57 protein-coding genes, 1 tRNA gene and 1 pseudogene (2 of these 59 only partly in view) are annotated in these 55,287 nt (G+C 61.1%); 25 read left to right on the top strand and 34 right to left on the bottom strand.

Going from position 1 to position 55,287, the window contains the following annotated elements; genetic code table 11:
- From ACUY3D_RS06650 to ACUY3D_RS06635, 4 genes are all read right to left on the bottom strand, one after another.
- Positions 1-893, bottom strand: partial view of an ABC transporter ATP-binding protein gene (locus tag ACUY3D_RS06650; RefSeq protein WP_070533574.1) — the start only. It extends 901 nt beyond the left edge of the window; the window shows 893 of its 1,794 coding nt (coding positions 1-893); its start codon is at positions 891-893; the stop codon falls past the left edge of the window.
- Entirely contained in the window at positions 890-2,464 is a 1,575-nt protein-coding gene (locus tag ACUY3D_RS06645) for an ABC transporter transmembrane domain-containing protein (protein WP_448240653.1), read from the bottom strand. Before ACUY3D_RS06645 ends, ACUY3D_RS06650 begins: the two co-directional genes overlap by 4 nt.
- 71 nt (positions 2,465-2,535) lie before the next feature.
- A complete protein-coding gene (locus ACUY3D_RS06640; protein WP_070523292.1) occupies positions 2,536-2,739 on the bottom strand; it encodes a hypothetical protein in 204 nt (67 codons plus the stop codon).
- 170 nt (positions 2,740-2,909) lie between these two features.
- The gene (locus ACUY3D_RS06635) at positions 2,910-3,785 is read right to left on the bottom strand and encodes a hypothetical protein (RefSeq protein WP_070533566.1); all 876 of its coding nucleotides are present in this window, start codon (positions 3,783-3,785) and stop codon (positions 2,910-2,912) included.
- Between the two features lie 372 nt (positions 3,786-4,157).
- On the opposite strand from ACUY3D_RS06635, the gene ACUY3D_RS06630 reads away from it, so the two are divergent.
- The gene (locus ACUY3D_RS06630) at positions 4,158-5,081 is read left to right on the top strand and encodes a methylenetetrahydrofolate reductase (RefSeq protein WP_070533565.1); all 924 of its coding nucleotides are present in this window, start codon (positions 4,158-4,160) and stop codon (positions 5,079-5,081) included.
- Positions 5,078-7,342 (top strand): 5-methyltetrahydropteroyltriglutamate--homocysteine S-methyltransferase, encoded by a 2,265-nt coding sequence (metE, locus tag ACUY3D_RS06625; protein WP_448240650.1) that lies wholly within the window; start codon positions 5,078-5,080, stop codon positions 7,340-7,342. The genes ACUY3D_RS06630 and metE overlap by 4 nt, the downstream gene beginning before the upstream one ends.
- A gap of 4 nt (positions 7,343-7,346) precedes the next feature.
- Here metE and ACUY3D_RS06620 read toward each other — a convergent pair whose 3' ends face one another.
- A complete protein-coding gene (locus tag ACUY3D_RS06620; protein WP_448240649.1) occupies positions 7,347-7,997 on the bottom strand; it encodes an HAD family hydrolase in 651 nt (216 codons plus the stop codon).
- Positions 7,998-8,066: 69 nt separating this feature from the next.
- Between ACUY3D_RS06620 and ACUY3D_RS06615 the strand changes: the two genes are divergently transcribed.
- Positions 8,067-8,597, top strand: a complete 531-nt coding sequence (locus ACUY3D_RS06615) for a peptidylprolyl isomerase (RefSeq protein ID WP_039672975.1) — start codon at positions 8,067-8,069, stop codon at positions 8,595-8,597.
- 71 nt (positions 8,598-8,668) lie between these two features.
- Positions 8,669-9,313, top strand: a complete 645-nt coding sequence (locus ACUY3D_RS06610) for a rhomboid family intramembrane serine protease (protein WP_448240648.1) — start codon at positions 8,669-8,671, stop codon at positions 9,311-9,313.
- Between the two features lie 310 nt (positions 9,314-9,623).
- Here ACUY3D_RS06610 and ACUY3D_RS06605 read toward each other — a convergent pair whose 3' ends face one another.
- From ACUY3D_RS06605 to ACUY3D_RS06535, 15 genes are all read right to left on the bottom strand, one after another.
- Positions 9,624-10,262, bottom strand: a complete 639-nt coding sequence (locus tag ACUY3D_RS06605; protein ID WP_071406946.1) for a response regulator — start codon at positions 10,260-10,262, stop codon at positions 9,624-9,626.
- Positions 10,259-11,392, bottom strand: coding sequence for a sensor histidine kinase (locus ACUY3D_RS06600; protein ID WP_269948689.1), 1,134 nt, complete (start codon positions 11,390-11,392; stop codon positions 10,259-10,261). Before ACUY3D_RS06600 ends, ACUY3D_RS06605 begins: the two co-directional genes overlap by 4 nt.
- A 10-nt stretch (positions 11,393-11,402) precedes the next feature.
- A complete protein-coding gene (locus ACUY3D_RS06595; RefSeq protein WP_070562136.1) occupies positions 11,403-12,230 on the bottom strand; it encodes a hypothetical protein in 828 nt (275 codons plus the stop codon).
- 2 nt (positions 12,231-12,232) lie between these two features.
- Complete coding sequence (locus tag ACUY3D_RS06590) at positions 12,233-12,892, bottom strand: ABC transporter ATP-binding protein (RefSeq protein ID WP_070523305.1); 660 nt, start codon at positions 12,890-12,892, stop codon at positions 12,233-12,235.
- A gap of 109 nt (positions 12,893-13,001) precedes the next feature.
- On the bottom strand, positions 13,002-13,655 hold the full coding sequence (locus ACUY3D_RS06585) for a response regulator transcription factor (RefSeq protein WP_144268818.1): 654 nt from the start codon (positions 13,653-13,655) through the stop codon (positions 13,002-13,004).
- 9 nt (positions 13,656-13,664) lie between these two features.
- The gene (locus ACUY3D_RS06580) at positions 13,665-13,874 is read right to left on the bottom strand and encodes a hypothetical protein (RefSeq protein ID WP_070533549.1); all 210 of its coding nucleotides are present in this window, start codon (positions 13,872-13,874) and stop codon (positions 13,665-13,667) included.
- A gap of 49 nt (positions 13,875-13,923) precedes the next feature.
- Entirely contained in the window at positions 13,924-15,000 is a 1,077-nt protein-coding gene (locus tag ACUY3D_RS06575) for a sensor histidine kinase (protein ID WP_269948690.1), read from the bottom strand.
- A 15-nt stretch (positions 15,001-15,015) separates the two neighbouring features.
- Positions 15,016-15,291 (bottom strand): cell division protein CrgA, encoded by a 276-nt coding sequence (crgA, locus tag ACUY3D_RS06570; protein WP_010188168.1) that lies wholly within the window; start codon positions 15,289-15,291, stop codon positions 15,016-15,018.
- A 68-nt stretch (positions 15,292-15,359) separates the two neighbouring features.
- The gene (gene pknB, locus ACUY3D_RS06565; protein WP_269948691.1) at positions 15,360-17,300 is read right to left on the bottom strand and encodes a Stk1 family PASTA domain-containing Ser/Thr kinase; all 1,941 of its coding nucleotides are present in this window, start codon (positions 17,298-17,300) and stop codon (positions 15,360-15,362) included.
- Positions 17,301-17,306: 6 nt separating this feature from the next.
- The gene (locus ACUY3D_RS06560; RefSeq protein WP_144676051.1) at positions 17,307-18,719 is read right to left on the bottom strand and encodes a protein kinase domain-containing protein; all 1,413 of its coding nucleotides are present in this window, start codon (positions 18,717-18,719) and stop codon (positions 17,307-17,309) included.
- Positions 18,719-20,149, bottom strand: a complete 1,431-nt coding sequence (locus ACUY3D_RS06555) for a penicillin-binding transpeptidase domain-containing protein (RefSeq protein ID WP_250223930.1) — start codon at positions 20,147-20,149, stop codon at positions 18,719-18,721. The genes ACUY3D_RS06560 and ACUY3D_RS06555 overlap by 1 nt, the downstream gene beginning before the upstream one ends.
- Positions 20,146-21,498 (bottom strand): FtsW/RodA/SpoVE family cell cycle protein, encoded by a 1,353-nt coding sequence (locus ACUY3D_RS06550; RefSeq protein ID WP_144676047.1) that lies wholly within the window; start codon positions 21,496-21,498, stop codon positions 20,146-20,148. The genes ACUY3D_RS06555 and ACUY3D_RS06550 overlap by 4 nt, the downstream gene beginning before the upstream one ends.
- Positions 21,499-22,833, bottom strand: a complete 1,335-nt coding sequence (locus tag ACUY3D_RS06545) for a PP2C family protein-serine/threonine phosphatase (RefSeq protein ID WP_269948692.1) — start codon at positions 22,831-22,833, stop codon at positions 21,499-21,501.
- Entirely contained in the window at positions 22,830-23,282 is a 453-nt protein-coding gene (locus ACUY3D_RS06540) for an FHA domain-containing protein FhaB/FipA (protein WP_070444458.1), read from the bottom strand. Before ACUY3D_RS06540 ends, ACUY3D_RS06545 begins: the two co-directional genes overlap by 4 nt.
- Before the next feature lie 45 nt (positions 23,283-23,327).
- The gene (locus tag ACUY3D_RS06535) at positions 23,328-24,152 is read right to left on the bottom strand and encodes an FHA domain-containing protein (protein ID WP_144268824.1); all 825 of its coding nucleotides are present in this window, start codon (positions 24,150-24,152) and stop codon (positions 23,328-23,330) included.
- Between the two features lie 190 nt (positions 24,153-24,342).
- Between ACUY3D_RS06535 and ACUY3D_RS06530 the strand changes: the two genes are divergently transcribed.
- Positions 24,343-24,427 (top strand) — tRNA-Leu (locus ACUY3D_RS06530).
- Between the two features lie 534 nt (positions 24,428-24,961).
- On the opposite strand, the gene ACUY3D_RS06525 is transcribed toward ACUY3D_RS06530, so the two are convergent.
- The gene (locus tag ACUY3D_RS06525; RefSeq protein ID WP_070524765.1) at positions 24,962-25,327 is read right to left on the bottom strand and encodes a VOC family protein; all 366 of its coding nucleotides are present in this window, start codon (positions 25,325-25,327) and stop codon (positions 24,962-24,964) included.
- 118 nt (positions 25,328-25,445) lie between these two features.
- Here ACUY3D_RS06525 and ACUY3D_RS06520 point away from each other — a divergent pair, with 118 nt between their 5' ends.
- Positions 25,446-26,411, top strand: coding sequence for a helix-turn-helix transcriptional regulator (locus ACUY3D_RS06520; protein WP_284847802.1), 966 nt, complete (start codon positions 25,446-25,448; stop codon positions 26,409-26,411).
- Positions 26,412-26,667: 256 nt separating this feature from the next.
- Here the strand turns inward: ACUY3D_RS06520 and ACUY3D_RS06515 are convergent, their stop codons facing one another.
- The 6 genes and pseudogenes from ACUY3D_RS06515 to copR all read right to left on the bottom strand — a co-directional run bounded on the left by ACUY3D_RS06515 (position 26,668) and on the right by copR (position 32,379).
- A complete protein-coding gene (locus ACUY3D_RS06515; RefSeq protein ID WP_425248908.1) occupies positions 26,668-26,958 on the bottom strand; it encodes a 4-fold beta flower protein in 291 nt (96 codons plus the stop codon).
- 15 nt (positions 26,959-26,973) lie between these two features.
- Positions 26,974-27,686, bottom strand: a pseudogene (locus ACUY3D_RS06510) (IS6 family transposase).
- A 93-nt stretch (positions 27,687-27,779) separates the two neighbouring features.
- A complete protein-coding gene (locus tag ACUY3D_RS06505) occupies positions 27,780-30,014 on the bottom strand; it encodes a copper-translocating P-type ATPase (RefSeq protein WP_448240645.1) in 2,235 nt (744 codons plus the stop codon).
- A 51-nt stretch (positions 30,015-30,065) separates the two neighbouring features.
- Positions 30,066-30,392, bottom strand: coding sequence for a heavy-metal-associated domain-containing protein (locus tag ACUY3D_RS06500; RefSeq protein ID WP_154762292.1), 327 nt, complete (start codon positions 30,390-30,392; stop codon positions 30,066-30,068).
- A gap of 140 nt (positions 30,393-30,532) precedes the next feature.
- Positions 30,533-31,660, bottom strand: a complete 1,128-nt coding sequence (gene copS, locus ACUY3D_RS06495; protein ID WP_070520402.1) for a two-component system sensor histidine kinase CopS — start codon at positions 31,658-31,660, stop codon at positions 30,533-30,535.
- Positions 31,657-32,379 carry a two-component system response regulator CopR gene (copR, locus tag ACUY3D_RS06490; RefSeq protein WP_118781224.1) on the bottom strand — a complete coding sequence of 241 codons (723 nt, stop codon included), beginning with the start codon at positions 32,377-32,379 and terminating at the stop codon, positions 31,657-31,659. The genes copS and copR overlap by 4 nt, the downstream gene beginning before the upstream one ends.
- 403 nt (positions 32,380-32,782) lie before the next feature.
- Here copR and ACUY3D_RS06485 point away from each other — a divergent pair, with 403 nt between their 5' ends.
- Both ACUY3D_RS06485 and ACUY3D_RS06480 read left to right on the top strand, forming a co-directional pair.
- Complete coding sequence (locus ACUY3D_RS06485; protein ID WP_070520399.1) at positions 32,783-33,358, top strand: CueP family metal-binding protein; 576 nt, start codon at positions 32,783-32,785, stop codon at positions 33,356-33,358.
- 71 nt (positions 33,359-33,429) lie between these two features.
- Positions 33,430-34,911, top strand: a complete 1,482-nt coding sequence (locus ACUY3D_RS06480) for a multicopper oxidase family protein (RefSeq protein WP_070520396.1) — start codon at positions 33,430-33,432, stop codon at positions 34,909-34,911.
- Positions 34,912-34,946: 35 nt separating this feature from the next.
- Here the strand turns inward: ACUY3D_RS06480 and ACUY3D_RS06475 are convergent, their stop codons facing one another.
- A complete protein-coding gene (locus ACUY3D_RS06475; protein WP_049156652.1) occupies positions 34,947-35,435 on the bottom strand; it encodes a hypothetical protein in 489 nt (162 codons plus the stop codon).
- Positions 35,436-35,698: 263 nt separating this feature from the next.
- On the opposite strand from ACUY3D_RS06475, the gene ACUY3D_RS06470 reads away from it, so the two are divergent.
- Positions 35,699-36,295 carry an ASCH domain-containing protein gene (locus ACUY3D_RS06470; protein WP_232755544.1) on the top strand — a complete coding sequence of 199 codons (597 nt, stop codon included), beginning with the start codon at positions 35,699-35,701 and terminating at the stop codon, positions 36,293-36,295.
- A gap of 167 nt (positions 36,296-36,462) precedes the next feature.
- Entirely contained in the window at positions 36,463-36,876 is a 414-nt protein-coding gene (locus ACUY3D_RS06465) for a hypothetical protein (protein ID WP_448240642.1), read from the top strand.
- Positions 36,877-36,878: 2 nt separating this feature from the next.
- Here the strand turns inward: ACUY3D_RS06465 and ACUY3D_RS06460 are convergent, their stop codons facing one another.
- The gene (locus ACUY3D_RS06460) at positions 36,879-37,397 is read right to left on the bottom strand and encodes a hypothetical protein (RefSeq protein WP_448240641.1); all 519 of its coding nucleotides are present in this window, start codon (positions 37,395-37,397) and stop codon (positions 36,879-36,881) included.
- A 104-nt stretch (positions 37,398-37,501) separates the two neighbouring features.
- Here ACUY3D_RS06460 and ACUY3D_RS06455 point away from each other — a divergent pair, with 104 nt between their 5' ends.
- Positions 37,502-38,329: an esterase/lipase family protein gene (locus ACUY3D_RS06455; RefSeq protein ID WP_070520387.1), complete on the top strand. Its 828-nt coding sequence runs from the start codon at positions 37,502-37,504 to the stop codon at positions 38,327-38,329.
- Positions 38,329-38,625 carry a CHY zinc finger protein gene (locus tag ACUY3D_RS06450; RefSeq protein WP_083306797.1) on the top strand — a complete coding sequence of 99 codons (297 nt, stop codon included), beginning with the start codon at positions 38,329-38,331 and terminating at the stop codon, positions 38,623-38,625. The genes ACUY3D_RS06455 and ACUY3D_RS06450 overlap by 1 nt, the downstream gene beginning before the upstream one ends.
- Before the next feature lie 4 nt (positions 38,626-38,629).
- On the opposite strand, the gene ACUY3D_RS06445 is transcribed toward ACUY3D_RS06450, so the two are convergent.
- Positions 38,630-39,130 carry a hypothetical protein gene (locus ACUY3D_RS06445; protein WP_448240640.1) on the bottom strand — a complete coding sequence of 167 codons (501 nt, stop codon included), beginning with the start codon at positions 39,128-39,130 and terminating at the stop codon, positions 38,630-38,632.
- A gap of 35 nt (positions 39,131-39,165) precedes the next feature.
- The gene (locus ACUY3D_RS06440) at positions 39,166-40,488 is read right to left on the bottom strand and encodes a M20/M25/M40 family metallo-hydrolase (RefSeq protein WP_144676029.1); all 1,323 of its coding nucleotides are present in this window, start codon (positions 40,486-40,488) and stop codon (positions 39,166-39,168) included.
- A gap of 78 nt (positions 40,489-40,566) precedes the next feature.
- On the opposite strand from ACUY3D_RS06440, the gene bioB reads away from it, so the two are divergent.
- The 3 genes from bioB to ACUY3D_RS06425 are packed head-to-tail and all read left to right on the top strand — an operon-like array spanning position 40,567 to position 42,736.
- Positions 40,567-41,547 carry a biotin synthase BioB gene (gene bioB / locus ACUY3D_RS06435; RefSeq protein WP_070745377.1) on the top strand — a complete coding sequence of 327 codons (981 nt, stop codon included), beginning with the start codon at positions 40,567-40,569 and terminating at the stop codon, positions 41,545-41,547.
- Complete coding sequence (gene bsaP / locus ACUY3D_RS06430; RefSeq protein WP_101736513.1) at positions 41,547-41,801, top strand: biotin synthase auxiliary protein BsaP; 255 nt, start codon at positions 41,547-41,549, stop codon at positions 41,799-41,801. Before bioB ends, bsaP begins: the two co-directional genes overlap by 1 nt.
- 11 nt (positions 41,802-41,812) lie before the next feature.
- Positions 41,813-42,736, top strand: coding sequence for a Sir2 family NAD-dependent protein deacetylase (locus tag ACUY3D_RS06425; protein ID WP_448240639.1), 924 nt, complete (start codon positions 41,813-41,815; stop codon positions 42,734-42,736).
- Here the strand turns inward: ACUY3D_RS06425 and ACUY3D_RS06420 are convergent.
- Complete coding sequence (locus ACUY3D_RS06420; protein ID WP_193628735.1) at positions 42,733-43,482, bottom strand: esterase/lipase family protein; 750 nt, start codon at positions 43,480-43,482, stop codon at positions 42,733-42,735. The genes ACUY3D_RS06425 and ACUY3D_RS06420 overlap by 4 nt on opposite strands.
- Positions 43,483-43,650: 168 nt before the next feature.
- On the opposite strand from ACUY3D_RS06420, the gene amn reads away from it, so the two are divergent.
- From amn to ACUY3D_RS06390, 6 genes are all read left to right on the top strand, one after another.
- Positions 43,651-45,054 (top strand): AMP nucleosidase, encoded by a 1,404-nt coding sequence (gene amn / locus ACUY3D_RS06415; RefSeq protein ID WP_070520364.1) that lies wholly within the window; start codon positions 43,651-43,653, stop codon positions 45,052-45,054.
- Positions 45,055-45,107: 53 nt separating this feature from the next.
- Entirely contained in the window at positions 45,108-45,623 is a 516-nt protein-coding gene (locus ACUY3D_RS06410) for a phosphoribosyltransferase (protein WP_070520361.1), read from the top strand.
- Positions 45,623-47,071 carry a SulP family inorganic anion transporter gene (locus ACUY3D_RS06405; protein WP_448240637.1) on the top strand — a complete coding sequence of 483 codons (1,449 nt, stop codon included), beginning with the start codon at positions 45,623-45,625 and terminating at the stop codon, positions 47,069-47,071. The genes ACUY3D_RS06410 and ACUY3D_RS06405 overlap by 1 nt, the downstream gene beginning before the upstream one ends.
- A gap of 112 nt (positions 47,072-47,183) precedes the next feature.
- Entirely contained in the window at positions 47,184-47,666 is a 483-nt protein-coding gene (locus ACUY3D_RS06400; protein ID WP_070525023.1) for a ferritin, read from the top strand.
- A 63-nt stretch (positions 47,667-47,729) separates the two neighbouring features.
- Positions 47,730-48,125 (top strand): hypothetical protein, encoded by a 396-nt coding sequence (locus ACUY3D_RS06395; RefSeq protein ID WP_070525025.1) that lies wholly within the window; start codon positions 47,730-47,732, stop codon positions 48,123-48,125.
- Positions 48,058-48,636, top strand: coding sequence for an HAD-IA family hydrolase (locus tag ACUY3D_RS06390; protein WP_070533490.1), 579 nt, complete (start codon positions 48,058-48,060; stop codon positions 48,634-48,636). Before ACUY3D_RS06395 ends, ACUY3D_RS06390 begins: the two co-directional genes overlap by 68 nt.
- On the opposite strand, the gene ACUY3D_RS06385 is transcribed toward ACUY3D_RS06390, so the two are convergent.
- Positions 48,633-49,709 (bottom strand): ROK family protein, encoded by a 1,077-nt coding sequence (locus ACUY3D_RS06385; protein WP_070561685.1) that lies wholly within the window; start codon positions 49,707-49,709, stop codon positions 48,633-48,635. The genes ACUY3D_RS06390 and ACUY3D_RS06385 overlap by 4 nt on opposite strands.
- A 98-nt stretch (positions 49,710-49,807) precedes the next feature.
- Between ACUY3D_RS06385 and ACUY3D_RS06380 the strand changes: the two genes are divergently transcribed.
- The 3 genes from ACUY3D_RS06380 (at position 49,808) to ACUY3D_RS06370 (ending at position 53,466) form a co-directional block, all read left to right on the top strand.
- Positions 49,808-50,377 carry an LOG family protein gene (locus ACUY3D_RS06380; protein ID WP_010188269.1) on the top strand — a complete coding sequence of 190 codons (570 nt, stop codon included), beginning with the start codon at positions 49,808-49,810 and terminating at the stop codon, positions 50,375-50,377.
- Between the two features lie 70 nt (positions 50,378-50,447).
- Positions 50,448-52,109 (top strand): DUF885 domain-containing protein, encoded by a 1,662-nt coding sequence (locus ACUY3D_RS06375; protein ID WP_101736511.1) that lies wholly within the window; start codon positions 50,448-50,450, stop codon positions 52,107-52,109.
- 106 nt (positions 52,110-52,215) lie between these two features.
- A complete protein-coding gene (locus ACUY3D_RS06370) occupies positions 52,216-53,466 on the top strand; it encodes an ATP-binding protein (protein ID WP_070533481.1) in 1,251 nt (416 codons plus the stop codon).
- Here ACUY3D_RS06370 and ACUY3D_RS06365 read toward each other — a convergent pair.
- Complete coding sequence (locus tag ACUY3D_RS06365) at positions 53,446-54,498, bottom strand: AbrB family protein (protein WP_369821998.1); 1,053 nt, start codon at positions 54,496-54,498, stop codon at positions 53,446-53,448. The genes ACUY3D_RS06370 and ACUY3D_RS06365 overlap by 21 nt on opposite strands.
- Positions 54,499-54,514: 16 nt before the next feature.
- On the opposite strand from ACUY3D_RS06365, the gene ACUY3D_RS06360 reads away from it, so the two are divergent.
- Positions 54,515-55,287 carry the 5' portion of a TSUP family transporter gene (locus ACUY3D_RS06360; protein WP_420869348.1) on the top strand. The gene runs 4 nt beyond the window's last position, so the window shows 773 of its 777 coding nt (coding positions 1-773); the start codon lies at positions 54,515-54,517; the stop codon falls past the right edge of the window.

The raw sequence follows: 55,287 nt of genomic DNA, 5'->3' as shown, positions 1-55,287 counted from the left end.
GTGGCCTCGCCAGGTGTCAACCATTCCCACATCACCATCGGCACGGACATGAGGACGGAGCCCAGCAGCAACACCGCGAAGGCCAGGGCGCCTTGGCCCAGGATGCGGTTGATGAGCGGCACCTTGTCGCCCCAGGCCTGTACCGTGTCCCAGGAATAGCGCTCCATGCGTGCATGCGCCCAATCCTTCAGGGAGAACTGGCGGAGGGTCTCCAGGGCGCGAATCGTGTCCAGCAGCACGTTGTTGCGGTAGGCCTCCACCGAGGACACCTCGTTGGCCACGGCGGGGATATCCCGCATGGTGCCGCGGATGAAGGGGTAGAGCAGACAACTTACCGCGATGAAAAGCAGCGCATAAGCGGGGTGAATGAAGATCATCATGAGCGCGGTCAGCGGCAGCATGAAGAGCGTGAGCACGAGGCGGTCACCCATCATGGAGATGGTCATGACGACGGTGTCGATGTCCTTGGATAGGCGCGTGATGATGTTACCGGTGCCCAATTCCATGACGGCGGGCACGGGGGCGCCGAGGGTGGAATCCAGCGCTGAGGTGCGCAGATCCACCGAGAGCCGGCGGGTGGTGGAGGTAACCAATAAGCGGCCCACGGTGCGGCCGGTGACCTCCACGAGGAAGCCCACCGCGATAACAACGAGCGCGCCCACCATGGCTGCGCGCCCCGTGCCAAGGATGGGGATCTCCACGCCCTGGATGATGTCCACGACGCGGCCAAGCACCTGGGAGACCAGGTTCATCATGATGACCGTAACGGTAAACAGGCCGAAGAAAAGGGCGATGCCAAGCCGACTGGGCGCACTGGGCAGGGTCTTCAGAAAACGGAGACACTCCCGCGGGGAGGCAGGTGCAAGGGCATCCGCGCGATCCTGCTGGCTCATAGCTCCACCACCTCATCGGCGTTGGCGGCCCACGTGGAGGCGGATGTAATGATCATGGTGGTCTTGCCGGCGCGCAGTTCACGCACGCGCTTGGCGACGTCCGCCAGGGTCAACGAATCCAGCCCCGTCGTGGGGTTGTCCAGCACGAGGACATCGGGGTCGAGGGCGAGCGCGCGGGCAAGCGCGACGCGCTGGCGCTGGCCGCCGGAGAGGTTGAGGCCCGCCTCACCGATGGGCGCGGTGGGCAGCTCACCGTTGGGACCAAGCCCACCGAGGCGGATAACAATATCCTCGCAGGCGGAGGCGTAAAGGGCGGCGTGAAGCTGCGTAGCGCTAGCACTTCGCAGCGGATCGACGTTGTCCTGCAGGGTGCCCTCCAACACGGAGATGCGGTGGGGCGGGCACAAGGCACCGTGCTCATGGAGGTAGCGCACCCAAGAGTCCACGGTGCTGCGCCCCTTTGTGCTGATAGGCATCCACACGTGCAAGCCGGGGGAGAGGTTAATCGGCGTGCCGGCGGCCTCAGTGGTGTTGGAAGAAAGCTGGCCGAGCAGCTCGCCGACGCGCTCCACGGAGGCACGTGCCCGCGCCCAGTTCTCCGTGAGCAGGCCGAGAGACACACCTAATGCTGTGAGCGCGGGCGGGACGAGCATGGTGATCGCCATCATCCCGCCGGGGGCGATGCGGCCCTCGAAGGTTTCCCAGGAGGTCCAGGCAAGAATGCCCACGGCAAAGGAGGCGGGAACCATCTGGCGCAGCCAGGCCATGAGGGAGGATAGCTTGGCCTCGCGGAGCATGGCGCCCAAGGAGTTCTGGGCGGCGTCGGAAAAACGTTGGCGCGCGATGTCCTTGGCGCCGAGGCCTTTGATGACCCGGGAGCCTTGAGCGAAGTCCGTGGCGAGTGAAAGCGCGGTGTTCTCCAACTGGCGGCGGCGCGCGGCGATCCTCGTCAGCGGCTTCGTGGTGGCCCAGGAGGCCAGCGCGGTGGCGAGTGCGCCAACCAGCAGCACAGCTGAGACCTGCCAGGAAATCGGGGCCAGGCTGACCACCGCGCCCAAGAGGTAGCCCACCATGACCAGTGGGAAGTTGAGGATCTGCTTGAGTTGGCCGATGTAGTGCGAATCCTCATCCATCGTGTTGAGCAGCCGGCCGGGGCTAATGCCTGCGGTGGAAGCGCCCAGCAACTTATCCAGAAGGTTCAGGCGCAGCGTATGGGTGGTGCGTGCTTGGGACAAGTCTGTGAAAGCATCCGCCGTGGCCTCGCAGATATAGGCGATGAAGAGGAGGATCGCCGTGGCCGCAAGCGGCAGCGCTACGGTGCGCCAGGAGGGCTCGGAGAAGGCATACTGCGTGGTCTGGCCGATGATGACGGAGACCAACGCGCCCAGCGGCGCGTTGATGAGGGTGGCAACGAAGATGCCGATAACGCCGGTGCGCTGGGCGCCGAGCAGATGCCACGTTGCTTTAGCTGGGCGGGAGAAGTTGGTGGTCTCGGTGAGGGAAACCTCGCCGGTAGGTGGCTCATCGGGGAGATACCACGACCACGTCCGCATGCGTGGATAGTGAGTCATAAAGACTCATCCTATAGCGCAAAAGGATGGATGAGTGATTCAGATTACGATCGGTGACTCACTGTGGGGAATTAAGCCAAGTGGTAATTTTCCACGTCATAACCGTTGAACTCGCGGTCGACTCCATAATCATCGACGGAGTTAAACTGCGTGCCGTTTTCAATGGCAAAGCGCAGGTTATCCACGCGGGTGGACGGATCGCCGCTCACGGCACCTGCGGGGAAATAAAAGGTCTCCCCGCTCTTGAGCTTGACTACGAGCGACTCAAAGCTCATGCCTGATCTCCTTGCCTGCTGTTGATAGGGCTTCCCGCGCAAAACAGCGCGCGGGCACCGATCTTTGAGGATCGATGCCGATTAGCCTTCAATTCAAGCAGGTCGGGCGCGCGGGGGCAACGCAGTGAGATCAAGGCAACGAAATGCGCACCCCCAAGGTTGGGGGGGGGTTAGTTCTCGTCCTCGGTCTGGAGGCGGTGCTTGCCCTCGGACTCGTGATCATCGGTGATGCGGGAGGTGTCGGCATCCTTCTTGTCGGCGTTGCTGACCTCGATCTCGGTCTCGACGGCGTCCTGAATAGCGGTTTCTTCCTCGCGGTGCTTGGCCAGCTGCTCATCCAGCGAGCCCAGCAGCTCTTCGTCGCGCTCGACGACGCCCTCCTCAGCCAAGTCGGACTCCTTCTTGGCATCATCCTCAGTGGTGGAGGTGTAGACCAAGGTGGAGCCCTGCGGCGCGGACGGGGAGGAGAAGTCCTCAACGCGCGGCGGAACGGCGGATTCCTTCTCCTTCTTCTGGGCGAAGAAGTAGTAGATGCCACCGCCGATGGCAGCAATGGCGGCAACGAGCGCGGAGATCAGCCAGATCTTCGAGCCCTTCTTCTTGTCCTTGCCGCTGAGGCGGCGGGCCTTCTTCTGCAGCTGGGCGCTCTGCTTCTGCGCCTTCTTCTCAGCCTTAGAAGCCTTCTTCTTAGCCTGCTTGCGGGCCTTGGAGGTCTTCTTTTCTGCCTGCTTCTGGGTCTTTTTCCACTGCTTGGAGGCCTTGTCCTGGGCCTCTGATGCAGCCTCAGAGAGCTTCTCGGTGGCTTCCTCGCTGCGCTCCTTGAGCTGTTCGAGGGTGCGCTCGAGGCGGGCGTGCGCGGCCTTGGTCACGGCACCGGCTTCGCGGCGGGCCTCCGGGAACCACTCGCCATCGCGCTCTTCCATGCGGGCAGCCGCAGTTTCCAACACGGAGTAGGCCTCACGAGCCTTCTCATCGCGGCGTTCCTTGAGGCGCTCCACCAGGGCGGAGGTGGCGCTAATAGCTGTGGACAGTGCGGTGGGGTTCATCGGGAGAGATGCTCCTTTACGTCGATGCTGAGGTAGTTGCTCTGTGGGTAATAGTTTATGGAGTGATTGTCGGCACCGGACGGGACACTGTACATGAGTGTCCGCGTTGGTGCTGGTTACTCCCTTTCAGCGTAGTGGCGGCAGCCACGTCCTGCCACCACGGGCCGCAAGGAGGGAGCGGTTCAAAGAAAATAGACAGCTTTGTACGGAACAGTCGCCTTTTTATTCACCGTAGGTTTCGGCAACGGTGCAGCTGGCTGGGTTAGAAAGGTATGACCATTGCATAAATGCTTTCGATCAAAATGGACAGCTTGGTACGTTTTTCCCCAACGCAAAGATGACCGACCACGATAACCTGCAGAGGAGGTGAGCATGTCCCCGCGACTCTCCGCATCCGCGCCACTAGACCAAATCAGCGAAGATACGCCTAAGCGCCCACAGCGCACCGCTCTCTCCTTCGAGGTGATCCCGCCGCGCCACGATGCGGACGCCAAAAAGATTGACCGCTTGCTCGACACGCTTGCCGCATATAACCCCGATTACATCGCCGTCACCAGCTCCCAGCGCTCCGGGTGGCTGGAGGGAACCGCGGCCTTCATTGAGAAGATTTCGCGAGATACCGCGATGCGTCCCCTGGCGCACCTGGCCTGCACTGCCGGCACGGAGGAAGAGCTCGTTGGCTGGATCGACACGCTCGTCGACGCCGGCGTGCGCGGCCTTCTCGCGCTCCGCGGCGACCTGCCAGAGGGCGGCATGCCCGAAGGCCACCTGCCGCACGCCGACTCCCTCGTCCGGCTCATTCGCCGCTGGGAATCTGCCCGCGTGGCGCGCTTGGCCGCTGGGCGCTTGGCCGTGGGCGTGGCTTGCTACCCCAACGGCCACGCCGAGTCCGCCACGGCGGACGAGGACATCGACGTTCTCCTGGCCAAGCAACGCCTCGGCGCCGACTTCGCCATCACCCAGCTCTTCTTCGACGCGGAGGATTACGTCCGCTTCGCCCAGCGCGCCCGGCTGGCGGGCGTGCGCATTCCGCTCATTCCCGGGATCATGCCGATGACTAGCCGCGCTCGGGTGGAGCGAATGTGCCAGCTGTCCGGGCTGGACGGGCCGACCAAGGTCCTCGACCAGCTCGCGGCAGCGAACTCCCCCGAGGAAGAGAAAGAAATCGGCATGCAGATTACGGCCTCCCTGGCGAAATCGGTGATGAACGCCGGCGCCGACGGGCTGCACATCTACACGCACAACAATCCAGACATTACGACTGACCTGCTTAATCGAATTGGAGTCACCCCATGACCGCACCATTCCCCAAGGCCACTATTGAGGGCTACCCGCGCGTCGGCGCCCACCGCGAACTCAAGCGTGCGCTGGAGTCCTACTGGTCCGGCAAGATTGATGCCGAGACCTTCGAATCCGCCGCGCACTCCCTGCGCCTCGATACCTACGCCCGCCTCAAGGAGCTGGGTCTCACGGAGGATTACGCCATCCCGGCCGACGTTGCCTACTACGACCACGTCCTGGAAACCGCCCTGACTGTAGGCGCTGTCCAGGGCGAGAGCCTCGATGACGAATTCACCCTGGCTCGCGGTAACAAGGACACCGCGCCGCTGGAGATGACCAAGTGGTTCGACACCAACTACCACTACATCGTCCCGGAGATCGCCGATGACCAGGCCTTTACCGCCCGCCCGCAGCGCGTGCTCAAGATCGTGGAGGAGGCCCGCGCCGCCGGCCACACCGTCCGCCCGGTCCTCGTTGGCCCGGTGACCCTGCTGGCCCTGTCCAAGCTGGCCGAGGGCGCCACCAAGCAGCCCCTCGACCGCCTTGATGAGCTCGTGGACTCCTACCTCACCGTATTGGCTGAGCTTCACGACGCCGGCGTCGAATGGATCCAGCTCGCCGAGCCGGCCCTCGTAGCCGACCTCGCCGCGGCTGACGACGCCACCTTGGCTGCCGCACTCAAGTCCGCCTATGGCCGCATCCTTAGCGCGGAGAAGCGCCCGCAGGTCTACCTGACCACGCCCTATGGTTCCCTCAATGCTGGCCTTGACGTCATCGCTGAGCTCAAGCCGGAAGCGGTCCAGGTGGATCTCTCAGTGGGCACCTTGGCGCTGGACAATTCCTACCTCGAGCGCGTCGCTAAGCTTGCCGAAGCCACCCACCTCGCCGCCGGCCTCGTCGACGGCCGCAACGTCTGGGCCGCCAACCTGCGCGACCTGCGCGAAAAGCTCGAGACCCTGGGCGAAGGCGTCACCGTAACCACCTCCGTCTCCCTGCAGCACGTCCCGCACACCGTCGAGGCGGAGACCTCCCTGCCGGTCGACGTTGCCACCTGGTTCGCCTTCGCCGACGAGAAGATCCGCGAGGTCGTAGCACTCGCCGCCGGCCCGCTCGACGCCCCGGAGGCATACGCGCAGGCCGACCGCGCCGTGCGCACCCGCGCCGAGTCCTCCCGCATCCACAACCAGGCCGTGCAGGAGCGCACCGCGCAGCTGCCGGAGGGCCAGGTCCAGCGCCAGCCGGAGTTCGCGGAGCGCAACAAGGCACAGGAGGCCCTCGGCCTGCCGCAGCTGCCGACCACCACCATCGGTTCCTTCCCGCAGACCTCTGAGATCCGCGCTGCCCGCGCCGCGCACCGCAAGGGCGAGCTCTCCGACGCCGACTACACCGAGGCCCTGCGCAACGAGGTGAAGTCCGTCATCGAGCTGCAGGAGCGCTTGGGCCTCGACGTCCTGGTCCACGGCGAGCCGGAGCGCAACGACATGGTGCAGTACTTCGCCGAGCTTCTCGACGGCTTCGTCGTCACCGAGAACGGCTGGGTCCAGTCCTACGGCTCCCGCTGCACCCGTCCGCCAATCGTGGTTGGTGACATCTCCCGCCCGAAGGCCATGACCACCGAGTGGGCGAAGTTTGCGCAGTCCCTGTCCGAGAAGCACGTCAAGGGCATGCTCACCGGTCCGGTGACCATTCTGGCCTGGTCCTTCGTGCGCGATGACGTCCACCAGTCCGTCTCCGCCGACCAGCTCGGCGTGGCGCTGGCCGACGAAGTCCGCGACCTCGAAGAGGCCGGCATCGACATCATCCAGATCGATGAGCCCGCCCTGCGTGAGCTGTTGCCGCTGCGCGAGAAGGACCGCAAGGCTTACCTCGACTGGGCCGTGCGCTCCTTCCGAGTGGTTTCCTTGCAGGCGAAGCCTGAAACCCAGATCCACACGCACCTCTGCTACTCGGAGTTCGGCCAGATCATTGACGCCGTCGCCGGCCTGGACGCCGACGTCACCTCCATCGAGGCCGCCCGCTCCCGAATGGAGCTGCTGGAGGACATCGATGAGAAGTTCCACTCTGAGATTGGCCCGGGTATCTATGACATCCACTCTCCGCGCATCCCGTCCGTGGCGGAGATGGCCGAGCTCATCCGCGCGGCACTCAAGAACGTGCCGGTCGAGCGCCTGTGGGTCAACCCGGACTGCGGCCTGAAGACTCGCGGCTACGAGGAGACCGAGGCCTCCCTGCGCAACCTGGTCCTCGCCCGCGACGAGGTCCGCTCTAACCTTTAGGGGTTTAAATCTCTGGATTTAAACCGTTCATCGCCGTCAGCTCACTGAGCGCGGCGATGTCTCCGTTTCCGGCCCTATCGAAGTGCAGCGCCTTGAGCCCTGCGGCCCGGGCGCCTTCGACATCATTGGCCACCGAATCACCAATCATGAGTGTGGAGCCAGGCTCTACCTCTAGGCGCCGACAAGCCTCGAGGTAGGCCTCTCGGTGAGGTTTTGGCTTAGCCATTTCCACGGTGGGAAAGAGCTCAACGCCTGGCAGGTCGAGCCCGCCCGCCTTTAGCTTGCCCTCTTGCATCTGGCGAGCTCCGTTCGTCAAAATGCCCACTTTGAGGCCGCGGGACAGGACGTGCTGGAGGGTGGGGCGGGCGTCGCCAAGCGCCTGCCAGTGCTTTTCGTACGCGGCCAAATACTTGGCATATTCCGCCAGTGCCTCCTGCTCCGTCATCTCCGGGCGGCCCAGGAATTCGCGGCAGCGCTCCACTCGCTGACCTTGGTGGGTGACCTCGCCGCGCTCGTAGGCGGCGAACCACTTCTTTTCGATCTCCGCGAAGCGCTCATGGTGCCCGCCCGGCAGCCACTCCTCGACGGCCGCATGCATCGCGGCGGTGTGGTCCATGAGGGTGTCATCGAGATCGAAGAGAACGGCGCGAATCATGCTTGCAACCCTACGCAGATCGCTGACAGCGTCGCGGCGGAACAACGAAATGGTGGAAATTTCCATACAATGGCTGGCATGACTCAGAAGACCGCAACTGCAACGATGCACACCAACTACGGTGACATTGTTATCGACCTGTTCGGTAACCACGCACCGGTAACCGTTGAGAACTTCATCGGCCTGGCTAAGGGCGAGAAGGACTACACCACCCAGAACGCCAAGGGCGAGCAGTCCGGCCCGTTCTACGATGGCGCTATTTTCCACCGCGTCATCGACCAGTTCATGATCCAGGGCGGCGACCCGACCGGCACCGGCCGTGGCGGCCCCGGCTACCAGTTCCAGGATGAGTTCCACCCGGAGCTGCAGTTTGACCGCCCGTTCCTGCTGGCCATGGCGAATGCCGGCCCGGGCACCAACGGCTCCCAGTTCTTCATCACCGTGGCGCCGACCCCGCACCTGAACAACCACCACACCATCTTCGGTGAGGTCACCGACGCGGCTTCCCAGGAAGTCGTGTCCAAGATTGCGAAGGTCTCCACCGACCGCATGGACCGTCCGGCTGAGGACGTTGTCATTGAGTCCATCGAGATCGCCTAAGCGTTCTTAGCTTTTCATCTGAGCCCGCTGCCACGTGATGTGGTGGCGGGCTCGTTGTTTTAGGAGTCTGCGTGAAGAACTATCTGAAATCAGCACCGGCCACCCTGGTGCTTATGGTGCTGTGTATCGGTGCCTGGTGTGCCGCGGCCATTCAAGGCTCGTCCCTCTCCGCGCCCTACTATCGCAGCATGCTGGCCCAAAACTGGACGCTGTGGGGCCCTGAAGTGTCCGAGCACCCCACAACTGTCATTACCGCGGGCTTTATGCATCTCGACGCCGGGCACCTCTTGGTCAACATGGTGATGCTGTTCTTTGTGGGCAGGGAAGTAGAGCGCGCTCTGGGTAGCGCGCTGTATGCGGCGGCCTATCTCATCTCCATTGTGGGCTCTTCCGCCGCAGTGCTGTGGATGGATTTCGGCACGCCTACGGTGGGCGCCTCCGGAGCCCTCTTTGCGCTCATGGGTTTACTCATTGGTGTGTACCGCAGCCGCGGTCTAGACCTGCGCGCGCCCATCGTTCTCGTTGTAGCCAACGTTGTCTACAGCTTCGTGGCGGAGAACGTCTCCGTGTGGGGGCACTTGGGTGGCTTGCTCACAGGACTGCTGTTGGCACCATTCCTCTTTCGCCAACGTGCGTGGCTGCGTTGGCTGGGGATATGGCTTATCGGGGTGATAGCTGCTGTTGCAGCGGCGCTGCGAGCTGGGCTTTGGGGATAACTCGGGCGTGTTATCCACCAAAACCTCTGTGCGAAAGAATTCCACATAAGTTATCCACATTGTGGATAACTACATTTTTGTAATTTACCGAACGTGTGCGCCAAGATAACCGCAGATCAGCAGCTTAATCGGTTGTGTTCGAAGTTTTTGTACGGGCTGTGGGAAGCGTGAAAACACTTATCCACAGGGTGTGGAGAAAGGCTGTGGAATTCGTTTTCCACAGAGTTATCCCCACCCTGTGGATAACTTTGTACCCAAGGTGTTAACAGTGCTCCGGTTGCGAGGTGGTGTTGGGAACTGCGCCCCCTAGTTAGCTCACCACTCCTGCGCGAAAGGCCCAGATCACGAGCTGTACTCGCGAACGAGCTCCCACTTTGGCCATCGCAGATGACAAATGAGTCTTGACCGTAGAGGGCTCCAAATACAGCTCGCGCCCGATTTCGATGTTGGTTAATCCTTTGCCCAGGGCCCGTACACACTCGAGTTCGCGCGGCGTGAGTAGGGCTGAATCTACCGTGGCCCGCGCTTTCCGCCGACCAAATTCTGCAATCACCCTTTTAGTAACCGCAGCGTCGACCATGCCTTCACCTGAGGCCGCGTGTTTGACTCCTTGGATGAGGTCGGTCATTGGGGAGTCTTTCAGCATGACGCCACAGGCACCGGCTTCGAGGGCACCAAAGACGTATTCGTCTAGGTCAAAGGTGGTGATCACGATGACTGCTGGGGGATTGTCTTGTTTGTTAATCTCCGTGGTTGCGTAGATCCCGTCCCCGTCAGGCATGCGGATATCGAGGCACACCACGTCAATGTCGCGAGCCTTTGCAGCCGCTATCGCCTCATTCCCGGAAGCTGCCTCAGCCACAACTTTGATCTCACCGGTGGCCTCGAAGATTGCTTTTAATCCCTGTCTGATCAGAGGTTGGTCATCAACTAACAAGACTCGAATCATGGCTTCCTCCAGGTAATGAGCACCAGCCAACCATCTTCGGTAGGTTCATTGAAAGCGGTTGCACCGACAGCTCGGGCGCGCTCTTGGATGCTGATGGTGCCACGGCCCGCGGGGCTATGTGTGAAAGTGCCGCGGGTGATTATCCGCAGTTCATCATCGCTCAGCATGACATCAACAGGCGCGCCTGTTGCATGCTTGCGGGCATTTGTCAGAGCTTCTTGGGTGATTCGATAAGCCGCGATCAACTCGCCCTCCGACAAGTGGGAGGTGTCCGAAAACGTTACTGCCTGCCCTAGAGCGCGAACCTCCGAAATTAGCGCAGACATGTTTGTCGGCTGAGGGATGCGGTGTATTTCGGCATCGGAAACCGAAAGCTTGCCAACGGTCGCGCGGACATCCTGGAGTGCTTTCGTCGTCGACGAGGTCACGTGTTGGAGATGCTCTTTGGCAGCGGTGGGGTTGACATCGATGCATGCCTGTGCGGCTTGAGCTTGGATGGCGATGGCTGAGAGGTGATGGGCGGTGGTGTCGTGAAGCTCCCGCGCAATGCGGGCGCGCTCCTCGACAATGGCGTTTTCCTCAGCGAGTTCTGCTTGGCGGGCGAGGGATGCGGTGAGCTCACGGTTATTGCGGACAGCGAGTCCAATAGCAAAGAACACTATGAGGGGGAGCAGCCAGCCCAAGGCTGTGAGCAGAGTAAAAAGTGGAGGCTCGATTCCTCCCAGCGGTGGCATGGCAATGGCGCGGAGGACGCCGACAATGAGACCCGAGATAATGAGGGAAATAGAGTCGCGAGTTTTTGAGTTCGTGTGCAGCGCTAGCGAAAACGCAGCCACCGAGGCAGCGATACCGTTGTAGCCGAGGCTGTGGTCTGCGGTGACGAGACAGTAGAGGGACCACAGAAGCTCAGTAGCAGAAATCCCGAGTAGGACGCTTAAGGGAAATTTACGGCGCCAAAGCAGGAGGATGCCTTTGGCAATGATGGCAACAAGAATCAGCCAGAACTGCGCTGGAGACAATGCGGTATTGAAGGGGGTTGGTTCCATCGAGCTAGCCACTAGGAACCCAACGAGGTCAAGGGATAGAACGATGACAGCGAGAGCGATGTCTCTGGCTGAAAGGCGATTCATGAAGTCCATGTTAAAGATTTGCCCGGTAAAAGCGGGTGAGCCCAAGTCCCATGCTCACAACCGACCAGCCGGCAAGTACAGCAATACCTACCCATGGATTCATAGTTTGCGTTGCCCCCTGTCCACCAGCAATTGACACAGCAGAAGAAGGAAGCCAACTGTAAAGATACGGTTCCCACCCGGCCATGACGCCGATAGTTCCCAAGATCACTCCTGCCATCAACACTGCGACAATGACCCCGATGGCTGGACCGATTCTCCGTATGGCTAATACGACACCGATGATCGCGAGGGTCAGTAGTAGCACGGCCAAGCTGCCTCGCAGCCACACGACAGCGACATTAGAAGCAGAAGCAACCAGAGAAACATCATTCATCGGAGCCGCAACCAGTGCGATCAGTGAGTTAAGAACGCACGCTGCCACGCATACTAGGAGGACGGTATTCAGCACCGCCACGATCAAAGAACTCGCCCATTTCATACGCGAACCAGCGCCAACCACCTTCCACACCACTGCACCGCTGGAAAATGGGTAGCTAGCTGCAGTGATTGTGAGTGCAACAATGGCGATGAGGAAGATTGAAATGCCTGTGGACTGGCCAGAACCTGTGATATCGAGGGCGGCCAATTGGAAACTGGACGTCGTGGGGTCGGAGCCGTCGATAAGCGCCTGCACCTGTTGGCCTGTTGGACTGTCACCGACTTGTGGCGGGTCAATTTTCAAAAGGAACGGAAGTGCCCACTGCAGGACAGCGCTGATGCCCGCCATCATAACTGCGAGTATCGCGACGATCAGCACGTTCGGGAGGTGACGAAGGGTATAAAGCTCGGATTTCATGTCTAGCCTTTCGTAGCGTGGGCGAAGTAGGCGGCTTCAAGGTCAGGGATTTCACTGAGAACGCCTGTGAATGTGGTGTGACCACGAGAAATGATGACTACGTCGTGGGCGACTGCGGCCGCTTCAGCCAGATGATGGGTTGCCATGATAATTGCCTTCCCACGGGAAGCTTCCGCACACAAGACTTCGCCCAGCCAACGAATGCCGTCAGGATCAAGACCAGAGGACGGCTCGTCCAAGATGATGATGTCGGGATCTTGTAACAGAGCTCCCGCTAGCGCTATACGCCGTTTCATGCCTAACGAGTAAGTTTTGAGCTGCCGGTCGCAGCGGTGCGACATATCGACAAGCTCTAAAACCTCTTGTACCCGATACTTATCGACGCCATATAGCCTCGCCATTGCGTGGAGATGCTGACGCCCGGTGAGACTGGTAACGAGGCCGCCATCGTCGAGGAGCAGCCCGATGGTGCCATTGATGTGCTTCGTTCCGGTGGCTTTCACCAAGCCGAGGGCAGCCCGGAGCGTGGTGGATTTGCCGGCGCCGTTTGGACCAAGCAAAGCGGTGATCCGTCCGGGCGATGCCGTGAGGTTCGCGCCGTGGACAACCTCATGTCCGGCGAAGGAGACGGTGATGTCTCGAGCAGTGAATACGGTGTTCATACCTCTGACGATATTGATCAGGGGCATGAGAAACATCGCCTAAGCAGGCAATCTTTAGCCTCCGCCATTTGGGGGAGAAGCCCGTTAACCGAGCAGAGTTGGGTCGGGCTTAAGAGCCAGCGCCGCCCAGAATCTTGGCCACTAGGTTCAGGCGCGTGCTGGCGCCGAAGATGGTGATGAGGCGTGAGACATGCTTCTTCACGGCGGATTCGGAATAGTGGGTGGCGGCAGCGATCTCAGAATTGGAGTTGCCGGCGAGGAGGAGTTTGAGGACGGCAATTTCGGCGTCGTGAAGCTCGTGGCTCTCAATGGCGGCGGCGACGGGATCGCGTGGGGTGGCGGGTTCCCCAATGTAGTCCACCAAACGGTGCATGGCGGCGGGTGCCACGACGGTGCCGCCCTCCACGGCGGCGCGGACCGCTTCGATGATGGAGCGCGGGCGCTGGTTCTTCAAGATATAGCCCGCGCCGCCCGCCCGCAGGATCTTCAGCATCGTGTCATCCGAGTCGAAGGCGGTGACGGCCAAAAACGTCGGGGGATTCGGCGCGGAGTTAAGGTGCTTGAGCAGCGTAATGCCGTCCATGTGCGGCATGTGAATATCGGCGAGGACGAGGTCCGGCTTGGCTTCGTCAAGCTGGGCTAAGCAATCGGCGCCGTTAGTTGCCTCACCGACCACCGTGATGTCCTCGGTGGTCTGGAAGTAGACGCGGAGCGTCGAGCGAACGAGCTCATCATCATCAACGAGGAAAACCCGAATGCTCATGGGAACAGTTTAGCCGCACCACCAGAGCTGGGGGCTGTTGGAGCAACGGAAGTGATCGGCGAATTCGCCCGCGAAAGACTTGTAGAAGGTGAATCCGGTGGACTCAGTGTTCTCAGTAGCGGTGTCAACGGTGGTGTCAGCAGGAGCCTCAGCGGCGCTGGCGATTGGCGCGGAAAACAGCGCGAGTGCTGCGGCGGCAACGGCGAGGGAAGTACGCATGTCAAACCCTTTTTAAATTTAAGAAATGGCGGACTACCGGGAAAGCTTACTATATTTTTCTGAGGCTGGCGGTGGGAAGAGAAAGGCGCGTGACCCAGTGCTCGCCTTCTTTGCCGCTGCCGAAGCTGCCGTGCATTCGGCGAACGCGGCGGGCTATTTCACCCAAGCCCAGATTCGTCGTCATGTATTGGCGTGATTGCTGAGCCGCAATCACGGAAGTGATCACCACGTCGATGGTCTTAGAGGTGCTCGTTGCCTCGATGCTTACACGGGATTCAGGGCGAGCGTACTTGAGGATGTTGATGGCGAGCTCAGAGAACACGAGGGAGAGCTTTTCCGGCAGCGCAAGCTCACCGTTCTTGCCCATATTGGTCTGTGCTTCGCACTGAAAACCATGACTGCTCAGGAAGCTAACCATGGTGTCGAGGTCTTCTTCCAAGGACTTAACTCCCTGAGTCACGCTCTCATTCTTCATCACGCGTAGCAGGTCGCGGACCTCGCCCATGGCGCGGCGGGCGTCGTTAGCAATTGCCTCTGCGGAGTCGGCCGCTGAGGGATCCGTTTGGGTCAGCGCTAGGGTCTCAGAACGCATGACCACGGAGGTTAAGGTCGCGGCGACCGAATCATGGAGGGCTGTCATAAGCGCCTCGCGTTCCTCAGCGGCGCGTTGCTCAGCGGCAAGACGCTGGTCCCAGGTTCTGCGCAGTACGGCCCCAATGACGATGGCCACCGCATACAAGACAAGCGGTATCGACAGGCTTAACGGGTCGAAAACAGGCAGATAATTAATCGAAGGATCCGTCGTGACGATGTAGGTGTACGCCACCGCTGGGGGAACGGCCCACAGCCAGCGCGTGCGAAACGCCACGATGCCCACGATGACGGGGCTCCACGCCAAGAGCAGGAAAGACCGCCAATCGGAAAACCACATCGCCAGTGCAAAAAGCGCACCGTACCCGCAGGCCGCCACGCGTGGGTAGCGGACGGCCAGCGGTGTTAGGGTGACGCCGAGGCCGGCGAGGACGAGTGCGCCGGGGGTGAGGAAGTTTTTATCCACCGTGACGGTGAGCATCACCAAAATGATGCAGCCGACGCCGGCGATGCTATAGAACTTCGAGGAGTTCATCGGCGGTGCTGAAAGTTAACGCCAGCCCATCGTCATCAACAGACCGATGATGGCCAGGCCGAAGCCGATGCCGTAATTCCACGGTCCCAGCTCCTGCATGAACGGAATGGACTCGCCGGCCAGGTAGTTCACCACCAGCCAGAGCAGGCCGAGGAGCATGAGGCCCAGCATGATGGCGATGTACCACTTCGGGGTGCCCTCAGAGTTGATCTTGACCGGGGTGCGGTTAGTAGCAGAGCTGGAGGACTGCGGGAGTGCAGAGCCCTCCGTCGTGATCTTGGACTTTGGCATTATTACACCTTCACGAAGAATAGGGGTGGTTAATCTGTGAGATACCTTAGCAGCTGCGGCAATGAGAGCTACTGCGGCAGCAGTGCTGCCGGGTCAAACTCCCAGAACCGGACCTGGATGGTCTCATCCTTGCGGATGACATCGCCGCGGCTTGCCGACGCCCATCCGATCTTGTTGCTGTCGATCGGGTTAGACGTTGGGATGCGTTCGCCCACGTCGAGGGAACCGGACCAGCCCTTGGCACGCAGCGCGGATTCGGCTGCCTGCTGCGTGGAATGCGTAATATCCGGTGCCTGGATGAGCATCGAGTTGGAGACTTCCAGGGTGACCTGGCTGCCCTTGGGTAACTTCTGGCCCTGCTCGACAACCCTGAGCACCTGGTTCTCCGGCAGCTCAGAATCCACCGAATTCACGGTGACGTCAAAGTCCATGGAGGACAGCATCTCCACCGCGCGATCACGGTCCATGCCGCTGACGTCTGGAACGCTGACTTCCTTCTGGCCCTTGGATACCGTGACGCGTACTTTCGAGCCCTTGGATAGCTGCGCGCCGCCCGCTGGGTTCTGGGAAATGATCTCGCCCGCGGGGGCCTCATCATTCACCTGCTCCACGTCGGTATTCAGCTCCAAGCCGGCTTCCTCCAGCGCAGTGGTAGCTTCATCCAGCTTCATGCCGGTGAGATCCGGGACCTCGGTGACCTCTTTGCCAGAAGATACTGTCAGGGTGACCGAAGAATTCTTCTGCAGCTCCGAGCCCTCCGCCGGGTTGACGCGGATCACCTTGCCGCGGGGCACATCGGGGCTGGGCTCTTCGTTGACGGTCACCAGCAGGCCAAGCTTTTCCAGCTCTTCGACCGCTTCATTGCGCGGGCGGTTGGCCACCTTCGGGACAGTGACCATGTTCGCGCGCTGGGCTGCTTCATGCTGCTCCTGCTCGCGCTCGCGGGCCTCTTGGCGGGAGCTATCCCAGAAATCCCAGGCAAAGTAGCCAATGATGGCGACGAGGGAGGCGGCGAGCAAGGCCGCCAGCCACTTCAAGCCGGAGCCGGCTTCCTCATCTTCCGAAGGACGGGTGGAGGCCACCGGCGCACGGTGTTGCGCGGCCACGGGTGCCACCATTGTGGTGGGGTGATCCTCATCGTTGACGTGGGAGCGTGCCGCTTCCGGGAGTTGCCCCTGTGCCAAACGATCAAGATCATCGCCCATCTCCCAGGCGGATTGGTAGCGATCCGCCGGGTGCTTGGCCATTGCCGTGAGCACGACGGCGTCGACGCCAAGGCGCTCTCGCTCCGTGAGCTCTTCGTCAATGAGCTCCGAGGGGGGCGTTGGATCCTCCTGGACGTGCTGGTAGGCCACAGCAAAAGGTGTTTCACCTTCAAACGGGGTGCGCCCAGTGACCGTTTCATACATGACACATCCCAGAGCGTAGACGTCGGAGCGGGCGTCGGCAGGCTTGCCCCGCGCTTGTTCCGGGGAAAGATACTGCGCGGTGCCGATGACGGCGGAGGTCTGCGTCATCGCGGACGTGGAATCATCCAGCGCGCGGGCGATGCCGAAGTCCATGACCTTCACCTGGCCGGTGTTGGTGAGCATGATGTTGGCCGGCTTGATGTCGCGGTGGATGATGCCTGCCTCGTGGGAAGACTGAAGGGCATCCGCTACCGGCTTCAGCACGCGCGCGGCTTCTTCCACCGGCATGGGGCCATCCTCACGGACAATGTCGCGCAGGGTGCGCCCCTGCACGTATTCCATGACGATGTAGGGCACCATCAGGCCGTCGATGTCTTTTTCACCCGTGTCGAAGACAGCGACGATGTTCGGGTGGTTGAGCTTGCCGGAGTTCTGGGCCTCGCGGCGGAAGCGCTCACGGAAATTAACATCGCGCGCCATGTCGGGGCGCAGCATCTTGATGGCAACGGTGCGCCCCAAGACGGTGTCCTCGGCCTCGTAGACCTCGGACATACCGCCGGTGCCGATGGACTGGCGGAGGTGGTACCGATCACTGACCATGGTGGGTTACTGGCCTCCCTGTAGTGCGGATTCTTCGGTGGGGTTGTTCTGTGAGTCTAGTTCGGGCTCGAGCGTTGGGCTGTCATTGACCTGTGGCTGCGTCTCCTCAGCGGGGAGAGTGGGTAGTTCCTCATGGGTCGTGTGGTGCGTGGTCACGGAAGGGGAGGGGATGACAGAGTGCGTCATTGTCACGGTGACTTGAGTAGGTTCCTCTTCCACGGTGGTGATCTCGACGGTCTCGGGGCTTTCCGGTTCCTCTTCCACCGTCGTCTCTGGCTCCACCGTTTCGGTCACGATGACCTCGGTGGGCGGAGGCGGCGGAGTTGGAGAGGTGTTGCCCCACAGCTTATAGGCCATGAAACCAATAGCCACGAGGGCGGCGATGGCCACGGCGATGAGCAGCCCAGTGCCGAAGCCCCCCTGCTTGGCAGGGCGCTCTTCAGACTGTGGTGTGGAAACGGCCGGACGCACCGTGGTGGGGTGCGCCATGTTGGCCAGCATCTCCGTGGAGGCGGAAGGCGAGGGTTCGGCTGCGATAGGCGCGAGTGCCGCGGACTTCGGCTGAGGCGGGCGCTGGCCTTGGCGCACGGCAGCAATCGCGTTGGTGAACTCGTTGCCGTCGGCGAAGCGGGTGCCCGGGTCCTTGCGCAGGGCCATGCCGATCAGTTCACGGGTGGGCGCGCTAATCGACGTCGACAAGGGCTCCGGCGCCTGACTGATGTGCGCCAGCGCCACCGATACCGAGGAATCGCCGCTGAAGGGGCGCTTACCAGCCAGCATTTCATAGCCCACGACGCCGAGCGAATAGACGTCGGAGGACGGGCCAACCTCATATCCCTGGGCCTGCTCGGGGGAGACGTATTGGGCGGTGCCGACGACCATTCCCGTGCGGGTCAGCGGCACCGCGGCGGCGGCCTTAGCGATACCAAAATCGGTGATCTTGACCTGCCCATTTTGGGTAATCATGAGGTTGCCGGGCTTGATATCGCGGTGCACGAGGCCCATGTGGTGGATCACGGAGAGGCCGTGGGAGGCCTGCTCCATGACGTCGAGGGCCAGCGTTTCCGGCAGTGCGCCTTCGCGCGCTAAGAGATCCGCCAGGGATTCTCCGCGAATGTACTCCAAGGCCATGTAGCAGAAGATGCGGCCGTTGTCCTCGAGCTCCCGGTAGTCGTACGTAGCTACGACGTTCTCGGAATCGATGGATTCTGCGGCCTTGGCCTCGTTGCGGAAGCGCGAGAGGAACTCGTTGTTATCGGAGAACTCTGGGCGCAGGACCTTGAGGGCGACCTCGCGGTCATTGCGGACGTCGTCCGCCAGCCACACCGTGGACATGCCACCGTGGCCGACGATCCACTGCAGCTGATAGTCCTCACCAATCAGCGCTTGGAGGTGTTCCTTGTTATCTGCACTACTCACTATTGCTGTCCTCCGTATGCGCGCAGGATGGCGCGGCCGATGGGCGCGGAAACCTGACCGCCGGTAGCGTTCTGACCCAGATTTCCGCCGTCCTTCACCACGACGCCGACCGCGATGTCCTTCTCCGGGTCGAAGGCCACGTACCACACGTGCGGGGCGAGGCCCTCGCCGTGCTCGGCGGTGCCGGTCTTGGAAGCAAAACCGTTCCCATCGAAACCAAACGTGCTGCGCTCCGAGGCGAACATGAGGTTCGTGATGGTGTTGGCCGTTTCTTCGTCGACGGCCTCGGCGGCCTGACGCGGTTTGGTGGTGCGCAGTTCCTTCATCTGGGCATCGGTGATGCGGTTGACCAAGTAGGGCTCCATGCGCTTGCCCTTGTTGGCAATGGTGCCGGCCATGATAGCCGCCTGGAGCGCGGACATGGTGACGTCGCGCTGACCGATGGCGGATTGGGCGACCTGGGCGCCGTCGCCAAGCTCGCCGAGCGTGCCGGCCGAACTGCCGACGCCCAATGAATACTGCTCACCCACGCCGAAGCCGTCGGCGTACTTGCGTAATTCATCGGCGCCGATGCTTTCCGACATCTGCACGAACGCCGTGTTGCAGGACAGCGCGAAGGCCGTCTGCAAGGTAACGCTTTCTGCGCCGCCGCAGGCCTGGTTGCCATAGTTGGTGAGCTCCGTGACGGAATCGGGCAGCGTGATGGAGGCGGCGCCGGTCAACGTGGAGTTCGGGTTGAAACCGTTATTGAGGCCGGCGGCGGTGGTGATGATCTTAAAAATCGAGCCCGGGGGCAGGGTGTCCTGCGCAGCGTGGTTAACCAGCGGCGTGCCTTCTTGATTCTGCAACTGCTCCCACCGTTCGCTGGCGTTGTCACCGAGCAGGTCGGAGACGTTGAAACTAGGGGTGGAGGCCATGGCCAGAATCTTGCCCGTCGAGGGCTGGATGGCCACGGCTGCGCCGTTATAGCCGGGCCCGGCTAGCTGGTCGTAGGCGGCTTGCTGCAGTGCGGGATCGATGGTGACCTCGACGTTCGCTCCCATCTGGGGTTTTCCGGAGAGCGTGTCGAGCCAATTGCGCGCCAGCAGCGAATCATCCTTGCCGTTGAGGATGTCATTCTGCGATGCCTCCAGCTGGGAGGCGCCGAAGCGCTCCGAGAGGTAGCCGGTGATGTTGGCGAAGGCGGGGGAATCGGCAGGGTAGGAGCGGGAGTAGTTTCCCTCGGCGTCGGCAGTGGACTGCGCTAAAACCGTGTCGCCAGCGAAAATCTGGCCGCGCGGGGTCGTGCGCATCTCCAAGAAACCGCGAACGTTCTTGGGGTTATGGGCGTATTTGTCGTCGGAAAACGCCTGAATCACGGTGAGGTTCACCAGGAGCACGGCGGTAAGGATGAGGGCAAAGAGGGAAACGAGGCGGATCGATCTGTTCATCGGCTTGCCTCCTGGACGGCTGGGAATAGGGACGTGTCAGTGGGCGCGTTCGAGGTCTGCTCGCGCGCCGGGCGGCGCGCCGCATTGGAGATACGCAGAAGGATGGCCAGCAACATGTAATTGGCCATGAGCGAAGAACCACCCGCGGACATGAAAGGCGTGGTCAGGCCGGTCATGGGCAGCAGCGCGGAGATGCCGCCGGTGACGACGAAGACTTGCACGGCCAAGGTGAGCGCGAGGCCCGAGGCGACCAGTTTGCCATAAGTATCGCGGCAGGTCAGTGCGGTACGGAAGCCGCGCGAGACCAGCATGGCAAAGAGAATGAGCACGGCGGCGAGGCCAATGAGGCCGAATTCCTCACCAATCCCGGCCAGGATGAAGTCCGAGTGCGCTACCGGAACCATGTCCGGGTGGCCCTGGCCCAAGCCGGATCCGGTAATGCCGCCGGAGGACATACCGAACAGTGCTTGGGAAAGCTGGTAACCGGTGGTGTCGTAATTGCCCAGCGGATCCAAGAAGTTGGAGAAGCGCTGCTGGATCTTGTCCGACACCTGGTAGATGCTGAAGCCGCCGACACCCACGAGGATGACGCCGATAAGCAACCAGCTCACGCGGTTGGTAGCCATAAAGAGCATGCCGAGCACGGTGCTAAACAGCAGCAGGGCGGGACCGAAGTCATTGGAAATGCCCATGATGATAATCGCGATGCCCCAGATCACCAGGATGGGGGCCAGATCGCGCAGGCGTGGCAGAGAAATGCCGAGGAACTTGTAGCCGGCCACCGTGAACAGCGAGCGCTTCTGGGTAAGCAGCATGGCGAAGAACAGGATCAGCAAGATCTTGGAGAACTCGCCCGGCTGGATGGAAAACGGCCCCAGCCACAGCCAGATGCGAGCGTCCACGCCCGGCGGTTGCGGCCACACGAGGGGCAAGGCGAGAAGGATCAGGCCGAGCGCACCCAAGATATAGGAGTACCTGGTCAGCGAGCGGTGATCGCGTAGGAGAATGAGCACCAGCGCGAAGAGGATGAGGCCGACGATGGTCCACATCACCTGCCGCACCGCCAGCCCGCCGCCATTCGCTAGGTCGAGGCGCTTCAACAGAATGAGCCCGGTGCCGTTGAGCACCGCGACGATGGGAAGCATGAGCTGATCCGCGTAGGGCGCGAGGAAGCAGAGCACCAAGTGAGCGACGGCGAAGACGCCGATGAATCCACCGATCAGGTAGAGCACATCGAGGGTCAGCACGTTGCCCTGCGACAACTCGAGGCTGACCAGGGTGATGGCGAAGACCACGGTGGCGAGCACGAGCAGGCCGAACTCGGTTCCGCGGGAGAAGAACTTACTCACCTACTTCACCTCCCGGCAGTTTCCTTTAGACGCGTCTTTGTCATCCTTATCTTTTCCGTCCTTCGACGCTGTCGGGCAGGGCTTGAGCGCCTTGTCCGAGAGCTGCGAAAGCTGCGTCTGCACCTCGTCATAAGAACCGGAGGGCAGGTTGCCCACGGCGGCACGTTCGGATTCGGGCAAATCCTGCAGCGTGAACGGTGCGAAATCACCGTCACAGGCGCCGTGCCCCAGCTTGAGCGCGTTGTCCTTGCTTAGGCACGCATTCTGATACGTGTGGTGCAACGGGCGGCCGAAGATCTCATAGTCCGCGCCTTCTTGGATAGTGAGGACGCCTTCTTCATCGGCGGTCACGTAGTAGTTGCTGCCCAGGTAACTTTTCATCCAGAGGCCGCCGCTGATGACCAGCACGATGATGATGGCAAGGCACGCAATGACCTTCCACCCAATCCGGCTTCGCTGTGGCCGCCGCTGTGGTTCGTCCTGGGGCTTCTCCTCAGCGGCCTGCGCTTTTGGGGGCGAGATAAGCTTCGCGGCGCGGCTCGCGGAAGAATCGGGGTGCGTTGGTTCCGGGACGACGCCTTGGACGGCACCGACGGTGATTGGGGTTACGTCATCGCCTTCACCGTCCACGACCTCCGCCACCACGATGGTGACGTTGTCCGGGCCGCCGGAGCGCAGCGCAAGATCCCGCAGGGTGGTGGCGGCCTCTTCGACCGTGCCCTGCTTCAGCGCCTGCTCGATGGTAGAGGCCGTCACCGGATCCGACAGGCCGTCCGAACACAGCAGGAGGCGGTCGCCCGGTTCAGCATCGAGCGTAAAGAGCGTCGGCTCCACGGGCCGGCCGGTATAGGCCTTGAGGATCAGTGACTTCTGCGGGTGGGAGGAGACATCTGCCGGATCGAGCTTGCCCTCATCGACGAGGGACTGCACATAAGTGTCGTCCTTGGTGATCTGGGTCAGCTTGCCCTCGCGCAGCCGGTAGCCGCGGGAATCACCCACGTGGCACACGCCGAATTCGGATCCGTTAAAGAGCAGGGCGGTCAGCGTGGTGCCCATGCCCTCGGTCTCCGGGTGCTCGTCCACGTGCTCGCGGATCGCCGCATTGGCGTCCTCCGCCGCCGCGCCGAGCAGGGCCAGCATGTCATTATCGCCTGGATCGCGCTCGAGGGAGGCCATGTGCTCCACCATGGTGGTGGACGCAACCTCGCCGGCTGCGTGGCCTCCCATGCCGTCGGCCAACATCAGCAGGTGCGGGCCCGCGTGGGCGGAATCCTCGTTATTTTCGCGGACCAGTCCGCGGTCCGTCACTGCAGTAAAAGTCAGGCTTAAAGTCATGCCATCAACCTCACGGTCGTTCGGCCAAGTTTGATATCGGAGCCGACTCCGACTCGTTCTGGCTGGTCAATGCGAACGCCACCAACGAAGGTGCCGTTGCGGGATTCGAGGTCCTCCACGAACCACTCGCTGCCCCTGCGGAACAAACGGGCGTGGTGACCGGAGGAGAAATCATCACCAGTGACAAAGTCACAGTCCTGTGCGCGGCCCATCGTACAGTCCTCAAGAGTGCCTAGCTCCATGTGGGAACCGCGCAGCGGCCCGTCCACGATGGTGATCTCACGCGGCGCTTCGCGACGCCTCTGGGCCCCCTTCACCGGGGACGATGCCTGGTAGACGCCGGCGGCCTTATTGGCATCGCGACGCATGGCGTTGAGTGCGGCCAAGATGAACAGCCACAGCAACACCAGCAGGCCGATGCGCAGCGAGAGCAGCACGATCGAATCCATGGAAAGTCCTTACGCTAAAAAATCTGGGAAAGTTGTTGAGGCGGCTTAGTAGCCTTGGTTCTCAAGGCCGGTGATGCGCACCTCGATGTGGGAGTGGCCGAGGGTGATCACGTCGCCGTCGGCAAGCAGCCAGTTCTCAATCGGGGTGTCGTTCACGGTGGTGCCGTTCGTGGATTGCAGGTCCACCAGCACGGCGTCCTGGCCGTTCCAGGTGATCTCCGCGTGCTGGCGGGAGACACCGGTATCGGGCAGGCGCAGGTCTGCGTCGTTGCTGCGGCCCAGGATGTTGGAGCCTTCCTGCACGTGGTAGACGCGGGAGGAGCCGTCCTGCAGCATAAGCGTCACCGCGGGCCCCTGCGGTGCGGGCTCGTTCGGGGTGGGCGCCATAAAGGTGGTGGTTGCGGCCTCATCGGCGTTGTGCGGCTGGGTCATAGAGTCCTCCTGACCATGGTCGTGGTGGAAAATCGCATCAAATCCGGTTTCTTCGGTGGGCTCGTGATCCAAAAAGGAGGACACGCGCAACTGCCCAGTCCGCAGCCCCGACTCCTCCGCGATGCGTACGATGACCGGCCCAGCGAGGGACCAGCCACTGTTACGGATGAAGCGGGTGAGCTGATCAGCTAGATCCTTGGGAACACCCCGGTCTTGGGAGAGGTTCTCGATATCTTTGGAGGATACGCCGACGGTCATGACGTTGGGGCTATACAGCTTGCCATCATCACCGCGGGACAAATTGTCCTGCGCCTCCTGCTTGAGAAGCTCCTCAATCTCAGCGGGGACGACCTTGCCGCCGAAGACAAAGGCCATGCCGTTGTCCAGTCCGCGTTGCAGGGAAGAATCCAGCTTGGCGAGCTTATCTAGCAATGCCATTGGAAGGGCCGTCCTCCTTTCGGGATGTTTTCAGGGAGAGATATAGCAGCGATCAGTATAAGGTGCTTTCCTTGACTTAACGTAGACGCGCGCGGCAAAGTTCCCTGGAAAGTTCAGGTTTGCCAGCGGATTTGTAGATTCGCTGGGGCTGCGTGCTAAAGTTAGCTAGTCGCCAAGACATCAATACCCTGCCCGGGTGGCGGAATTGGCAGACGCGCTGGCTTCAGGTGCCAGTGTCCTTATAGGACGTGCGGGTTCAAGTCCCGCCCCGGGCACGCTGAGCAGTTGAACAAACTGCGACACCGGAGGTAACAAACTCGAAGGAGTTCGTGACCTCCGGTTTCTTTCTTTTTCTGAACTTTGGCGGTCGAGGATTGCAAGTGTGGGGATTTACATCCTAAATCCCGCCCGCGCCGGTCGACACGTCTTTCGAATTTTGTTTTCGATGGTGTCAACAGAGCATTTTGCTCGTAGTTCTGATCTGGCACCCTTGTTCTGAGTCTTCGGCTTGATGTGAAGGCAGTCAGTCCGAGGCTTGATGTTTGCTTTGGTTGGCAAGGTCGAGAGGCCAATAGTTTTATTGCATGATCTCGATCTTGTAGTTCGTTTTGGGCTCTGGGGCGTTATGTTCGATGTATCTCTGCTGGGGCCCGTAGGCCAGCCAGTTCTAGCGGTTTGTTGTACGGGAAAGCCGGTGTGCCTAAGTCATCCTTGGTTTTAGCGCCGACTTAGGGGCAATTGGAATCCTCCAACTGAGGTGTTTCCCGGGGGTTGGAGGATTTCCTAGTCGTTGAGCCCTGATTTAGGAGTTAATCGACTGGGCTGACGCGGATAAGGTTTCCATCAGGGTCGGCAACAACGAAGGTGCGGCCGAAGACATCATCGTAGGGTGGCTGCACAATTTGGACTCCTTTTGATTTCCATAGACGGTATGTCTCATCGATGCGGCTTGCCGGTCCATCCAGCATCAAACCTATTTCGCTCGTTCGCGGTGTCTGTTTCTCCATGTGGGTGTTATGGCCGGTCCACACAGCAAACAGGACGTCCTTTGAAATTTCGAATGCTACATATCGAGGACTGATGAACGATGGCTGCATATCGAATAAGTCGCTGTAGAAGGCAGTCGAGATCTCTGTATCGGAGACATAGGTTAAGAAAAGATTGGGGGTTGGCATTGCCATTCTCCTCTCGGTGAGTGGTGTTGTTTACGTGGACGCAGTGCATTCGAGCAAACAAACCTGACAAGGAGTGTCATATTCCGAAAAATATTGTGGTTCCAGTGATAATTGCGGCATGAGATCGGCGCGCCTGTTGTCTATGCTCTTGCTATTGCAAACCCGAGGCCGTGCTACGTCTGCCGAGCTGGCTTCGCATTTTGAGGTTTCCCAGCGCACAATACTGCGTGACGTTGATGCACTCTCGGCCGCAGGAATACCTGTTTATACGGAGCAAGGTATGCATGGTGGGATTGTGCTCGATAGGCGTTCTCGGTTGAACGCTTCTCGATTGGATCCGACTGAGATTCAGCTGATGAGGATTCTTGGTGTTGGGGCAGATTCACTCGCACACTTGGGGTTTGGCCAGGACATCGCCCTGCTGCAGAAGAAAATGAACGCAGTCTCATTCTCGAAAGCGTCCGATACTCATAATTTGGAAGAGAAGGTTCTACTTGATTCCAGTGGCTGGTTTAGCAATGAAACCCAAAGCGACTTAGAAGAGTTACTAGAAGCTGTACGGAAAGAAGCTCGAATTGAGGTCTTGTATCGCCGAAGTGGGGACAAGAAACAGCAACGTGCTGTGGCTGATCCTTATGGGCTTGTACACAAGGGTAGAAATTGGTACTTAGTCGTCGATATCGATGGGGAACCGAGGATGTTGGCAGTCTCGCGTTTAAAAACCTTTCGAGTTTTAGGTCAAGCTGCTCAGCTTCGTTCAGGGCAAAGTTTGGCAAGGGTGTGGGCGCAGCTCGTTGAGCAATTGGAAGAAGACATGCCTGTTCGAATCACCGCACTTCTTCGAGCGAATCGGCTTGATATGGCATCTCGCATTTTGGGATCACGACTTATCCATCATGAACCCGTGGACGAAAACTTTGTCCGTATCGTGGTGGGATATGCAGATATTCAGGGGGTAAGGCAATTGCTTCAGTTTGGGGACCACATCTGGGTCACCGATCCCCCAGAAGCGGTGCGAATTACCGCTGACCTAGCTAACAAACTTGCGAAACGACATAGTGGGACCACAAATCCTGAAGCGTAGAGACCAATGATGGGCATCGGGATGCCGTCGTAACAGCTCTGCTGAAATGGCAAGAGGTGCGCTAATAATCTAGGAGCTCTCGTGAATCTAATGATTGGAGAAAAGTAAGTAACGATGGCTTTCGCTTCACTCGCGGGGTGGTGGAGTAAAGGTTTCGGAGGTTCAGATTGTCTTCATGTGCGAGGGCCTCTTAGGACTGGTGAAGCTCCGGCTGAGCTTAACAGAGGCTAATTTCGATGATTCGGTGAAGTGCCAACTATGCCCGTATAAATTCTTCCCATTTGGTAGAGGACCATCCCAATAAAGGGATCGGCCATACGGGCTGCACTGGTTCAATAGGGGGTACAGGAGGGATGGATGGGATTGGGGGAATAGGAGGAACCGAAAGGACGGGTTTCTGAGGGCCGCTACGTGCATGCTTAAGCGCGGCGGCAGCACCACCATTCAAGTCCCAGAAGTACCCGTTGAAAAAGCGTCCTAAGGTGGTGCTGTTGCAAAGTTGGGTGGAGAACCGCGAACACTCCTTTCTTCGTCGCCTGGCCAGCATTATGGTCCAGCCTGCTTAGATATTCTGGAAGACTCGGTTGACGATCACCGCGTCCGGGTTCGGTTGCCCGTAGGCAAACATCGTGCCTTGCCCTTTCCGCAATGAGTGCATCGCCTCCATCCCTTTCAACGTCCGATATGCAGATGTCCGGTTCTTAAACGCGCCTTTCGGCCCGAGGATCCGCTTCAGCCGACCATGGTCGCCTTCCAGGATGTTGTTGAGGTATTTCACCTGCCGGTGTTCCACTGTTGGCGGGCAGATTCCCTCTGACTTCAACTCGGCGATTGCCCTGGCTAGTGAGGGTGCTTTATCGGTGTTGATCACTCTGGGATACCCGGCTGACGCATTGGATCTGAGGGCCTTGGCCAGGAAACGCTTCGCTGCGGCCACGTTCCGCTTCGGAGAGAGGTAAAAGTCCAGGGTCTGACTACCGGCGGTGATCGCCCGATAGAGATAGCACCACCTGCCGCCGACCCGGATATAGGTCTCATCCACCCGCCAGGAACTGGCCTGCCAGTCAGGTACCTGCCGGTACCACCGTGTTTGCTTGTCCAGCTCAGGGGCGTATTTCTGGACCCAGCGGTAGATCGTGGTGTGATCGACCGGCACGCCCCGCTGAAGTCATCATTTCCTCCAGATCGCGGTAGCTCACCCCGTAGCGGCAGTACCACCGCACTGCCCACAAAATGATGTCACGAGGGGAAATGACGACCGGAGAAGATACCCATGGCTGTGATTATTTCACGTCGCTCTTCCTACTGCCCCAACTTTGCAACAGCACCTTTCAGGGTCGTATGGGGGCAGTGGAGAGAAGTGGTGGATCAGTGGACGGCGGTGGATGCCGGAGTAGGCGTGGTGTGTTCCTCCTTCGGCTCGGTCGGAGCCAGGTGAGCCGGATCCAGATCAGTGCGGCGCAACAGCTGGGCGTTCAGGGCCACCACGATGGTCGAGGCAGACATCAAGATCGCGCCCACGGCCGGGGACAGCACGAACCCGATCGAGGCGAGCGCTCCGGCGGCCAACGGCACGGCGAGGATGTTGTAGCCAGAGGCCCAGATCAGGTTCTGGATCATCTTGCGATAGCTGGCCTGGGACAGCTCAATCATCGACAGCACTGCCCGCGGGTCATCACTGGCTAGGACCACCCCGGCAGATTCCATGGCCACATCCGTGCCGGCACCGATGGCGATACCGACTTCCGCGCGGGTCAGAGCGGGGGCGTCATTGACACCGTCACCGACCATGGCCACGCTCAAACCCCGGTCCTGCAGCTGCGTGACCTTGGTGTCTTTGTCCTGGGGCAGGACCTCGGCGAAGACCTCATCAATGCCTAGGTCCTGACCGATGGCGTGGGCCACCTGCTGGGCGTCGCCGGTGATCATCGCGACCTTCACCCCGCGGTCCTGCAGGGCTTTCACGGCGGCGCGGGATTCGGGGCGGATCTTGTCCTCGACGGCCACCGCACCGATGATCTGACCGTCGCGGACAATATGGAGCACACCGGCCCCACGCCCGGTCCAGGCGCTGGTGGTGTCGGTGAGCTCGGCCGGGGTCGTGAGGTTGAACTCGCGCAGCATGTTCGGCCCACCCACGAGGATCTCAGCGCCATCGACAGTGGCCCGGACCCCTCGGCCGGAGGCGGCGTTGAAACCAGTTGCACGGATTTGCCGACGAGAGGCCTCGGGATGGGCGGCCGCGGCCGCCACGATGGCGCGGGCCACGGGGTGCTCGCTGTCGGCCTCCGCGGCGGCGGCCAGGGCCAGCAGCTCGCCCTCGGTGACGCCGACAGCTGCCGCGACACCGGTGACCGCGTGCGCACCCTCGGTCAGGGTGCCGGTTTTGTCGAAGAGCACCACGTCGATGGTGCGCATCCGCTCGAGCGCCATCCGGTCCTTGATGAGCACCCCGGATTTTGCGGCCCGCTCGCTGGAGATCGCAATGACCAGCGGAATCGCCAGGCCCAGGGCGTGCGGACAGGCGATGACCAGCACCGTGACCGTGCGCACCACGACATCGTCCGGGCTGCCGATGATGGTCCACACCACCGCGGTGATCAGAGCGGAGATCAGCGCGAACCAGAACAACAACGCCGCCGCCCGATCCGCCAGGGCCTGGGCCCGGGAGGAGGACTCCTGGGCGTCGGCAACCATGCGTTGGATCCCGGCCAGGGCGGTGTCCCCGCCGGTAGCCTCCACCCGGATGCGGACGGTGTTGTCGGTGGCCACGGTACCGGCGACCACCTTGTCACCGGTGTCGCGGAAGACGGGACGGGATTCGCCGGTGATCATCGCCTCATCGAATTCGGCGGCTCCGTCGAGGATGGTTCCGTCGGCCGGCACCCGGGCACCGGCCCTCACCAGCACGACGTCGTCGACGACCAGCTCGGAGATGGCCACGGTGCGGGTGGTCCCGTCGATGATTTTCTCGGCCTCATCCGGCAGCAGGGCAGCCAGCGCGTCAAGCGCGGAGGACGCGGACCCGAGAGCGCGCATCTCCAGCCAGTGGCCCAGCAGCATGATGGTCACCAGCAGGGCCAGCTCCCACCAGAAGTCCAGGTCAAAACCGCCCAGCCCCAGAGTGGTGACCCAGGAGGCGACAAACGCCACGGTGATGGCCATGGCGATCAGGAGCATCATCCCGGGTTGGCGGGATTTCAGTTCTTTCCATCCGCCCTTGAGGAAAGGCGTTCCGCCGTAGCCGAAGATGATCGTGCCTAGCACCGGGGGGATCCAGGTGGATCCGGGGAATGCCGGGAGGTGGTAGCCGAGCAGGTGGGCGACCATGGGACTGAAAATAGCGACGGGAATGGACAGAATCAGCGACCACCAGAAGCGGTCCCGAAACATTGCGGTGCTGTGTCCGGCGTGTTCGCCGTGACTATGAACGTGGTGGTCTTCGTCCAGGGCGGAGTGCGGGTGATCGTGGGGCATCGCCTGGCCGTGGGTGTCGGCATCTGCGTGGTGTTCGTGGCTGGCATGATCCGGGTGGTGGGTGTGGTCTGTTTCCGGAGCGGGGTGATCACCATGGTGATCACCCGAATGGTGGGGAGTGCTCATGACGTTCCTTTCGCTCAACCCGGTCGGGGTCGAGATGATGAGTAAAACTGATCAGGATAAGACGGTGTAGCCGGCCTCCTCGATGGCCCGGCGAACCATCTCCGGAGGTACGACACCGGTGACCGTGACGGTGGAAACACCACCAGCAGCGAGATCAATCTGGACGTCGTCGACCTGGGGGAGGGCCTGAAGGGCCTGGGTCACGCTTTTCGCGCAGTGCCCGCAGGTCAGGCCGGTGACCTGGTAGCTAGGGGAGGACCCTCCTGCTGACGAGTCGCTGGCGGCAGGGATGGAGGTTGTGTCGGCACGTGAGGCAGGTCCGCAACAGCTGCAGCCGTGGGAGGCCATCGGCAAGAGGCGGGGCGGGGAGGTGATCATGGGAAAGCTCCTTCGGTTCGGTGGGGTGCGGCGATGCCGCTCTCTAGCATATACCCCCCGGGGGTATATTTTCAGCATACCCCAGGGGGGTATATTTTCAATGGGTCGAGGTCGCGGCCCTCACGCGGGGCAGGGTGTGGTCACCGAGCAGCCTCCTCACTGTCGGGAGGGGACAGCGGGAGGCGGAGGGCAAAGACCGCTCCGCGACCGGGGCCGGGGGAGGTGGCGGTGAGAGTGCCACCGTGGGCCTCGATCAATGCCTTGGAGATGGTCAGACCGATACCGGCCCCGCCGTTGTCCCGGGTGCGGGCGGCATCCCCCCGGTAGAAGCGTTCGAAGATGTGTCCGAGCTGGTCAGGTGGGATGCCCTCGCCGTCATCGGCGACGTGGATGAGCGCGGTGGACGCCCCCTGTCGGTGGACGCTGATCCGGACCTGCCCGCCGGCCGGGGTGTGCCGTAGCGCGTTCGACAGGAGATTGCTCATCACCTGGCCGAAGCGTTGCCGGTCCACGAGCACCCGGGCGGTGTCCGTAATGGTCTCGACCTGTAAATCGACGCCTTTGTCAGCATAAGCTTCCCCCGCGGCAGCAGCGGCGGTATGGAGCAGATCCCCGAGCCCTTCCTCCGCCAGGTCCAAATCGATCCGGTGTTCCTGGGCCCGGGAGACATCGTCAATGTCTTCCATCAACCGGGTCAGGCGGGTGAGTTGGTCAGCCATGATCGTGTGGGTGGCATTATTCCAGTCCACGACCCCGTCCTGGAGACCATCGAGGTAGACTGTGAGCACCGATAAGGGGGTGCCCATTTCGTGGGCCAGATCAGAGAGCATCTGGCGGCGGACCTGTTCGGTGTGTTCCAGCCGGTCGGCCATGGTGTTGAAGGCATGCGCCAGGGTGGTGACCTCGGGGCCTGCTTTTCCGGCGGGCACGCGGATACGGGAGTTGCCGGCCGTCAGGCTGGTAGCGGCGCGGGTGAGATCCTGCAGGGGGGTGCGCAGACGACGCGATAACCACAGGCTGGCCAGCAGGGCGCTGATCAAGGCGGTGGGCAGGGCGACGGCCAGGGTGATCAGGTTGGCGCCCCGGTAGGCCTGCTCGGCATGGAACAGCTCCAGCGAGGGGTCCTCCTGGCCGGTCATCAACATATGATCATGGAACAGGGTCGGACCCACCATCGTGGCCACGGCCGCGGCCACCAGTAGGCTAATCACCACGACCAACACCTGGGCGGCCAGGAAGCGGAAGGTCAGGCCGGGTCCGTGATTCATGGTTGCCCCACCCGGTAGCCCACGCCACGCACGGTGTCGATAAACCCCCGGCCCCGGGTGTCGGTGCCGAGCTTGCGACGCAAGTTGCCGATGTGGACATCGACGATGCGTTCATCACCGACCCAGGTGGTGTCCCAGACCTCGGTGACCAGGTCGTGGCGGGTCAGCACCTGGCCGGGGCGCAGGGCCAGGGCAACCAGCAGCTCGAACTCCGTCCGGGTGAGCTCCACGGTCGTCTCCCCTACCCGCACCTGATGGGCGATGGGGTCAAGGATGAGGTCACCAACGATCAAGGGGGTGGTCACCTGCGGTGGGGTGGTGCTGGTGCGCGGGCGGCGTAGCACCGCATGCACTCGGGTCACCAGTTCCCGGATGCTAAAAGGTTTGGTGATGTAGTCATCCGCCCCCAGGGTCAAACCGCTGATCTTGTCGTCCTCGCTGCCACGCGCGGTGAGCATGAGGATGTAGCAGTCCGAGAAGGTGCGGATCCGTCGGCACACCTCCAGGCCGTCGAGTTCGGGCAGCCCCAGATCCAGCACCACAACATCGGGGGAAAAGCGACGGGTCTCGTCCACGGCCTGAGTGCCGGTGTGCGCCTGGCGGGTATCGAAGCCGGCCCGGATGAGGTAGGAGGCCACCATCTGAGCCAGGGGTTGTTCATCATCGACGACCAGCACCCGCCCCGGGGGCGTGGCGGTGGTCGGTGTGCGGTTAGCCATGGACCCCAGTATCGCTCCGGCCAGGGGGAATATCACCCTCGCTCAGTGCCCAACGGGGAAATCTTCATCAAATCTTCAAACATCACCCTTCGACCGCCGTCACCCCTGCGCCCCACCCCGGGCCGGCGGCATCGCCTCCCCTGGTCGGTTCAGCAGGCGCCACCAGGGATTTCACTGCCTGCACCGCATACCCGGGGCGGGTAGAAGGACATCGCCCACGGCTGTGGGGTGGTGTCCCGGTGGTGACCCAGCCCACCGAATTCGCCCCCTTTTCGCCCTGTTATAAGGCTGTGAGCAGGGGTTTTGATTTCTAGTCCGTCAGGCACCCGTGCTAGATAAAGGTATGGCATCGACCTTGAGGCGGTGTCTTCTCACGGTCTTACCACGATCCAAGGAGATTGACGTGAAACGAGCAGCGATCGCAGCCGCCGCCCTTGCCCTCGCCCTCACGGGGTGTTCGGCCGCCGACCCGGAACCCACCGCCGACGGGACGGTGTCCCAGGATACATTCCTGACTACCCATGGCCTGGCCGGCATGGACGCGGTGGAGATCATTGATCACCTCGACCGGCAGAAGGTCACGGAGCGTCCCACGGATCTGATCGCCTCAGTGCGTGCCGATGAACTGCTGCTCTCGAGCGATGACCAGGAAGTCGTGGTCGATCTTCCCGACAATCAGACGTATGTCTCGATCGCACCCTATCTCACCTCCACCCACGACTGCTTCTACCACAGCCTCACGACCTGCCTGGGGGAACTCGACAATGAGGATATCCAGGTCACGATCACCGATGAGGCGACCGGTGAGGTGCTGGTGGACGAGGCGACAACCACCTTCGACAACGGGTTTATTGGCTTCTGGCTTCCCGATGATGCCACCGGCCTGATTGAGGTCAGCTACCAGGGGCGTACCGGCACCACGGAGTTTTCCACCGCCGACGACGGTGCCACCTGCGTCACAGACCTGCGCCTGACGTGATGGCTCAGCAGGGTCCTCACCTGCACCTGTCTCCCGTGTCACTGAAATCTAGCACCAAGGAAGGTTAAATCATGATGAACGCGTTTCCCCGACGACAGTTTCTGCTCGGCGGGCTCGTCCTCGCCGGCACCGGGGCCGTGGCCGCCTGCACCAGCGACCCTGGACCCGCTGCCTCGGCACCAGGTTCCTCTCTTCGCCCCACTCCCACCCCCACTGCGCTCGGCGAGCCGACGGTGCGCCGGACACTGACCGCCCGGCCCCTCTCTCTGGATATCGGCGGTATCGAAGCCAAGACGTGGGGATACGTCTCTGACACCGGGGATACGGCCATTGAGGCCACCGTCGGCGACGTCCTCCAGGTCGATATCACCAATGAACTGCCTGAGAGCACCTCCATCCACTGGCATGGCATCGCACTCCACAACGCAGCCGACGGTGTGCCCGGCATGACCCAGGACCCCATTGAACCTGGCGAGTCTTTCTCCTATGTTTTTGAAGTCCCCCACGGTGGCACCTACTTCTACCATTCCCACTCCGGCCTGCAGCTTGATCGCGGCCTCCACGCCCCACTGATCGTCCGTGACCCGCAAGACGCTGAGGACCAGGACGTCGAGTGGACCATCGTGCTCGACGACTGGGTCGACGGCATTCAGGGCACTCCCGACGATGAGCTCGACAAGCTCACCGGAATGGGTTCGGGCGACCATAACGGGAAGAAGGGGATGGGAGGTCACGGCCATATGATGCACGGCACCCCGGACCGGGTACTGGGCGGGGATGCCGGCGATGTGATGTATCCGCACTACCTCATCAACGGACGTATCCCCCGTGCTCACCGGACCTTCGAGGCTCGCCCGGGTGACAAGGCCCGCCTGCGGTTTATCAACTCCGGCGGTGACACCATCTTCAAGGTGGCCCTCGGTGGTCACCGCATGACCGTCACCCACACCGACGGCTTCCCCGTCCAGCCCCGGGAGACCGAATCGATCTACCTGTCGATGGGCGAGCGTGTCGACGTCGAGGTCATCCTCGGCGACGGCATCTTCCCGCTCACGGCTTTGGCGGTGGGTAAAGACGACCGCGCCTTCGCCGTCATCCGCACCGCCGGCGGCCAGGCCCCTCACCCCGATGTCGACTTCCCCGAGTTGTCGTCCACCGGACTGCTTCTGTCCTCCCTGAAGCCAGCAGACCGTGCACTCCTGCCCGAGGACACACCAGACCGAGAAGTCAGCATCGACCTGGGCGGGCAGATGATGCCGTATGAATGGAGCATTCTCACCGACGGCCAATCCTCCTCCGCGATCGTGCAGGCGGGCCAGCGCCTGCGGATGGTCATGCGCAACAGGACCATGATGCCCCACCCCATGCACATCCACGGTCACACGTGGGCGCTGCCCGGCAGCGGCGGGCTACGCAAGGACACCGTCCTTCTCCGCCACGGTGAAACCATGATCGCCGACCTGATCTCTGACAACCCCGGTGAGTGGGCATTTCACTGCCATAACGCCTATCACATGGAAACCGGGATGTTCAGCTCGCTTCGCTACGAGTAACCCGGCTCTTTTCCGCTTTGTCCTGCGGTATACAGCTAAGGTCGTTGTGCCCGTATATCGGGGACTCGGGAATTGTCCTTGATCCATGCTTCGGCATGAGGATCAATAAAGCTTGCCACCATTTGGATGGCGTTATCAACGGAGTCAAGATCTTCAAACTGCTGTCTGCTGCCAGGGGTTTTCTTCAACGCCTTCTTAACCTGAGGCCAGACGCTCGCCTGATAGTGACTGCTTAGGAGGAAGCGCCAAAAGTCGAAGCTGAGTTCAGCGATGATTTTTCCCAGTGGTGCATCCTTTTTCCCGGCCCGGTTCTTTGCTTTGCGGATATTCTTCTTTGCTGCATCGTTGAAAGGTATTCGATCGTCGTCAAACCATCGCTCGCCATACCTTCCGGTTAGGGCATTGTGAATGCTATTTCGGAGGAGTACTTCCAGGTGTTCGATGTCAGCAAGATAGGTTTTCGTGAGGTGAGTATTCCAAAGGTAGAGCGTTTCTGGTGATGGATGATCGGCGTACCTGCTCATTCGCGCAGATGAAAACCACTGGGACAGCGGTACTAGGACTGGGCTTGGATTTCCATATGGATATGCTAGTTTGTATTTCGAAAACCCTGGAACGATCCCTGCACTACGAGAGTAGGAGTAAATCGCCGGGGTTATTGGTAACTTCGGGGAATTGTAGCGGGCAGAGAATCGAAGTTTTTCGCCCTTATTTACCGTGAACGCCCTTGACAGGTTTGAGAGGCCCGGGCCTGAGGAGTTGTGGCAGTAACAGCTACCTTTGAAGGATGATTACTAATGAACTCCGAGAATTACTGACCGTAGCCACGACCCATGCGCAGCGCTTCCACGACGGGGAAGATCACACCGTAGCCGCAGCCCTCCTGACTGAATCCGGCAAACACGTGCTCGGTTTGAACGCATACCATTTTCTCGGTGGCCCCTGTGGTGAAATCTCGGCCTTAGCTAACCACGCTGCTAGTCATCCCGAGGATCCTATCCGAGCGGTAGTCGCCGTCCACGGCCCGACTGGCCAGGTGCTTTCGCCCTGTGGAAAATGCCGCCAAGTGCTATTTGATACTGATCCGTCTATCCGGTGCATCGTGCGCGGAAGCAATGGGCTTGAAGCACTCACCGTGGAAGAGCTCTTACCGTTCGTATATAACTGGCGTGACATGGACAAAGAGCAACGCATCTATATGTGGGAAGGCTACGAGGAATCAATTCGAAGCGGAGAAAAGCAACAAACAATTCGGGTGGATGACCCCTTCCACGAAGGAAGCGCCCAGATTGTCTTCGAGAAAGAATCCGGAGAGGTTGTCACCATTCCCGCAGAGGTCACATCTGTCGTCTCTACCCAGCGGAGGTCCTTGACGGAGGAATAAGCCCGAAGGGATGGCTTTGGTTCTCTTGCTGAGCTCCACGAAGCGCTTGATACTCACTATCCCGGATTAGCTGGGGATGACGAAGTCGACGTTGTTGAGTTCACGCTCCGTAGGGCTTAAGTACTTCGGTAAAGACGACGGGGAAAGGTTTTACCTACACTGTCGGTATGTTCGGCCCCGCTTCCGCCCAGCCACCGCGGCTTATAGATTTCCCTATGCTGCGGTTACCGTTTGTGGAGTTCGTATTTGTTGGGCTGCTGGTGGCCGTCTTTTTCGTTGATACGCAAGGAACTGATGCTGAGAGCGGCCTTCTTGCGGTCTTTGTGGTTCTTCCCGCACTCGTGTTTCTGGGAATTGCCTACCTTGTTTCCCTGCCCATGCAGCGGAAGGACATTACAGATTTCCGCCTGGATGCCGTTTTTGTCGTTATCGGAGTTCTTGGTCTCTTCGGCTGGATCGGCCAGATGCTCATTGCTTTGCCCCTCCTGTGCTGCCTGCCCGTAGGGCTTTCAGCACTGATCCGCAGAGGCATCGCCTTTGCGTTGTGGAAGAAGGGTAAAGGCCCGCAACTGTCGGAATGAGGTTATGCGCTTTGCCAGCGCATCCTGCCATCTGAAGCGGGTGCGCACGTCATCGGGACGCCTCTCTTTGATACGCCGCTTCCGCCATTGCAATACGCGCCGGGGTGAACGTAGTTCTCTTCTACGGCGGGTGCTTCATACACAGCGGCGGCTTCTTGCACTGGGGGATTTGCGGCCATCATTTCGTCGGCGCACTGTTGCGTCCAGCCAGAGGTTCCATCGCTGAAGAATGTCGTTCCGGTTTCGTGTAGCGAGACATCACCGCAGGACTCGATGGTTTTCTCCATCGGAGTAGGTTGCGCCGCACCGGGCGCCTCGGTGAAGCCGATGACTTCTTCTTGCGGTTGATCCACGCCGATATCTTCGGCGCTTTCCTCGGCAGTGGGAAGGGTGGGGTGTGGGGCGTCTTCAGTAACGCTGGTGCTTGACGACGTCTCACTCGCAGGGGTGGATTCAACGTCGAGAGAGGAACAGCCGCCGAGCACAAAGAGCGCAGAGGTAATACAGAGAAGTCGCTTCATTTCAGGTCCTTTGTTTATCTACCTCTATGGTAGTGACGGGTACCCTAGTTGCGCACAGGAATCACACAGTAGCTGGCCAGACTCTGGGGATAAGCTAGTGCCTCATGAAAAACGGCTTTTTACAGCGCGCTTTCCTTGCAATCCTCCTCGGCACTGCCGCCCCCGTTCCGGCTCATGCCCAGACCATGGAGACCTCCGCCGCGCAGGATCTCGGCATCAATGATCCTGACTGTAAGCCCACGGGTTCCGTCACTGAACCCGTTGTTTTATTGCACGGTACTTCGGCAAACTCGGCCGAGTGGAACGATCTCATCCCGAAGCTCAAGGACCAAGGGATGTGCGTGTGGGCCTTCGACTATGGCGCCGAGGACATTGCGTACCAAAATGCCTACGACTACATGAAGGGGATTGCGGATCTAGATTCTTCCGGGCGCGAGATCGCCGGGCATATTGAACACATCCGTGAGGTCACCGGAGCAAACAAAGTAAACCTCGTCGGTTTCTCCCAGGGCGGCCTGCACACCAAGACCTTCACACAACTCTACGGCTCAGCGGATGAAGTGAACCGCGTGGTCACCATCGGTGCGAACTTCCACGGGACGACGTGGGGCGGGCGGGCAACGCCCCTCAAGACGGCCGCAAAGATCGCGCCCGATGTGGTTGATTTCCTCGGCACCAGCGCTGGCATCGAGCAGTTGGAGGGCTCGGATTTTATGGAGAATCTCAACCAGCTTCCGGATACCGCGCCTGGTGTCACTTATACGTCCATCTACTCGCCGGCGGACAATACGGTGACACCGAATCAGACCTCTGAGCTCAGCGCTGTTCCGGGCGCGGACGTGGTCAATGTGGAATCGGCCCCAGTCGAACATGGAAATCTACCCCATGACCCGCGCGTGCACGAGCAGATTCTGTGGGGGCTCACGCGCTAGTGACACAAATCCAAGGGGCCATCGACGCGGAGGGCCGGTGCCGTCACTGGCACACGCTTGTCGACGTCATTGCGAACAAGTGCCACACCTGCGGCGGATGGTTCGCGTGTTCGCTTTGTCACGCGGAGCTGACCGACCATGAATTCGGACCCATGCCGAAAGACCAGCTCTGCGTCATGTGCGGGGCCTGCGGCCAAGCAATGACCTACGCCGAATATTCGGCATATAAATGCCCCGCGTGCGGGCACGCCTTCAATCCAGGCTGTGCGCTGCACGCGGGGACGTATTTCCGCTAGTCTTCTACGGCAAAAGCGGGGCCAGCGGGGTGCCCTCGACGAGGGTCTTCAGGTACGCCAGAATGTCCGGGACGTTGAAGGTGAAGTTGCCGATGGTCACCGGGAAGGTCGGAAAAGCGTTGTTCGCTGGGGCGTTATTGGCTGGGGCACTGTGGCCTCCACCATTGTTGGCATTGTGGCCACCATTGTTAGTTGGAGCAGTGTTCTGAGCAGGAGCAGCGTTGCCACCGCCACCGTTCAGGCCGCAGCGAGCGATGGCCTCGTCGGCGCGGGCGACGGCATCGCGGATCTCGGGACCGCGCGGGTGGAAGTTGGCAGCAGCCAGCGCCTGGGACTTCTTGCTGTTGTAGTCAGACGGATTGGTGTAGTACTTGGTGGCCTGCTCACAGGAAATCTGGCCGGCCGGGACCTTGGCCAGGTAGTCATCCACCATGTCGGCGGATGCGGTAGGGGCGGACAGGCCGATGGCAGCAGCAACGGAGCAGAGGACAAGCTTATTTCTCATGCGCCACATTGTGCCACAGCTTTTACACGTTTGCGTTAGTGCTCGCTTCCTAAGAAACGATTTACCAGCGAAAAATACGCCTTCACAGTCAAATCCAAGTCTTCCAGGTAGAGGTGCTCATCGTGGCTGTGCAGCTGAGAGTTTGCGCTGGCCATATCCCGATCCTCCGCATGCAGCGCGAAGCCATAGGCGTTGCCGCCGCGGCGACGAGCCACGCGCAGGTCGGAACCACCCGTCGCCAGCACCGGCAGTACTTCCTTATCCGGAAAAAATTCGTGGGCGGTCTCTTCAATGCAGCGCCACAGCTCAGTATCAGTCGAGGACTGTGTGGCGTCCTCCGTAATAAGGTGCTCGATCTCTACTTCGTCGGCCATATCGCCGAGGGCCTCACGCAGGAACTCGTCGAGCTCCTCCTGGGTCTGGCCAGGGAAGGGGCGGATATCCATCTCCAGGTAGGCGTGGGAAGGCAGCACGTTGATGGCGCCACCCGCGCGCAGGACAGTTTGGGCAATCGTTGTGTGCGAGAAGGCGTGGGCGTAGGCAGACAAATTACCGAACTTTTCATAGTCGGTGGCGGTAGCGGAGCCGTCGAGAAGCGCTGCCTCCGTTGCGGGGTCGAAGCGGAAGGTCTTGACGAATCCCTGCCACACCTCGTCCGTGGCCACGGGTGGCTCGGCGGCGGCGATGCGGCGGGCAACTTCACCAATCTTGACGATGGCAAAGTCCTTCCCAAACGGCGTGGAGCCATGGCCGGCATCGCCATGCACGTGCAGGCGGCGCTGGCCCGCGCCCTTCTCTCCGACGTTGAAGCCGAGCGCGCCGGGCAGGTGGCTGCCGCCGGTTTCCGAGAGGCAGTTGCGCACCGAGTAGGCCTCCGGGTGGTGCTTGTCCATCCAGATGGAGCCCAAACCGCCGCGGGCCTCCTCGTCCGCCATACCCACAAACGCCAGGGTGCCGCCGGGGTTGCCGCGCTGAGCCACATCGCGAGTCACCGCCGCCATCGTCGCCGTAATAAAGAGCATGTCCACCGCGCCGCGGCCGTAGAGCTTGCCATCTTCGATGACGGCGTCGAAGGGCGGCTTGGTCCACTTGGGCTCGTCGACGGGCACGACGTCGGTGTGGCCCATGAGCGTGAGCGGCTCCTTGTCCGGGTCACCCGGAACGGTCACCACGATGGTGACGCGGCCCGGGTGCGATTCATAGCGTTGAATCTCCACCGGGGTGCCTGCGAAAAACCGCTCCAACGTGTCGGCATTGCGGACCTCGTGGCCGGAATCCGGAGTGAGGTCATTGACGCAGGCATTGCGAATGAGCTGCTGAAGCAGTGCGAGGGTGTCGTCGTAGAGCGTGGAATCCATGGCCTAAAGGGTAGCCCGGACTACATGAAACCGGCAGATTTACCACAACTTGAACGGTGTTCAAGTAATGTTTCCCGCATGAGCATCGTAGACATCGCACGCGAGAAGGCCCTGGAGCAGGGCATCGGCCTCAACGAAGAAGAACTCCTGCAGGTTCTCCAGATCCCGGATGAGCAGCTGGAAGAGATCGCGGACATCGCCCACAAGACCCGCCTCAAGTGGTGTGGTCCGGACGTGTCCGTGGAAGGCATCATCTCCATTAAGACCGGCGGCTGCCCGGAGGATTGCCACTTCTGCTCGCAGTCTGGTTTGTTCGAGTCCCCCGTACGCGCCGCGCGCCTCAACATCCCGGAGCTGGTGGAGGCCGCCAAGAAGACTGCCAAGACAGGTGCTACCGAATTCTGCATCGTGGCAGCTGTGAAAGCCCCGGATGAAAACCTGCTCTCCCAGGTTGCGGAAGCCATCCCGGCCATCCTCGACGAAGTGGACATCGAGATCTCCCTCTCGCTCGGAACCCTGACCCGCGAGCAAGCCCAGCGCCTCAAGGACATGGGCGCCCAGCGCTATAACCACAACCTGGAGACCTCCAAGTCCTTCTTCCCCAACGTGGTCACCACGCATACCTGGGAGGAGCGCAAAGAGACCCTCGAGAATGTCCGTGCAGTCGGCATGGAAGTCTGCTCCGGCGGCATCATCGGAATGGGCGAGTCCCTTGAGGACCGCGCCGAGTTCGCCTACCAGCTGGCCCAGATCGAGCCCTGCGAGGTGCCGATGAACTTCCTTGACCCGCGCCCGGGCACACCATTCGCGGACTACCCGCTGGTCCCGCTCGGTGAGGCACTGCGCGCCGTGGCCGCATTCCGCCTGGCCATGCCATCCGTGACCCTCCGTTTTGCAGGCGGCCGCGAGCTCTCCCTCGGTGACGACGGCACCGAAAAGGGCCTCCTCGGCGGCATCAACGCCATCATCGCCGGCAACTACCTGACCACGCTGGGCAAGCAGATCGAGAAGGACGTCGACATGCTCGGCCGCATCGACCTGCCTATCAAGGCCCTCTGATGAACAATTCGACGGAGCTGGCCGCTGCCGTACTCGCCGGCGAGGAGCCACTGTTTCACCCCAACACTGGGAAACCACTGAGCGAGGAATTCACCTTGCACCCGGCAGCCGCGGCCGGCCTGGACGTCCCGCGCTATTGCCAGTTGTGCGGGCGCCGCATGGTGGTGCAGGTGCGCCCGGATGGTTGGAACGCGCGCTGTTCGCGGCACGGCGAGCTCGACTCGGATCACCTTTATGAGGAGGCACTTCCGTAAGCTGGGGCACCATGGATCCCGCTGTTGCCCACGCCCATCAGTCTGCGCTGCGCTCGATTTCCCGCGTCGTCACCGAGATTGCGACCCCGACGCCTCCACAACAAGCGTTGAACGCCGTCGCCGAGCAACTGCGTCATGGCAACGTCATGGTCCTCACGGGAGCAGGTGTATCTACAGAATCAGGCGTGCCGGACTACCGTGGCCCGAACGGCTCCCTCAGCTGGCACCGCCCCATGACCTACCAGGAATTTCTCCACGACCCGCAGGCCTCCCACCGCTACTGGGCCCGTGCTTTCGTGGGCTGGCGGGTCATGCAGGCCGCACACCCCAACCGCACGCACTACGCCTTGGTCGAACTCGAGCGCGCCGGGCTTCTCACGGGCGTTGTCACGCAGAACGTTGATGGCCTGCACGAGGAAGCTGGGCAGCGCAACCTCATCGCCCTGCATGGGGACATGCAACACGTCGTGTGCTTGAGCTGCGGATACGAAGAAGCACGCGCGGACTACGATGCCCGCGCGGCCACAGCCAACCCGACGTACCTCCAACGCTGGGCAGTCAACAAGGACGACGTCAACCCCGACGGCGACGTCGCCCTCAGTGAAGAAGCAGTGGAAGAATTCGTCATGCCCGGCTGCGTGCGGTGCGGCTCGCAGCGCCTGAAGCCAGACGTAGTCTATTTCGGTGAGCCAGTGCCTACCTACAAAAAGGACGCCGCCTATGCGATGGTCAACGCGGCGGACTCGGTGCTCGTTGCCGGTTCTTCGCTGGCGGTCATGAGCGGCTTTCGGTTCGTCCTAGAGGCCAAGAAACAGGGCAAGCGCGTGGCCACCATCAATGGAGGGCCGGGACGCGCCGACGATCGCGTCGACATCCTGTGGCGCACCCAGGTGGGCCCGGCTTTCGACGCGATCCTGGATGAGCTAGAACTCTAAAGCTGCTCTAGCTCTTCGAGCACCACGTGGCATACCCGCTTGTCCATGGGCATATCCTCGTGGCGGATTATCGCGCGGCGCTCGATGTCCTGGATGTAAATGTTGCGCACCTGAGGGCCGTTGAGGAAGCAGGTATTGGGTGGAACCACGACGGCATCGGAGCGCGTGGCGATGCACGTATAGCTCACACCGGGTTCGACCTCACTGCCGCGGTTCGTTGCCTCCACGACCTCGCTGCCGACTACTTGCTGCATGCCGGCGGGGCCAAACCAGCCGTCGATAAGCGTGCGCACGACCTCCTCCTGGCGCTCGCCCCGGAAGAGGGGGCTGGCAATTCCGCCCTGGGTCGTGCCGTGGTTGGGCGCACTGATGCAGACGACGTGCCGTACAAACTCCGCGCGATCATGCATGCGCATCCAGTAGCGAGCCAATAACCCACCTTGTGAATGCCCCACGAGGATCACCTTTTCCGCGCCGGTGACGGCAAGGACGGCGTTGATGTAGGCGTCGAGCTGCCGGGCGGATTCCTGCAGGGGAGCGGTGGCGCGGGTCCCGTAGTCAGGGGCGAAGGTGGCCCAGCCAGCGGCGCGGAGCATGTCTGCGAGGACTTGCCAGACGCCTTTGCTGTCGCAGGTTCCGTGGATCAAAATAACCGGCCAGGGTCGTTCGGCGGTGGGGCGCGCGGACCAGTCGTCTTCGCACACGCCTCGCGTCCGCCTGCGGGCACCGAGGGGGAGTGTGGTCATGGGATTGCAGTTTACCCTTGACGCCCCTCCAACTTTTTTACTAAGCTAAGGCTTGCCTAATACGGGCCGGGCGGTGAGCTCCACACCGCACGCGTTACCGGATTAGTCATGGGGATAGAGCCCGCCGCCTCACCGCGGCGGGCTTCTTTCATGGATACACTCGCGAGCATGACCGACCTGCAGCATGTCCACTCCGTCAACGAAGCGATTTCCCGCCTCAGCGAGCTCTATGACAGTTCCTGCGAGCTGGCACGTCACGCTCTCGCCTCGGGGGACCACGACGCCTACCGCCACGTGGTCTACCCGAAGATCACCGTGGATATCCGCCAATGGACACCCATCGACCGCTCCGAACCTTTTGGTTACGTGGACCAAGAGGGCCGCTACTCGGCAGTGATATCAAAACCATGGCTGATTCGTAGCTACCTCACGGAGCAGCTCACGCGGCTCACCAATAACTACCCCTGCGATATCTACGTCGGTCAATCGGATGAGCGCATCCCGCCGGAATATATCCGGGGGATTACAGAAATTCCCCAGGACCGCGGCGACATACCCCGGCCCACCCTCGATGCGGTTCATGACGGGATCGTTGACGGTGCGTGGAAGGCCTTCCACGGGAAAGAAAAGCCGCTGTTCCACTTCGGCCCGCAACGCTTCGACATCGCCTGTGCTCGCATCGAGCACTACACCGGCATCGAGGTGGACACCGTGCAGAAGTACATCCTGTTCACCAACTACGCCATGCACACCACCGAGTTCGTCAAGTTCGGCCTGCGCGAACTCTCACGTGAGGATTCACGCTACACCGCGCTCGTGCTGCCCACGGGGGAGACCATCCACTCCAATGACGCGGTGCTTCTCGACGTCGACGAGCTCACCCTCACCTCCCGCTACCAGATGCCCCGTTTTGATCTCATCACCGCCGGCGGCGATGGCATCACTATGATCAATATCGGCGTGGGCCCCTCTAACGCCAAGACCATCACGGACTGCTTGGCGGTCCTGCGCCCGGAGGCCTGGATCATGATCGGCCACTGCGCGGGGCTCGATGGCCGCATGCGCATCGGCGACCTCATCCTGGGCAATGCTTATCAGCGCGAGGACCACATCCTCGATGGCACCGTCACCACCAGCAACCCGATTCCCGCCATTCCAGAAATCCAGCGCATGCTGGAGGCCGCCGTCGAGGAGGTATACGGGAAAGACAATTCGCTCATGCGCACCGGCACGGTGCTCTCCACCGATGACCGCAACTGGGAGTGGCGCACCTCCCGGGACTTGTGGGAATGGCTGCGCCACTCCACCGCGGTGGCCGTGGACATGGAATCCTGCACCCTCGCTGCCAACGGCTACCGCTACCGCATCCCGTATGGCACTCTGCTGTCGGTGTCCGATCTGCCTTTGCACGCCGTGCCCAAGCTTCCTGCCCAAGCGCAGGCCTTTTACTCGAACTCGAAGGAAGCCCACGTCATGTGTGCGGTGCGCGCGGTGGAGGCTTTGGCGGAGAATCCGGAGCGGCTGCGCACCCGCAAACTGCGCCGAACGGTGGCGGAGGTTCCGTTCCGCTGAGGTAGATGATTAGACTGAGGGAAATGCACAATCTGGCGAAGGAGACCTAGACGATGAGCACCCCGGAGTGGTGGAACCCGGAACGCGAGAACCTGACGTGGGAGGTCTTCGGTGAGGCCAGCCGCTACCTTTCGCAACAAATCGTGGATTCGGGCTGGTTCCCGGATCTCATCGTGGGCGTGGCCCGCGGAGGCCTGATCCCTGCAGGCGCTATTGGTTATGCCATCGGCGTCAAAGAAATGGGCGCTATCAACGTGGAGTTTTACACCGATATCGGTGAGACCCTGCCGGAGCCGATTCTCCTTAACCCGCAGCTGGATACGGATTCGCTCAAGGACAAGAAGGTCCTCGTCGTCGATGACGTAGCGGATTCCGGAAAGACCCTCGACCTCGTGGTCAACCTGCTCGAGCAGACCGCCTCCGAGGTCAAGTCCGCCGTCATCTACACCAAGCCGACCACCATTTTTGAGCCGGACTTCTCGTGGAAGAAGACCGACCAGTGGATCAACTTTGCCTGGTCGGTCCTGCCGGTCATCACCCGCGATGGTTCCTTCAAAGACGGCCACTAATGTCTGACCGTTCCGCCGGTTCTTTCCGCGCGGCCTTCAGCTCGCCCGCCCGCTTCCGCAAGGAGATGTTTGGCGGGCTTGCTGTTGCGCTGGCCCTCATCCCGGAAGTCTTAAGTTTCTCCATCCTCGCCGGGCTCGACCCCAAGGTGGGGCTCTTCGCCTCCGTCATCATGGCGATGTCCATCGCCATCACTGGCGGGCGCCCAGCCATGATCTCCGCTGCAGCTGGTTCTGTCGCCGTGGTTATCGCGCCCCTGGCCCACGAGCATGGCCTGCAGTACGTGCTCCTGACCATCTGGATGGCGGGCATCCTGCAAGTAGTGATGGCAATGCTGGGCGTCGCCAAGCTCATGCGTTTCATCCCCCGCAGCGTCATGCTGGGTTTCGTCAACGCGCTGGGCATCCTCATGTTCACCGCGCAGCTGGGTCACCTGTGGCAGGTGCCGTGGCTGGTCTATCCTCTCGTTGCTCTGGGCCTCGTCATCATGGTGGTGTGGCCGCGAATCACCACGGTGATCCCCGCGCCCCTCGTGGCGATTGTGGTTGTCACCATGTTGACTGTGATTTTCGCCTGGCAGGTTCCCGACGTCGCGGATCAAGGCGAGCTGCCGACCTCCCTGCCCGGTTTCGTCATTCCGGATATCCCGTGGACGAAGGACGCCCTCCTCCTCTGCCTTCCCTATGCACTGGGCGTGGCCCTCGTCGGCCTCATGGAATCCCTGCTCACCGCCAAGCTTGTCGACGACCTCACGGATACCCACTCCGATAAAACGCGCGAATCCGTGGGCCAGGGCATCGGCAACATGCTCGCCGCAGCCATCGGCGGCATGGGCGTGTGCGCGATGATTGGCCAGACCATGATCAACGTCAAGGAATCCCAGGCACGCACGCGCTTGTCGACGTTCCTCGCCGGCGTCTTCCTCCTCATCCTCATCCTCGTGTTGGGGGACACCGTAGGGAGAATCCCCATGGCTGCTCTTGTGGCAGTCATGTTCATGGTGTCCTTTCACACCGTGGATTGGCGCTCGGTGCGCACGATACACCGCATGCCTTTGAGCGAAACCCTCGTCATGCTGGTGACGGTGATTGGCACCTTGGCCACGAATAACCTGGCGGTCGGTGTGATCCTCGGTGTGCTCACTGCCTCGGTGGCCTTTGCACGCCGCGTCGCCCACCTCGTGTCGGTGGAGCTAGAGGGCAACGTCTACACTGTGCGCGGCCAGCTCTTCTTCGCCTCCTCGAACGATCTGGTCTACGCCTTCGATTACACCCTGCCGGTGGAGAAGGTCATCGTGGATTTCTCAGAGGCCGATATTTGGGATGCCTCAACCGTGGCGGTGCTCCAGGCTGTGGAAAGCAAGTACGCAAGCCGTGGAATAGCGGTGGAATTCCGGGGCCTTGATGGTGTTAGCCTCGCGCGTTACCAGCGGATCTCAGATTTGGGTTAGGTAAACCTACCAGAAAAAGTGTTATGACGTGCGAGTTTGCTTAAGATCACCTTGCTAGCGCGCCCGATTTTTTTCTGTATTGTGGGAACAACACACGAAAGGAAGCACCCTCATGGATGAGAAGCTGCAAACCCTCCTCAACGAGCAGGTCAACAACGAGCACGGCGCGGCCCTGATTTATACCCAGCTGGCATATGAGATGGACAATCTGTCCTTCCCGGGCATGCGCGATTGGTTCTTCAAGCAGGCAGAGGAAGAGCGCGAGCACGCGCAGAAGTTCGCCGAGCATCTGCTGGACCGCGGCTACCGCGTGGAGCTGGAGGATATCCAGGTTGGCTCCGTCAAGGCCGCTACGCCGCTGGATGCCTTCGAGGCATCCCTCGCGCATGAGCAGAAGGTCTCGGAGCAGATCCGAGAGATCGCCCGCACCGCAGATGCGGCTGGGGACCTAGATTCCCGTGGTCTCATCAACTGGTTCCTCGAGGAGCAGGTTGAGGAAGAGTCCTCCGTGTCTGAGATCATTGACCAGCTCAAGCTGGTGGGCAATGACGGTTCTGGCCTGTTGCGTGTCGATGGCTCGCTGGCGCAACGGTAACGAAGCCATATAGTTTGCGCGGATTCTCCCACGGCCCCCTGCGGTTGGTGGGAGAATTTTTTTATGACTACAACGCGCCTCATGCTCATCTGCGGTGCCCTTGCCGGGCTAGCGATTGCATTGGTCGGTGGCATGTGGCTGGCGGCAACGAACATGGCTCTGGGAACTTTTTTCTTCGCCCTCGCCGTGATGCTCGGCCCATTTGCGGGCCTCGCCCTCTTATTGTGCGCCGCCGCGGCGGCGACGGCGCTGAGCCGCTCCCTGTTTAGCGTGGGCGGGCTATTCCTCGTGGGGGCAACCTCGACGCTGTGGGCGCATGGCACACTATCGCTTCCGCTCTTCGTAGCGGGCACGCTGACTGGCGCTCTTGCGGTCTGGCTACACTGGGCGCATGGCCACTTTGCTCTTCGACCTCTACGGCGTGCTCATGCGGTCAGCTACGCCCGTCGGGAACGCTGAGCTGGAGGATTACCTCCGTCCCGACAATGTAGAGCACTTTTGGTCTCTTTATGAGGAGTTTCGCCCTGCATATGACGCTGGGCACCTGAGCGATGCGCAATACTGGGGCCGCATTCGCGCGCTGGCCGGTCTCGCTCCTTTTGATGTCAGTCACGCCATCGAATTGGATACCGAGCACCTGCTGGTAGCCGACGAAGAAATGGTTCGTGCGGTCCTAGGGTTTATTGGCCAAGGCCATAGTGTTGGCATCCTGGCGAATGTGCCAGCGGCATTGGGAACCAGGATCCGCCAGACGCAGCCTTGGCTGGAAGAATGCGCCGCCGTGACGCTGAGCTGCGATATCGGGGTGGCCAAGCCGGATCCGGAAGCCTACCTCGTGGCCGTGGATGCCCTCGGGGCCCAGGCCAAGGACACCCACTTCTTCGACGATCGGCCGGACTTCGTCGCCGGTGCTCAGCACCTTGGGCTCAAGGCCCACCTTTTTACGGGAATTACTTCAATCCCCTTTTAGGCAGCTTTGGCCTCGCGACCGAGATCGAGCGGCACGCGCAGCAGCGGGTCCAGCGCCACAGCGCGGGTGCAGGCGCGGACAATCTCGGTGTGCGAGGGAATCATGCGCAGCTCCACCGGGTGGTCGGTGGCCTGGCGTACAGCGGAAGCAAAGAGCTTCGGCGCTGCCGGATCATCTGAGAAGGCTCCGCCGGCTACCACGAGGGTGTCCGGTTTATGCTCAGCCAAAAGCTCAGCGGCGGTGGCGCCGAGGGAGCGTGCGCGGTCGTCGAGAAGCGCTCGCGTCTCATCGTCAGCGTTCGCAACCACGTCTGGGAAAGACTCCTCACCTGTCACATCGAGCACCGCCTGCGTAGCGAGAGAGTCAGGGTCATCGATGTCGAGCTGCACGATCTCATCGCCGACTGTGAGCGCAGCACCGACGGAGTCATCCGCGTAGAGCACCATGACGGGCTTCTCCGCCCCCATCTCTGTCGACTGCGTCTCTGAGCCGAGGATCGCCGGGATGACGGAAGACACAACTACCGGAACACCGAACTGATACTCCAGGCGGCTGGCGATGTCCATTTCGTCCCACCCCAGGTTGTGGGCGGTGATGCGCCCGGCCTCGTTGACGCTGCCGGAGGTGGTCACGCCGACTGACACCAAGCGGCGATCCAGGCCGGCCATGAGGCGATTAACGCCAGCGATGATGTGCTCGATGACGTCACTCGCGCTCAGGCGAGAAACCGGTGTAGCCACGTCTTCCTCGCGGAGCGTGCGTCCTTGCGTGTCAAAGAAGGCGATGTGGGTAAAGGCGGTACCGACGGCAATGCCGGCCAGCATCCAGTCATTATCCGCTACCTCCAAGGGCACTGTGGGGCGCCCGCGACCGCGGGACTGCGTCAAATCCGTGCGCTGGCGGATCAGTCCAGCACCCAAAAGCGCGGCGGTGGCGCGGGTGATTGTGGGCTGGGAGAGTCCCGTGGCTTCGACAAGCTCACTGCGGGTGACAACGGGGTTGAGTCGAATGATGTGGAGGCACTTCGCCGCTGGGGTGCGGGGGCGCGTGAACACGGGACCGGATTTAATCATGGCGTCAAGTATAAATTCACCAGACCGCATTGTCTAATAGAAATTAGGATTCAGTAGACATCATGGTCTAGAAATGCGCCTGCGATAGAGTGATACCCATGGATTCTGTTGCTGTGTACTGCGGCTCCGCCGCCGGAAACTCTGAGGCCTATAGCCAAGCCGCGCACCATTTGGGGGAGGAGCTCGCGCGCCGAAACCTCACCCTGGTCTATGGCGGTGGTGACGTAGGCCTGATGGGTATCGTTGCGGACTCCTGCCTTGCCGCCGGCGGAACCGTCATTGGAGTAATCCCGCGCCAGCTCGTCGATTACGAGCTTTCCCACCAGCGGGTAACCCAGCTCGAGGTGGTCGACACCATGGCCCAGCGCAAGACGCGCATGGAGGAGCTCGCCGATGCCTTCGTGTGCCTGCCGGGTGGCGTGGGGACCTTGGAGGAGCTCACCGAGGTCCTCACCTTGCAGCAGTTGGGGAACATCGATGGCCCGGTGGGACTCGTAGACGTGAACGGCTACTGGCAGCCGTTTACAAAAATGTACTCCGCAATGGTGCAGGAGGGGTTTGTTCAAAAACGCTTCCTCGATGCGCTCGTGGTCAATGCCGATCCAGCTGAAGTGCTGAACGAATTCGCATCCTGGGTGAGCCCGGGTAGCAAGTGGAGCAACAATTAGCTAACAACCTGGTAAATAAGGCGGCGCCGGGTTGGCCCAAAGCCCCAGATCTTCGTTAGACTTCGCCCTTATGAGTTTTGACCAGAACGCAGAGCGCCAGCCTTCGCTGCTGGACGCGTCGTGCGATAACTTCGTCCACGACCTCGCGCAGCTCACGCCCACCGATGCCACCGCGTGGGGAATCCCCGGCTTCGATGGGGAGCTGGAGGATTTCTCCCCGGAGTACTACTCCTCCGTGGCGGATCGCACCCGTGAGATGATGGCGGATCTCGATGCACTCGATGACACCACCGACGAATCCGACGATGACGACGATTTCGACGAGGTGGACTACGTCACCGCCGCCGTCTTGCGCGATCGCCTCTGCTTGGATCTTGACCTGCACCATGCTGGCGAAGACATCCGTTGCCTCAACAACATTGCCTCCCCGGTGCAGACCATCCGCGACACCCTCATGCTGATGCCGAAGGACACTCCGGAGCAGCTTGATGCATTGCGTTCGCGCCTGTCGAAGGTGTCGGCCTCCCTCAACGGCTACAAGGAGTCCCTCACCGAGGCGGCGTCGCGTGGCATGGTGGCGCCCCAACGCCAGATCTCGGAAGTATTCGTGCAGAGTGAGCGGCTTGCCGACGCCGGCTCCATGCTCGAGGACCTTGGTGTGGAGGGCCCCGAGGTGGACGCGGCCAAGGAAGCCTTCGGCGAATTCGCCGATTGGCTTTCCAACGAGCTGCAGCCGCAGGCCCCATCCCAGGACGCGGTGGGACGCGAGCGCTACGAGCGCTTCTCCAGGCTTTTCGTCGGGGATGCCGTGGACCTCGATGAGGCTTATGAGTGGGGCCTGGATCAGGTGCGTTCCATCAAGGCGGAACAAGAAAAGATCGCCCACGAGCTCTACGGCTCCGACGTGACGGTCCGCGCCGCGATGCGCAAGCTCAACGAGGAGGAGCGCTACCAGCTCCACGGCACCGACGCGCTGGTGGAGTGGATGCAGTCCACCGCGGATCGCGTCATTAAGGACCTCGACGGCACCGCCTTCGATATCCCGGAGGCCGTTAAAGAAATCGAGTGCTGCATCGACCCGGCCGGCACCGGCGGTATCTTCTACACCTCGCCGTCGGATGACTTCTCCCGCCCCGGCCGCATGTGGTGGTCCGTACCGTCTGGTCAGGAGCTTTTCCACACCTGGCAGGAGCTGACCACTGTCCACCATGAGGGCGCGCCGGGCCACCACCTGCAGATTGGTGCCGCGCTGACCCAGCCTGACCTCAATCTGTGGCGCCGCGCGGTGACCTGGAACTCCGGCCATGGTGAAGGCTGGGCTCTCTACGCGGAAGCACTCATGGCGGAGCTGGGTTACATGGATGACCCAGGTTTCCGCATGGGGCTTCTCGACGCCCAACGTTTCCGCGCCGCCCGCGTCGTGGTGGACATCGGACTCCACTTGGGTAAGCCTTTGCCGGATTGCAACACTTCCGGTGTCTGGGATAAGTCCCACGTCAAGACCTTCATGCGTGAGAACACCGCGATGGATGATGCCAACCTCTCCTTCGAGGTCACCCGCTACCTGGGTTGGCCGGGTCAGGCTCCGTCTTATGCCTTGGGCCAGCGCCTGTGGCAGCAAACCCGCGACGCTGCGGTGGAGCAGGGCATGGAAGTACGCGATTTCCACTCCCAGGCATTGGCCCTAGGCTCTGTGCCGATGTCGATCCTGCGTGAGACAATTCTGGACTAAAACCCCAGGTCGCTTCTTAGACTCTTGGATTTATCCACACCTGACTCTTGGATTTATCCACACCTGACTCTTGGATTTATCCACTTGTCGGGCTAACATGCGTGGTATGTACCTGCCCCGAATCGTTGATGCAGAAGTCGAGAGAGGGCTCCGTGTTTCGGGAGCCCTCTTCCTCAAAGGCCCCCGTGCAAGTGGGAAAACATCAACAGCACGCCAATTCGCAAAGTCCGTCATTCAACTTGACCGTGACTCCCCAGAAGCAAACCTTGCGCGCATGCAACCGGCTTTGGGGCTTCAAGGGGCGCGGCCGCGGCTTATTGATGAGTGGCAGGTTGTCCCTGCTATCTGGAATGAAGTGCGCCATGCAGTTGATGACTCACCGGAGAAAGGACAGTTTCTCCTTACAGGCTCCTCCACGCCCAATGACGATGCCACCAGGCATTCGGGCGCAGGCCGTATTCGTTCTATTCAATTGCGCACGTTGAGTTTGGCAGAGCGAGAACTTGCTGCTGAGCGGGTATCACTGGGCGCCATCATTGCTGGCAATCAAGAGCCTACAGCCGGGACGGACGCCACCGTGGCGGATTATGCCCGATGGATTGTTGCTGGTGGTTTTCCGGAGTTCTTTGACCTTGATCCGCTCGACGCGCAGGAAGGGATGGAATCCTACCTCACGGAGATGAGCGAGCACGATTATCCGGAGCTTGGCGGACCGCGCCGCGATCCGCGCCGTTTCCAGTCTTTCCTTCATGCCTATGCCGGACTAGTTGCCCAGCCGGCCACCGCTGCAGCGATTCGTAAACGCATAGGAGAACTCAGCAGCGCTACCTCGACACCAGCCGCAGAAACTGTGAACGTCATTCACGATTTTGCTACGCGCCTCTTCCTTATTGAGGATCAACCAGCTTGGTCACCGCGTACGAGGTCGAAGACTTCCATGGTCCAAATGCCTAAACGCCAGCTTGCCGATCCCGGTTTGGCTGCTGCTTTGTTGGGAACGGGTCCAGATAAACTGCTTGGGGATTTAGAGACATTAGGCATCCTCTTCGAGGCGCAACTTGTGCACGATCTGCGCGTCTATGCGCAGGCACTGCGTGCGCGCGGAGTATTCCACCTGAGGGATATGAAGGGGCGCGAAGAAATTGATGCAGTAGTGGAGCTTCGAGATGGTTCGTGGGTGGGATTTGAGGCGAAACTTTCGCACAACGAGGTCGATGCAGCGGCAGCACACCTTAAGCACGTAGCCGCTAAGCTTTCTTCGCCTCCAGCAGCGCTGATAGTTGTGATTCCCAGCGGTCCAGCTTTCCAACGTCCGGATGGGGTCTGGGTGGTACCACTAGCGGCGCTTGCGGAATAGCCCCAGAATCTGCGGCAGGTAGCCGGCGATGACCAGCACGATGATGAGTCGGATAATCTGCACGGCCACCACGGCGGGACCCGCCCCTCCTTCTGCGGACAGCGCGAGAACCGTCTCCAGCGCGCCGGGCGAGGTGGCGAGGTAAGCCTCAAAGTAGGTGATGTCCAGCCATGCGGTCAATGGCAGGGCGGTCAGCGCACACACGCCGATGACCACGACAATGAAGAGGATCGTCGCGGGCAGCTGCTTGGCGAAGGCCCGCAAGGCCGGCACGGAAAGCCCGCCACCGCAGACCCAGCCGATGGACATGAATGCCATGATCTTGAACACGTAGAGCGGCTCCAAAGTGTGGCCGGCTGGGATAATCTGCGCGACCAGCACCGTCAAGATGAGCGGACCTAGCACCGCAGCCGCAGGCAAACGCACGAGCTTGCCTAGCTTCTCACCAACCACGGCGATAGCGAGGGTCAGCAGCACAATCCACCACGTGACCTCGCCGTCAACGCTCATGTCGACGCCTTCGCCCGCAGGAGCATCTAACAAAGAAACCACCAAAGGGAGCGATACCGACACCGCCAGAAGGCGCAGATATTGCGTCAGCGCCACGTAGCGGTAGTCCGCACCCAGCTCGCTAGCCAGCGCGGGCATGAGCGAGGCCCCGCCGGGCAGCATGGATAAAATGCCCGTCTCCCAGGAAATATCCTTCGGCTGTGAGCGGTGTAGCAGAACACCGCCGGCGACACCGATAAGCACGGTGATAAGGGACATCGTCACCGCAGCCGGCACAAAGCCAATGAGGGTGGAGGCAGGCACAAGAGTCAGCGGTATGCCCGCCATCATTCCGATGAAACCGCGAGCGACAGCATAGAAGCGATCGTTGACGGTGAGTTCCTTGCCCGTCGTCAGTGCCATGGCGCCGGAGACCACGATGGCGCCCAGAATCCAGGCGGCGGGCACGTGCAGGTAGCTGAATACTGCCCCGAGAGCCACAGATCCCGGGGCAACGATGGCCCACCTTGCACGCACAGACATGCAATCGAGTTTAATGATGGTCATGGGCTTTGGATTGAGTGGTTGGGCGATTCTCACTATTGGAGCTGCCGTGGCCGGATGGATCGACGCCGTTATTGGTGGCGGCGGCCTCGTCCTTATTCCGCTCATCATGGCGGTGGCACCGCAGCTTGCTCCCGCCGCCGCCCTAGCCACAAACAAGGTGGCGGCGGTATCTGGCACAGCGTCAGCGGCCATTACGCTCGTCAAGAAAGTCCGCCCGCCGAAGGGTGAGCTCATCCGTATGGGCCTTCTTGCCCTTGCATGCTCCAGCCTCGGCGCCACGGCGGTCGCGCTCATCGACAAAGACATCATGCGCCCAGTCATCATCGTGCTCATGGTGGCGGTGGGTACCTTCGTTGCTTTCCGTCCAAGCTTCGGAAGCGGCGAAGGAGAGGGAATCCGCGGCGGTTGGCGCACGTGGGCGGGGTTAGCCGCCGTGGCGGCCATTGCCTTCTACGATGGCGTCTTTGGCCCCGGCACCGGCATGTTCCTCATCATGGCATTTACAGCCATCTTCTCCCAGAACTTCCTTACTTCCGCCGCGATGTCCAAGGTGGTCAACACGTGCACCAACGTTGGCGCGCTCATCGCCTTCATTCTGGGCGGGCACGTGGTATGGGGCCTGGCCTTAGTTCTGGCAGCAGCAAATATCCTCGGCGCGCAGCTGGGCGCGCGAACCGTCCTCGGCGGCGGCACCAAGCTCATCCGCTATGCACTCCTCACGCTCGTCGTGGTGATGAGCGTGTACCTGGCCTGGCAGCAGTGGGG

It is taken from the genome of Corynebacterium guaraldiae, assembly GCF_053480195.1.
This window is presented reverse-complemented; position numbering and strand designations above follow the sequence as displayed.

Coding starts and splice junctions, on each gene's coding strand:
- ACUY3D_RS06645 (WP_448240653.1), bottom strand. CDS start 2,464: ATGACTCACTATCCACGCATGCGGACGTGGTCGTGGTATCTCCCCGAT.
- ACUY3D_RS06640 (WP_070523292.1), bottom strand. CDS start 2,739: ATGAGCTTTGAGTCGCTCGTAGTCAAGCTCAAGAGCGGGGAGACCTTT.
- ACUY3D_RS06635 (WP_070533566.1), bottom strand. CDS start 3,785: ATGAACCCCACCGCACTGTCCACAGCTATTAGCGCCACCTCCGCCCTG.
- ACUY3D_RS06630 (WP_070533565.1), top strand. CDS start 4,158: ATGTCCCCGCGACTCTCCGCATCCGCGCCACTAGACCAAATCAGCGAA.
- metE (WP_448240650.1), top strand. CDS start 5,078: ATGACCGCACCATTCCCCAAGGCCACTATTGAGGGCTACCCGCGCGTC.
- ACUY3D_RS06620 (WP_448240649.1), bottom strand. CDS start 7,997: ATGATTCGCGCCGTTCTCTTCGATCTCGATGACACCCTCATGGACCAC.
- ACUY3D_RS06615 (WP_039672975.1), top strand. CDS start 8,067: ATGGCTGGCATGACTCAGAAGACCGCAACTGCAACGATGCACACCAAC.
- ACUY3D_RS06605 (WP_071406946.1), bottom strand. CDS start 10,262: ATGATTCGAGTCTTGTTAGTTGATGACCAACCTCTGATCAGACAGGGA.
- ACUY3D_RS06600 (WP_269948689.1), bottom strand. CDS start 11,392: ATGAATCGCCTTTCAGCCAGAGACATCGCTCTCGCTGTCATCGTTCTA.
- ACUY3D_RS06595 (WP_070562136.1), bottom strand. CDS start 12,230: ATGAAATCCGAGCTTTATACCCTTCGTCACCTCCCGAACGTGCTGATC.
- ACUY3D_RS06590 (WP_070523305.1), bottom strand. CDS start 12,892: ATGAACACCGTATTCACTGCTCGAGACATCACCGTCTCCTTCGCCGGA.
- ACUY3D_RS06585 (WP_144268818.1), bottom strand. CDS start 13,655: ATGAGCATTCGGGTTTTCCTCGTTGATGATGATGAGCTCGTTCGCTCG.
- ACUY3D_RS06580 (WP_070533549.1), bottom strand. CDS start 13,874: ATGCGTACTTCCCTCGCCGTTGCCGCCGCAGCACTCGCGCTGTTTTCC.
- ACUY3D_RS06575 (WP_269948690.1), bottom strand. CDS start 15,000: ATGAACTCCTCGAAGTTCTATAGCATCGCCGGCGTCGGCTGCATCATT.
- crgA (WP_010188168.1), bottom strand. CDS start 15,291: ATGCCAAAGTCCAAGATCACGACGGAGGGCTCTGCACTCCCGCAGTCC.
- pknB (WP_269948691.1), bottom strand. CDS start 17,300: ATGGTCAGTGATCGGTACCACCTCCGCCAGTCCATCGGCACCGGCGGT.
- ACUY3D_RS06555 (WP_250223930.1), bottom strand. CDS start 20,149: ATGAACAGATCGATCCGCCTCGTTTCCCTCTTTGCCCTCATCCTTACC.
- ACUY3D_RS06545 (WP_269948692.1), bottom strand. CDS start 22,833: ATGACTTTAAGCCTGACTTTTACTGCAGTGACGGACCGCGGACTGGTC.
- ACUY3D_RS06540 (WP_070444458.1), bottom strand. CDS start 23,282: ATGGATTCGATCGTGCTGCTCTCGCTGCGCATCGGCCTGCTGGTGTTG.
- ACUY3D_RS06535 (WP_144268824.1), bottom strand. CDS start 24,152: ATGGCATTGCTAGATAAGCTCGCCAAGCTGGATTCTTCCCTGCAACGC.
- ACUY3D_RS06525 (WP_070524765.1), bottom strand. CDS start 25,327: ATGCCAACCCCCAATCTTTTCTTAACCTATGTCTCCGATACAGAGATC.
- ACUY3D_RS06520 (WP_284847802.1), top strand. CDS start 25,446: ATGAGATCGGCGCGCCTGTTGTCTATGCTCTTGCTATTGCAAACCCGA.
- ACUY3D_RS06515 (WP_425248908.1), bottom strand. CDS start 26,958: ATGCTGGCCAGGCGACGAAGAAAGGAGTGTTCGCGGTTCTCCACCCAA.
- ACUY3D_RS06505 (WP_448240645.1), bottom strand. CDS start 30,014: ATGAGCACTCCCCACCATTCGGGTGATCACCATGGTGATCACCCCGCT.
- ACUY3D_RS06500 (WP_154762292.1), bottom strand. CDS start 30,392: ATGATCACCTCCCCGCCCCGCCTCTTGCCGATGGCCTCCCACGGCTGC.
- copS (WP_070520402.1), bottom strand. CDS start 31,660: ATGAATCACGGACCCGGCCTGACCTTCCGCTTCCTGGCCGCCCAGGTG.
- copR (WP_118781224.1), bottom strand. CDS start 32,379: ATGGCTAACCGCACACCGACCACCGCCACGCCCCCGGGGCGGGTGCTG.
- ACUY3D_RS06480 (WP_070520396.1), top strand. CDS start 33,430: ATGATGAACGCGTTTCCCCGACGACAGTTTCTGCTCGGCGGGCTCGTC.
- ACUY3D_RS06475 (WP_049156652.1), bottom strand. CDS start 35,435: ATGAGCAGGTACGCCGATCATCCATCACCAGAAACGCTCTACCTTTGG.
- ACUY3D_RS06470 (WP_232755544.1), top strand. CDS start 35,699: ATGATTACTAATGAACTCCGAGAATTACTGACCGTAGCCACGACCCAT.
- ACUY3D_RS06465 (WP_448240642.1), top strand. CDS start 36,463: ATGTTCGGCCCCGCTTCCGCCCAGCCACCGCGGCTTATAGATTTCCCT.
- ACUY3D_RS06460 (WP_448240641.1), bottom strand. CDS start 37,397: ATGAAGCGACTTCTCTGTATTACCTCTGCGCTCTTTGTGCTCGGCGGC.
- ACUY3D_RS06455 (WP_070520387.1), top strand. CDS start 37,502: ATGAAAAACGGCTTTTTACAGCGCGCTTTCCTTGCAATCCTCCTCGGC.
- ACUY3D_RS06445 (WP_448240640.1), bottom strand. CDS start 39,130: ATGAGAAATAAGCTTGTCCTCTGCTCCGTTGCTGCTGCCATCGGCCTG.
- ACUY3D_RS06440 (WP_144676029.1), bottom strand. CDS start 40,488: ATGGATTCCACGCTCTACGACGACACCCTCGCACTGCTTCAGCAGCTC.
- bioB (WP_070745377.1), top strand. CDS start 40,567: ATGAGCATCGTAGACATCGCACGCGAGAAGGCCCTGGAGCAGGGCATC.
- bsaP (WP_101736513.1), top strand. CDS start 41,547: ATGAACAATTCGACGGAGCTGGCCGCTGCCGTACTCGCCGGCGAGGAG.
- ACUY3D_RS06425 (WP_448240639.1), top strand. CDS start 41,813: ATGGATCCCGCTGTTGCCCACGCCCATCAGTCTGCGCTGCGCTCGATT.
- ACUY3D_RS06420 (WP_193628735.1), bottom strand. CDS start 43,482: ATGACCACACTCCCCCTCGGTGCCCGCAGGCGGACGCGAGGCGTGTGC.
- amn (WP_070520364.1), top strand. CDS start 43,651: ATGACCGACCTGCAGCATGTCCACTCCGTCAACGAAGCGATTTCCCGC.
- ACUY3D_RS06410 (WP_070520361.1), top strand. CDS start 45,108: ATGAGCACCCCGGAGTGGTGGAACCCGGAACGCGAGAACCTGACGTGG.
- ACUY3D_RS06405 (WP_448240637.1), top strand. CDS start 45,623: ATGTCTGACCGTTCCGCCGGTTCTTTCCGCGCGGCCTTCAGCTCGCCC.
- ACUY3D_RS06400 (WP_070525023.1), top strand. CDS start 47,184: ATGGATGAGAAGCTGCAAACCCTCCTCAACGAGCAGGTCAACAACGAG.
- ACUY3D_RS06395 (WP_070525025.1), top strand. CDS start 47,730: ATGACTACAACGCGCCTCATGCTCATCTGCGGTGCCCTTGCCGGGCTA.
- ACUY3D_RS06390 (WP_070533490.1), top strand. CDS start 48,058: ATGGCCACTTTGCTCTTCGACCTCTACGGCGTGCTCATGCGGTCAGCT.
- ACUY3D_RS06385 (WP_070561685.1), bottom strand. CDS start 49,709: ATGATTAAATCCGGTCCCGTGTTCACGCGCCCCCGCACCCCAGCGGCG.
- ACUY3D_RS06380 (WP_010188269.1), top strand. CDS start 49,808: ATGGATTCTGTTGCTGTGTACTGCGGCTCCGCCGCCGGAAACTCTGAG.
- ACUY3D_RS06375 (WP_101736511.1), top strand. CDS start 50,448: ATGAGTTTTGACCAGAACGCAGAGCGCCAGCCTTCGCTGCTGGACGCG.
- ACUY3D_RS06370 (WP_070533481.1), top strand. CDS start 52,216: ATGTACCTGCCCCGAATCGTTGATGCAGAAGTCGAGAGAGGGCTCCGT.
- ACUY3D_RS06365 (WP_369821998.1), bottom strand. CDS start 54,498: ATGTCTGTGCGTGCAAGGTGGGCCATCGTTGCCCCGGGATCTGTGGCT.